The sequence below is a fragment of the Microcoleus sp. A006_D1 genome, assembly GCF_036702805.1.
GTDB lineage: Bacteria > Cyanobacteriota > Cyanobacteriia > Cyanobacteriales > Microcoleaceae > Microcoleus.
This window is the reverse complement of record NZ_JAUBVZ010000013.1, coordinates 1-56,080: the sequence shown is the minus strand read 5'-3', so window position 1 is coordinate 56,080 and position 56,080 is coordinate 1. Positions and strand designations below refer to the sequence as shown.

The following is a 56,080-nucleotide window of genomic DNA, read 5'->3' as shown; positions in this document are numbered from 1 at the left end:
TGCCTCTGGATCGATCGACGCACAATACTTGTTGACCGTTGAAAGTCCCCGCTCTCATGAAGTTGAGCTGTCCGTTGTCGTTAAACCGCTGGAATCTAGCCGATACGTCTTCGCAGCGCCGCTTGGGAGTCCACCCGGAAGCTGAGAAAGCTTCGTTGTTCCAAACTATCAGGGGTACGGGGCCTTTAGCGGCCGTGCGGACTATGGTTGCGGGTTTGCCTTCGCTAATCCCGCAGAAGAATTGATTTCTGGTTTGAGCTTGGCCCGGCTGCAAGAAAACAGCCGATGTACCTATGACGATCGCGGCCGCGGCCGTGCCAAATAATGCTTGTCTCATGGGGTAGCCTATATAGTTTTAATCAATGACAGTTTTTTTACGTTCTCCCCTGTTAAACCCGATCGAGCTAACAGGAGACCCCTTGTCGCATTTAGTTATTAAATTTTGCGACCTTTAACAGTTAACTCTACAGTATTAAATAATATTAGTCAATCGCTGCCCAGCTATTTTTCAATAACTACCTGCCTGTTATAGCCTGTGCCTTGGTTAGTTCCACAACCATATTTAATCTTTTTGTTTGTGGAACAGGCTTCGACGCTGTGCCTTCCTTCGTTCCACAACCATATTTAATCTTTTTTTGTGGAACAGACTAGAAGCCTGTTCCTTCGTCCGTTCCAACTTCCGTCAACCGTTTACGTAATAATCCCTAGTTCCCTTCGCATTCATCGCTTCTCCGAGTCGGTGCAAACCGTACACGTATGCCGCAGTTCTCATACAAACCGACAATTCCTGAGATTTTTTCCAAATTGCCTCAGTTTCTTCGACCATTTTGTGGTGCAACCGCCCGTTAACTTCCTCCAGCGTCCAATAAAGTCCGCTGCGATTTTGCACCCACTCAAAATAACTAACCGTTACGCCACCGGCATTGACTAAAATATCAGGGATTACCTGAATTCCCCGCGCTTCCAAAATCAAATCAGCAGCCGAACTAATCGGCCCGTTAGCCACTTCAAATATCAACTTTGCTTTGATATCACTGACATTTTCTTCAGTAATTTGATTCTCCAACGCTGCTGGAATTAGCACGTCTACATCTAATGCTAAAAGTTGCTCGTTTGTCAAGATTTCGTGTTCGATAATATTGCAGACAGAACCTTCGCAGTAAATAGCTTTGATACCTTTGTTAGCTTCTTTGAAGCGGCGGATGCTGGGAATGTCCAGCCCTTGTTTCGCATAAATTCCCCCTTGGGAATCGCTGACTGCCACAACTTGGTAACCTGCTTTCCAGAGCAATTGTGCTAATTCGGCCCCGGCATTTCCGAAACCTTGGACGGCTACAGTTGTGTCTTCGGGAATTCGGTTATATTTGGGTAGGAGAGTTTGAATCACAAAAAAAGCACCCGTTGCGGTGGCGGTATCTCGACCCAAACTGCCGCCGATTGTGACTGGTTTACCTGTCACCACCGCCGGACTGAGCTGTCGCTTAATAATACTGTACTGATCCATCATCCAACCCATAATCATGGGATTGGTGTAGACATCCGGTGCGGGAATATCGACATCTGGGCCGATGAAATCTGCGATCGCATCCACGTAACCCCGGCTCAACCTTTCTAATTCGAGTTTGGACAATTCTTTGGGATTGACAGTGATTCCGCCCTTTCCTCCTCCGAATGGTAAGTTGAGAACTGCACATTTAAAAGTCATCCAAAATGCCAAGGATTGCACTTCATCGAGGGATACTTTCGGGTGGTAGCGCACTCCTCCTTTTGACGGGCCTCTGGTATCGTCATAGCGCACCCGATAACCTTGGAAAATTCGCAGCGAACCGTCGTCCATCCGCACGGGAATTGATACAATTAAACTGGATTTGGGATATTTGAGTCGCTCGATCGCATCCTCGGAAAGGGACACATATTTTAAGGCTCGTTCTAATGGGCGGCTGGCATCGGTAAATAATGAGTCAGACATAATAACAGTTGACAGTTGACAGTGGGCTGTTGACAGTTGACAGTGGGCAGTTGACAGTTGACAGTTGACAGCTTGCCATGAGCGCAGTAGAAGGGTTGGCAGTTGTCATTAGTCATTAGTCATCAGGAAGAGGAAAGACGGGAAAAGGAAGAAGGAAGAGGGAAAATAGGGGAGTGATTTGCCGGAAAATTTTGGGTTAGGTGGTATTTGAAATTTAATTATTTCGGCTTAACTGTTGGTTTTTCGATACTTTCTAATTTAATCACGATCGCGGTTTAGTTCTGCACAAGCGCCTTCTACTTTGTGTCGATCGACAATCCTACAGTCCCAAGCAGCAATTCAGCAAATACACTTACAATAGACAGAGATATTTAAGCTCAAGTAGTAATTTGAGTTCGATCGCTCAAATCATAGCCAGCCACCAGGGGAATTAAATTCTGAAATCGATCGACGCTGTAGCTGACGTTATGAACTGAATTATGATGATGGTTGGACTCCTAGCCGCGCTCTCTGCGTCTGCGGCGGGGGGTATGAGAATTGCCCTGCCCCTGCTGTTAATTGGTTTGTTGCGGATTGACAAACTTTGGTCGGAAATACCTTTATTGTCTCGGGTTCACCCCCAAGTGGCGATATCGATTTTGGTGAGTTGGTCGCTGTTAGAGTTATTTGCTTCTAAAACCTTTGTGGGACAGCGGGTGCTGCAAGTTGTGCAAATTATTTTCAGTCCTATTGTAGGAGCAATTATGGGCATTGCGATCGCTCAGGTAAGTTCTATCGACGAAATTACTGCTCACCCTTGGATGCTGTGGATTATTGGTGTTGTCGGAGGTTTGTTGGCTTTAGTGCTGCAACTGGTACAAGCAGGATGGCTTTACCGACTACATATTTTACCGATTTGGGTGATTTTTCTGCAAGATGTTCTGTGTATTTCCTTGGTTTTGTTTGCTTTTGATGCCCCGAGAGAGGGTGCGTTAATTGCTATGCTGCTGCTGTGGCTGGCTATTCGCAGTTCTAAGGAGTGGTATCAATGGTACAGAATTCAGGGAATACCGGGCGATAAGGGAAATCCCCGCCGCCGCAAGCTCGATCCAGATTAGTTTAGTCTCGAAGGAAAAACCGCCCTCTTGCGGTTTTTAGACGCGCGGGGCGGGTTTTGGATCGAGATTGTTTGTCTGGTGTTGATGTCAAGAATCGCCTGTAACCCTTTGTATTTCTCATTTGTTGCCGAGGCCAGATCCCCCTAAATCCCCCTTAAGAAGGGGGACTTTGAGCCGTTTCCTGTCCCCCCCTTCTTAAGGGGAGTAGGGGTCGACGCAAGAGCCGTTTCCTGTCCCCCCCTTCTTAAGGGGGGCTAGGGGGGATCTAGACTTGGATACAAACCAGAGATCTAAAGGATTTTAGACTTAAGTTGACACCACTGATTGCGGACTGAAACCGGCCCTAAAGATCGATCGCACAACTGATTTTTCAAAGCAAGCCGATCGAGTGTAGCGGGCCTTGACCCGTAATTAACTCGATCACTAATGCTATAAAACCAACCATTGCTACACGACCGTTCCAGACTTCCGCCCCCGTCGTCAAACCCCACTGCCATTGCTCTTGAGGGTACATCTTCACTTTCTTGGAAGGGCGTATCACATCAGAGAATTTAACGCTGGGAGATTCGATAGACTCGATGACTAAATCGGCCAAGGCCTCAATAAACACCGGATGAGTATTCAAAGCCGGGACTCGGTAGAAATTTTCAATCCCCGACTCTTCGGCCAATTCTCGATACTCCATGTCAATTTCTTGGAGAGTTTCGATGTGCTCGGAAACAAAACTAATCGGAACTACCAACAAATCTTGGACTCCACTTTCTGCCAATTCAGTAATCGCGTCTTCGGTGTAAGGCTTGAGCCATTCCACCGGGCCGACCCGACTTTGATAGGCTAGAGTGTGTTCGTTCGATCGATTCAAATGTTCCATAATCAGACGAGTGCAATCTTGGATCTCGCGCTGATACGGGTCTCCAGCCTCTTCTACGTAGCTGAGGGGAACGCCGTGGGCGCTGAAAAAGATGTGAACTCGATCGGGATTTGGGTTGTGGTCTAGTTCTTGGGCGATCAGTTCCGACATTGCCTGAATGTAGCCAGGCCGCTGATACCAAGAAGGAATGGCGGTATATTCAATCTCCTTGAGGGCTGGATCTTTGCCCCACATTTCTTCTAGCTGCCGGAAACTAGAACCGCTGGTGCTGATCGAAAATTGAGGATACAGCGGCAAGATTGTCAAGTGTTCGATGCGATCGCGCTTAATTTTGGCGATCGCCTCTTCGGTAAAAGGATGCCAGTAGCGCATCCCCACGTATACTCGGGCATCCTGTCCCTTCGACTGCAAGAGTTCTTGCAGCGAAGCGGCTTGTTCTTCGGTAATTCTGCGCAAAGGAGACCCGCCCCCGATTAGGCGGTAGTTTTCCTGGGATTTCTGAAACCGCAGGGTCGAAATCAACCACGCGAGGGGTTTTTGCAGCCACGGCAACGGAATGCGAATGATTTCCGGGTCAGCAAACAAGTTGAACAGGAAAGGACGGACATCCTCGATTTTATCTGGCCCGCCCAAGTTTAATAGCAATACTCCCACACGACCCATAGCGGTTACAGTTCTCCCATTGTTTTAGTTTTGTTAATTATCTTTATCATAATCATATAACTTAATAATATCTTAAGTCGATAGCAAGGTATACATAATTTTGACTATGGCAACAATTTTGAGAGATTTAAGTTATCGGTATCAGTGGCTGTACGATGCGATCGCGCGTCTGGCTGCTTTGAGCGTAGGTGGCGAGGCTCGTTTTCGCCAACTAGCCTTAGCAAATTTGACCCTGGGCGCGGAAACTAAAATTTTAGACCTTTGTTGCGGTAGCGGTCAAACTACGCAATTTCTGGTGCAATATTCCCAGGATGTCACAGGACTCGACGCTTCGCCATTGTCGCTGGAACGGGCAAGAAAAAATGTGCCATCAGCCAATTATGTAGAAGCTTTTGCCGAGTCCATGCCTTTTTCCGACAGTCACTTTGACTTGGTGCACAGCAGTGTTGCGATGCACGAAATGCAGCCCGCACAGTTGAGGAAAATCTTTCACGAAGTTTACCGCGTACTCAAGCCGGGAGGTCTCTTCATTTTGGTAGATTTTCATCAACCGACAAATCCGGTATTTTGGCCGGGGTTGGCTGTGTTTTTGTGGTTGTTTGAGACTGAAACTGCTTGGCAGTTAATCCAAACTGACTTGGGAAGTTTGTTGGCCGATGTGGGATTTCAACCCTACAATTCCGACGCAACTCAACAACCTAAACTTTATGCTGGCGGCAGCATTCAGGTAATTCAAGTTCAAAAGTCAATTGACTAAATAAACTTTTTCGCTTCAGCCAAAGCCGCCTCAAACTTGAGCAATACATCCTTTTCTGTGTGAATAACTTTCTCTTGTTCCAGTAGCGGGCGACCAAACCGAAAAATGCCGTCTTGCTCTACGTGGTCTACATAAGGCAGCGTTTCTGGATGAGGCAAAAATTTTCTGCCGATGGTGTAAGGTGTGTGGAAAGAAAAGCTAAAATCGGGAAACTTGTCGCTCTTGATTTCGAGATAGTAAAGCGAGTAATAATCTTTGGTTTCAGAGTACACACATTCACGACACCTATTTACCAGTTTGCGGTTCTGATTAAGAAACTCCCACTTGTCCCAATAGTAGCCATCTTTCATCATTTCCTGGTGGTCATCGCACAGTTCTAGATATAATTTATCAGCACCGGGAGGACGATAGAAGTAAAGCATGGCGTAGGGCATCTCAATCAGTAACTTAACTGCTTGATTTTTGCGCTCGTACCATTCCTGTTGGTGAATTTCGTAGATTTCGTTAGATGTAATTGCTTTACTATTGAGCTGATTTTCTTTTGCCCACCGCGATGCCCAAACTGTCCAGTAGGCTAGCTGGAATGTTGCTGATATTTCCGCTGAACCTTGTTCTTTCCAGTCGGCAATGATTTTTTTCCAAGCTGAACTAAAAGCTAGTCGCGATTGTTCATTTTGTTCGCAGTTTTCTGTATTGATTGAGGCGGGTTTTTGGCGATTATTTTGAATCAGCCCTTTGGGTTCTTGGCGCCAGTTATTAATATCTGTTTGGGTGAGACTTAAGATGAATCTTCTGTCGTGAACGGGATATTCTAAGTGGATTCCTGATTTGCGAAAAGAGCGGTATTCTAAAATAGGGAGCTTGCCTTGTTCAATCCACTGCTGGCGTTCTGCTGCCGAACACTTGAGCAGTTCTTCTAATTCTACCGGATCGACGGCTAATTCACTTTTGAATGTCTCCCAAAATCTTTGTTGTTCGGCTGCGTTTACTTCTAGCACGGATACAACTGTGCTGACGAGGTGATCTGTTTTGTCTTGGCAATTGTCGGGAAGTCCTAAAAATTCGAGGAGTTGGGTCTTGAGTATGCGTCTGGCAGAGATTAGCTCGGCTAACATGAGAAGCTCCAGTAGAGTCTGAACTTGCAACCTTGAATTCGCAAGATTTGTGCAAGTCTTATATATCTTAATAGATTCTATTGAGTTGTCAGCAATTGAAATCAAATCCGTCAAGCGTAGCTATCCCTCTTCAGGAATTGACCTTTACCGATATCCCCACGGCCGCCGCACTGCTGTGTCATAGGCGCAACACGTTGATTTGACGGGATTTGAGCTTTCAGGTCGCGATCCCTCATCCACTCTCACCAAGCGCAAAAATACCCAAAACTCTCTCAAAAGGTCGATTCACGCTCGGGATAGCTACGCTTCACGACCAGGTGGCTCAACAGGCTAAAATCGATAATTGCGATCGCGCACCCACAAACTTACAGACACAGCCAGAAGACGCTGGCGGTTGAAACCAGGTTTATACAAACTCTCACCCGCTTCTATAGCGGGCTGAAGAATGGGCGGTGAAAATTACCTGATTTTCTTTATCCGAAAGAATTAGTTTAAAGCCCCAAGCCTTGTAGGGAGAAATTAAAATCAGACTATTCATTACTCCAATCCTCGGACTTCCAGGTAGAGGTCGCTCTCAACTGTCAACTGTCAACTGTCAACTGAATGAAACCCTCGCTCGGACTACCCTTGTCGAAGGCTGACGCCTAGGTTTTTGCAGACGCGGTTTCCATCTCCGTCCGATATTGATTTAAATTCCAATCGTAGGGCAAAAAAACGATCGCCCATTCATCGCTCACAGCCACCTCCGGCCCCAAATAACCGCCCGCATAGGCAGCTACCGAGCCCGCCGCCTTCACAAAATCTTCGCCGTACCACTTAAAAATTTTGCTCAAATAAAGCGTCTTTTTCCCAGCATCGTACCGCACCTTATCGGGATTGTGAATAAAACTACTCGCATCTGTCTCCAGTTGAGTCCGCACAGACTCCGGGAAATAAGCGCCCCGGCGCAGCAGCGGGCACCCGACGGAAGCGCAAACTAAGGCAAAATGGATGCGCGGTTCGGCAAATTCCGGCCGCAAAATTGCGTGTTCGATTTGATTGAGACTGTACTTTCTGCCGCCAATCATCGAGTTTGAACGGGTGAAAAACTCCAGAAAACCCAGCCAGTTTGGAATTCCTAAAATTTTGGGACGGATGGACGCGATGGGATATACTTCAAGGACTTGAGAAATTGCGATCGCATTGTACGCATTCAGCCACAGCGCCAGCCGCGCATCTGCATCTGTAACAGCAGCTAAATCTACATCTGCCAAAGTTCCCAGCCACTTGCTCAAAACATCCGCCGACTCAGCTTTCCAGCGCCGATAATTGACGCGGCCGAAATCGTCAACGTAGCGTTGCAGCAAATCGTCCCAAGTCGAAAAGTCGATCGAATTTATCATTCATTGCTATCCACATTCTAAGGCCGGCATTGCTTTAGCTTCTGATCTATTTAATACTACCGTCAATCCAAGTAGCCCCTTTCAGTTGAGCATTTTCCAAATTTGCCCCTGTCAAATCTGCCCCAATCAAATTAGCGTCAGTCAAATTAGCGCCTGCTAAATTAGCTTGTCGCAAAGAAGCCCCGCCCAGGAAAGCCCCGCTCAAATTTGCCCCGGATAAATTAGCTTCCCTAAGATTTGCGCCTCTCAAATCCGCCCCTTGCAAATCGGCATTTGCTAAACTCGCTTGCAGCAGGGGAATGCTTCTTAAATCGCATCCCGGACATTGGTTAGTTTGCCGCAACTGGTTAACTTGCTGAGGATTAGCTGCAATCACCGCTGTAGCAAACCCGAATATCAGTCCGAATGAAACTGCTCCCAAAGTTACAGATTTCATGGTCTTTACCTTCTACAATTATAAAAGATTCTTAATTTAAACTTCAACGGGGGTCGGTTTATTCCGGCACAACACCAATCCCAGTTTCCGATGCAAATTTGTAATTTTTCCTTACCTCCCCAACCAACTATGACCGATAAAACCAACTTTTTTGATAAACTGTTAGCGGCTGTTGAAAGCAATCAAAGTTTGCTGTATTTAGCCCTCGACCCCGACCCGGAAACCTTGCCCGCGCTGGTTTCGATGACAGTCGAGGAAACTCAAAGTTTTGTAACTGATTTGTTGGAAAGGTTGAAAAGTGCGATCGACCAAACCGCAGATTTAATTTGTGCCTGCAAAATCACCCTCGGTTTTTATCAATCTCTCGGCATTCCCGGCTGGCAACTGCTGCAACAAATTTTAACGATTATTCCCCCTGACATTCCAGTAATTTTAGATGCGAAACACAGCGATTTAAACACCAGCGCAGTTTTTGCGAAAACCGTATTTCAAGACTGGCAATTTGATGCTATTACCTTAAGTCCCTATGCGGGATTCGACGCAGCAGCGCCATTTTTATTATATCCTGGAAAAACACTTTTTGTGCTCTGTGCCACGGCCAACCCGTCAGCCGCCGCATTGCAAGAATACCCGACAGCAGAAAACCCTTTGTACTTGCAATTAGTCCGAGACTCTCAAACTTGGGGAACTCCCGAACAACTCGGTTTAGAAGTAGGAGTAATGCCGGATATGTTGGCGCGCATCCGCAAAGCAGCTCCTGAACGGCTGATTTTAGTGGAAGGAGATATCGCCGAAGAAAATGACTTGACAGAAGAAAACGAACTCGCACAACTGCTGGCGGCTGGTTTAAGCAAGAATGGTGAGGGTTTATTGCTGCCAGTCCCCCCGAGTTTATTGGCGGGGAAAGAGCCACGCCGAGAAATTGAGAAATTACGGGATAATATTAACAAAGAGAGGCTACGGGCGATCGCAGGAAGTCCCACTTGCGAATTGTGGCTACCGGATGTTTGCTTTTTGCAACCAGAGCCCAACCGCGATTTAATCTTGCAACTTTATGACATTGGCTGCGTAGTTTTTGGCGACCACGTACAAGCATCCGGCGCTACATTTCCATATTACATTGATTTGCGTAAAATCATCTCAATTCCGCAAATTTTCCATCAAATTGTCAGCGCCTATGCAGACATTCTCAAGGATTTAAAATTCGATCGCATTGCGGGCATTCCCTACGGTTCTTTACCCACAGCAACAGGTTTAGCATTGCGGATGGAACGCCCGATGATTTTCCCGCGCAAGGAGGTGAAAACCTACGGCGCGGGTAAGTTAATTGAGGGGCATTTTCAGGCAGGAGAAACTATTGTTGTAGTCGATGATATTTTGATTAGCGGTAAGAGTGTGATGGAAGGTGCGGGAAAGTTAAAATCTGCGGGATTGAAGGTGGAAGATATTGTGGTTTTGATTGACCACGAACAGGGAGTCAAAGATAAATTGCAAGCTAATGGTTATCGGGCTCATTCTGTGCTAGGGCTTTCGGAAATCGCTAAGATTTTGTATCAAGCAAATCGCATTGATACTGAGCAATTTAATATGTTGACAGCGGAAGGTTAAGTCCCAATTCCTGTAGGGGCGGGTTCGCCGATATCTATGAAACCCATAAACAATCTCATAAACCCGCCCTCTTCGCTGATTTACATCAACATCTTACCCAATGAATTAATGGTACATTTTGATTTTTGGTTGGGTGGGGGCGGGTTTACGAGATTATTTATCTTAGGCATAGATGGTTGGTGAACCCGCCCCTACGAGCCAATTCAATCAACCTTGCAAAACTTCAATTAAAGCATTGCCCATCGCGCGACAACCGACCAGTTTCATGCCTTCCGACATGATATCGCCAGTGCGATAACCTCGATCCAAAACTTCCACAACCGCTTGCTCAATTTTATCAGCAGCTTCCGGCTGATTTAAGCCATAGCGCAGCATCATGGCGGCGCTTAAAACTTGGGCGATGGGATTAGCTTTATCTTGTCCGGCGATGTCCGGCGCAGAACCGTGCACGGGCTCGAAAACTCCTGGCCCATTTGCTCCCAAACTAGCAGAAGGCAGCATTCCAATACTACCAGTTAGCATCGCCGCCGCATCGGAAAGAATGTCGCCGAATAAATTGCCTGTGACAATTGTATCGAACTGTTTCGGCCAGCGAATTAACTGCATCGCTGCGTTGTCAACATAAAGGTGAGAAAGTTCCACATCAGGGTATTCTGAAGAAAGGGCAATTATGCGATCGCGCCACAGTTGCGAAACGTCCAAAACATTCGCCTTATCAACGGAACACAGCCTTTTCCCGCGCTTCCTGGCAGTCTCAAAAGCGACGCGCCCGATTCTGTCAATTTCCGACTCGGTGTAAGCCATCGTATTCACACCGCGTTTTTCGCCAGTTTCCGTTGCAAAAATGCCTTTCGGTTTGCCGAAATAAATCCCGCCGGTGAGTTCGCGGATGACCATAATATCTACGCCTTCGACAACTTCCCGTTTCAAACTAGAAGCATCAACTAATTGCGGTAAAATAGTCGCAGGACGCAAATTTGCAAACAATCCCAATCCGGCGCGCAGTCCTAACAATCCAGTTTCCGGGCGCTGTTCGCGGGGCAAATTATCCCACTTGTAACCGCCGATGGCTGCTAATAATATAGCATCGCTGTTGCGGCACTTTTCTAAAGTTTCTTCTGGTAGCGGATTGCCTGTGGCATCAATAGCAGCGCCGCCCATTAAAGCTGTTTGAAATTCAAAGCCAATGTCCAATTGTGTGCCGACAAGTTTCAGGACATCTACCGCTACAGCGATAATTTCAGGGCCGATGCCGTCTCCGGGTAAAAGAGTGATGCGGTAGTTTTGAGTCATATCATTTTCGAGTTTTGATTTGAGATCTGAGATTGAGTTGACGGGAATTATTTAAGTAGGTAAGTACCAAAAAACATAGTATATTGTAGGGGCGGGTTTAGCTAACAATCTCTGATACAATCGAGTGAAAAAGTGCAAAACCCGCCCTCCCCATCTAATGTTTATTTGTAACCACGTACTGAGCAATCCAAGACATTCTCACAAGGCTATAATCATATCAGGATAAGCAACCTCAGAATTCATTATGACATTCCCGACTTACCCGCCTGCTCAAGCTGAACCGCCTCTAGACCCCCGGCAGAGTTTGCCAACAATGTACGATTTACCTAGCGAAGACCCAAAGGAGCCCGGTTTGCCTGATACATTTCATTTAGATCAGCCGCAACTCTTGGAATTCACGTTTTTGCCGCCGGGATGGGATGCGGAGCAAGTATTTACAGCCTGTTACCTAAATTTATATTACGATGCAACACAGCCGCGCTGGCATAAACGCCCGGATTGGTTTGCTGCGGTGGGTGTACCAAGGCTTTATCAAGGGCGCGATATGCGTTTGAGTTATGTAGTTTGGCAAGAACGGGTAAATCCGTTTGTGGTGGTGGAATTGCTGTCGCCGGGAACTGAGGATGAAGATTTGGGGCGGACTGTTCAGCAAGCTGGGGAACCGCCGACTAAGTGGCAAGTTTATGAACAAATTTTGCGGATTCCTTACTATTTTGTGTTCAGTCGCTACACGGATGAATTGCAAGCTTTTCATCTCGTAGGAGGTCATTATGAACCTGCACAATTAATTGATGGGCGGTTATTTATTCCTGAGTTGCAGTTGAGTTTAGGTTGGTGGCAAGGCACTTATAAGAGTATGAATCGTTTGTGGCTGCGGTGGTTTACTGCCGAAGGAGGGTTGATTTTGAGTCCGGGTGAAAGGGCAACTGCTGCGGAACGGCAACTGATAGAATATCAACAGCAACTCATAGAATCTCAACAGCGAGAGGAAAGACTGGCGGCGCGGTTGCGGGAATTAGGCATCGATCCTGAACAGTTGGTTTAATAATCTCGATCGCACTTTGACCTCAGAAACCCGGTTTCTTCCCATATTTCTCGTTAATAAACCCAAAACTCGTAGAAACCGGGTTTCTCGCCCCCATACGTAATTCTTGCTTGAGTATTTCAAAAGCCCGATCGCTAATCCGCGTCACAAGATTGAAATAAGATAACAAAAGTTCGATCGCACGCACATACAAAAAAATCGGCAAGGAGTCGCACCAGTGGCAGAGGGCGAAGGCACACCAACATCAGAAAAGATTGACAATCGGGACTACTCATGGCCCTTTTGGCCCGTAGTCCCCATCTATCCCTACAGCAGGCGGCGCACCATCCGCAAGGAAATAGTCAAAGACAAAATCTGGACTTTTGACCAGCTACAAGGCATTTTCTACGTTGTCGTGCCGATTCGGATGACAGTAATTAAACTAGAACCCGCAGGCCTTCTCGTCTACGCCCCCGTCGCCCCGACTCCTGAGTGCATCCGCTTGGTAAACGAGTTAGTCGCAGAGCACGGCGAAGTTAAGTATATCCTGCTGACAACGGTTTCGGGCATCGAACACAAGGTGTTTGTCGGCCCATTTGCGAGGTGTTTTCCCCAAGCGCAGGTGTTAGTCGCCCCGCAGCAGTGGAGTTTCCCCGTCAATTTGCCGCTGAGTTGGCTGGGTTTGCCGGCCAAACGCACGTCTGTACTGCCCTCTGACAGCAGCAACACGCCTCTTGCAGATGAATTTGACTGGGCAATCCTGGGCCCGATCAACCTTGGCTTAGGTTTCTTTGCCGAAGTTGCTTTATTTCACAGGGAATCGCGCACGCTAATGTTAACAGATTCCGTGGTTTCCATTCCCGAAAACCCGCCCGCGATCGTCCAATTCGACTCGTACCCGCTGCTGTTTCACGCCAAAGACAGCGCCTTGGACGTGGTGGCAGACACCCACGAAAATCGGTGCAAGGGGTGGCAGAGAATCGCCTTATTTGCCATGTATTTTAGCCCCAGCGTGCTGGAAGTGCCGCCGTGGTCGGGGGTGTTAGCTAACGCCATGAAAGCGCCGGAACGCTCTAGGAAAGCTTATTTTGGGTTGTATCCGTTCCAGTGGAAAACTGATTGGGTGCGATCGTTCGAGGCTTTGCGCGGAGGAGGGCGGTTGTTGGTAGCGCCGATTTTGCAGGCTTTGATTCTCAACCGCGCGCCGAGGGAGACTCTCGATTGGGTGGATAGAGTCGCGAGTTGGGACTTTGACAGGATTGTACCTTGTCACTTCGATCGCGCGATCGACTGCAAACCGCATGAATTTCGGCAAGCTTTCTCGTTTCTGGAAAAACACTCGCCTGTTAATTCTTTACCCGAAGATGATTTTAAATTGCTCAGGGATATTGATGCTGGTTTGAGTAAAACTGGTTTGGTTCCGCCTGCGAAAGAGAAGGTTTAATCAATTAGAACGATAGGGTAAGGTGCGCATTGCGCACCCTACAAAACCGCACAAAATCACGAATTTCTCAACTTAAACTCATCAAACTTCACCACTGGCGACTCCGGTTTCCGCGTATCAAAATAATAGCTGCTAACTGTACCCTTCCCCGTATCAAAAACACTAAAAGCCGTAATATCATTACTCTCAATATACGGCAGCGGCCGCCCATCTTTCCCCAACAAAGGCGCCACAGTCGGCACCACAGGTTCCAATCCGTTCGGGTCTCCAATAGCGCTGTAATCTTCCCGATATCCCGGCGGCACAAATCGGCGCTTTTCCCCCGCAAACGCACCGTAACTGTTGCCCACATTAGAAGTCTCTAAAAAGTGCATTTCGCTGGAACTTACAAACCGATTCCACAAATGCGAATGTCCGTACAATACTAACTGCACTCCCGCTTTTTCTAGCAGCGGCACCACATCTCGAATCAGATAATCCTGTTGTTTCGGATACTCGTAACGCACCATCTTAATTTTGCCATCCGAAGTGCGATCGACTATTTGCACAGGGTCAGTATAAGCAGGTACAATATTGTCGCCCAGAGAATGCGGCGGGTGGTGAAACATCACAATTTTATATTTTGCCTGCTGGAATTCCGCACTATTTAACTCTTGTTGCAGCCAATTATATTGAGCGCTGCCCTTGACAATAGGCTCAAAAATATGCTGTCCGTATCCCCATTTTTCGGGACGATTAAAATCTTCGTCCCGTTCCCGATACCTGCCTCTCGCACCCGGATCTAAATTCGGAGTCCGCCAGATATTCGTAACATACAAAGTCACTAACCGCACGTCCCCAAAAGTCACGGCATAATAATTTTTGTCACTGGGTAAACTGAAAATTTCGTTGTAAGTATCGCTATTAAAACTATTGTTTTTCAAGCAAATATTTTTATCTTTCACCACAGATTTTTGAGTTGGGTATGGATATATTTTCTCCGCAGCAGCGCGGGGGAAAGGGTCATTAAACTGGTCGTTGAGGGTGCTGGTAGTTGAAAACCTACCCATAATTTCATGGTTCCCAATCGCCGGAAATAAAGGCGCGTGTTGGATCAGTTCGCCGCCGCTGTAAACTGTTTTGATGCCGTCTTTGTCCAGTTCCGAAAAGGCGCGGCCTTGCAAACCGGGGAAAAAGGCGCGGCCTCGGTAGTCGTCGAACCATTCCGAAGCGCGATCGGCTATATTAATTAAATCCCCAGCCATGAAAACTGCATCAACTTTATCAATTGTTTCTGCGACTTTCTGGAGATTTGCTGCTGTCATCGGCATCAATTGATGGTCGGAAGTCAGGAGGATTTTGAGCCCAATTCCTGCTGCTGGCGTCGGAGAAAGACTGAAAATTTTGCTGCTGACAGATGCGCCGTCATTCATGAAGCTAGTGACTAGATAAGGAATCCGAACACCAGGCATTAAATTGGTAACTTCTGCTTCGTGGCGCCAGATGTCGCGGACAATTGGATTATTGTCAATTATGCTTTGTTTGATTTCATCGGGAATTCGCGAGTCTTTATCTTCCCGAGTGCGACTTAGCTTGGTAGTATTTGCAGCGGCAATTTGACTCAAATTTTCGCCGTAAGCGACAGTGTTGCGAGTACCGGGAAATTCGGTAAACCAAACAACTCGCACCGAGTTGGCTGTTGGGAGTTGCAGAAACGGATCGGTTAAAAGTTGGGGTTTGTTGAGGTAAGATTGCATAGTGAAACCTAGCAAGAGGACAATCAAAATCAAAACAGCAAAAAACCAGGGGTTGCGAGAATAACCTTGAGGAATTTCTGATTTATCGGGCAAGGGTGTTAACATAAGTCATTAGTCATTAGTTTGTAGGGGCGGGTTTCACCAGCCAAATATAACTCCCAACCCAAATATATACAAACCCGCCCCCGCTTAGAATTTTAGACTACCAAAGTTATCAAAAAGTTAAGAAATTGTGAGAATATCTCAGATATCACAAACCTCAACTATTAATCTCAAATAGATATGACCCCGCCCAAAAAACTGGTGCAAACCCCCGACTTAAGTCATGGAGAGTCTAAAATTTTAGACCAAAGTTCAAGTTTTTAGATTAATCTATGGAGTAAATCTAAAATCTAAAATCTAAAATCTAAAATCGAATGACTCGCCACCTTCTCAAAGCTAACTGCAAAACCGTACACTTGGGCGGTTTCTCACCGAAACTCGAACCTGCTTTAACTGTCGATTCGGGCGATCGCATCGATATCGAAACCTATTCAGGATATTATATTGCTGACAAGGCCCCGCCGGAATTTCTTACCCCCGAATTTTTAGATATTTGTCAGAATTTGCCTCCCAACCGCAAAGTCGGCCCAGGCCCGCACTTGCTAACAGGCCCGATTTATGTTAAGAATGCCGAACCCGGAAACGTTTTAGAAATTCACATCGAGGATGTTTACCCGAGTTTACCAGTAGGATTCAATGCAATTCGCGCCGGATGGGGAGTTTTGCCTGAGTATTTCCCCGAACCTAAATTGCGGTTTATTCCCCTAGATTTAGACCAAAAAATCGCAGAATTTCCCGCAGGTAGCGGCGTGAGGATTCCCCTGCATCCATTCTTCGGAATTATCGGCGTTGCCAATTCAGAAATCAACCGTTCTTCTATTCCTCCAGAGCGCTACGGCGGCAATATGGATAATCAGGAACTGCAACCGGGAACGCGGTTATTTTTACCTGTTTCGGTGCGCGGCGGTTTACTGTCCCTCGGCGACGGACATTCGGCACAAGGAGACGGCGAAGTTAACGGTACTGCGATTGAAACTTCGATGAATGGGACTATTCAAATCATCTTGCGCCAGGATTTATTTCTGATATTTCCGTTTGCTGAAACGCCTACTCATATTGTGATTATGGGATTCGGTAGAACATTAGATGATGCCTTTGACATGGCGGTAAAACAGACGGTTTCTTGGCTGCAAAAGTTTGCTGGTTTCAAAGAGGAAGATGCTTATGTTTTCAGTTCCATCGCGGTAAATTTTCGGATTACGCAGGCTGTCAACAATCCCCAAAAAGGAGTTCACGGAATGGTGCCTAAGTGTGTTTTGCCGGAGATAAAAATTTTGGATCGCCGACTGTGACATGGTATGATAACACGCGATCGCCAAAACAAGCTCGATCGCGATCGCACAAACTACACAATTTTGTCACTGCGGTTGGTCGATCGCGATCGCACCAGCGGTCAAAATTAAGCTTAAGATTGGGATAAGTTGCAAATTCTATCTAAATGGGCTCCATGAAAAACCAGACTGATGATTCTGCAAAACAAGATTTAGTCGATCGGGCTTTTGGGAGTGCAGCCATCCCAGATCCGACAGCGTGGGTGGACGAACATTATTTTCTGGCTAATTTCGCCAATACTCTCGCCCACCTCCAACAACATCTATCTGATGACAGTTGCGACATCGGCGAGAGTGGCGACTCGGACGAGGCGAGATTATCGATCGATGCTAAAATTAGAGATATATTGAGAGATCATTTTAGCGATGACGGCTGGCAGTATGTCGAAAGTTTGTTGTGAGTTTGGTAAAATTTATCACTATTTGTAGGTTGATAAATTTTGAGCATCAATTAAGCTGTTGCAGATTTAAATTGTCTATTTCAACCGATGATTGAAAATCATTAAATTGTCTCCCGTCTTCGTCTGGGACATTCCTTGACGGATTGTAACTTTTTACACTTTAGGTTGGTCGGAAATTAGGGTTGATCGGAATTTCGGTCGATCGCAAAAACTCAGCACTTTCTTCTGGCAAAGCAGTATTGATAAACATCCCGCTACCCAACTCAAACCCAGCCTGCTTCGTCACTCTGGGAATAATTGCTAGATACCAGTGAAAATATTTTGTCCCCTGTTCGGCCGTGGGTATCGATCGAATATTATAGTTATAATCAGGATCGTTCAATCCGTAATAAAGCTTAGCGAGTACAGTTTTTAAAGTATCAGCAAGATCCGTAATTTCCGCATCAGTAATATCATCAAATGAAGACGAATGTCGGCGCGGAAAAATCCAGATATGAAACGGTGAAAGTGCAGCATAAGGAATAAAAGCCACAAAATATTCGCTCTCAAAAATTACTCTTTCACCCGACGCTAACTCATCTTCCAAAGTGCGGCAAAACAGACATTCTCCCGTGTCATCAAAATAGCGAACTGCTGCATCGATGCGGCTGCGAAATAGGCTGGGTACAACGGGGGTAGCTGCTATCTGCGAGTGAGGGTGTTCGAGAGAAGTCCCGGCACTTTCCCCGTGATTTTTGAAGATAATAATTGTTTCAATGTGGGGATATTTTCTAATTTCTACATAACGCTGGCGGTATACTAAAAGTATGTCCGTTACTTCTGCAATGGTGAACAAAGCAGTAGTCAAATCGTGTCGCGGGTGTTCGACAATTACCTCATGAACGCCGATTCCTGCCATCGTGCGGTGAATTCCCGATGATATTCTCATCCATTCTGCTGTCGGGGAAAGGGCGGGATATTTGTTACCAATTGCCCTGACTTTCCAGCCCGTGCGATCATCTCCCAAACGGAAAGTTTCTAAGGTTCCATCTTCCTCATTTCCCACGCAAAACGGGCAATCGGCACGGTGTTGTGGCACTGCTACCATCAACTTTTTCTTGTTGGCGAATTGATCCGGTCTTTTTGCCCGTTCCGTGGCGATGATTACCCAATCTCTGGTAATTAGATTTTGTCTAAGTTCAGACATTTTCTTACCTTTGGTTTCAGGGTTTAACTGTTTTTGATTTTAGATAAATATTTGCGTTATGTCAGTGCGCGATTGCGGATATTTAATAAATCTTGATATTTGCTTCGGAAGGTATTACATAGATTGCGGTCAAGAAAGTTAACAATAGCAATTGTTAATTACCGAGAATTATGATAAAATAGAGCCATCGCAACAGCTAGGAACTAATCTATGGTTCTCCAAATTAATCCCACAAAACAAGAACCAGTTGTTACCTGGGAAAAACTGCCATCAGACTTTATATTACCGGACGATCCCGTGGAAAACATTCAACAGCCACCGCTGGCGGCCGCACTGACGGATGCTCTCGGTACGTGCGATCGCATTCAACCGGAAATGTTGATTGCCTCGAATTTTGCGATCGCTACTACGGTCAATCAAAAAACGGTAGTGAAAGCGCCAGACTGGATGTACGTGCCGCGAGTATTACCCCTAGCCGAAGGGGTGATTCGCCGCAGTTATACGCCGTCTTTGGAGGGCGATCGAGTTGCCATAGCGATGGAATTCCTCTCCGACACTGACGCTGAGGAATATTCGGTGCGCGCCAAGTATCCTTACGGAAAACTGTATTGCTACGAGCAAATTTGGCGGATTCCTACCTACGTTATTTTTGACCCTTACGAACCCGATTTGGAAGTGCGCTGTCTGCAAGAAAATCAATATGTTTTGCAGTCGCCGACAGCAGAAGGACGTTACTGGATACCTGAAATTAATTTGTTTTTGGGCATTTGGTACGGGACGCGCTTGGGTGCAACTATGCACTGGTTGCGGTGGTGGGATTCAGCGGGAAATTTGCTGCTTTGGAGTTCGGAACAATCGGAATTGGAACGACAAAGGGCCGAACAAGAAAGGCAAAGGGCTGAAAGTGCGATCGCCCAATTAGAATCCGAACGCCAGCGCAGCGCAGCACTCGCGGCTCAACTTAGGGAATTGGGAATCGATCCCAATGCTTGAAATGCTATTTCTGCGGGGATAGTTGCGCTTGATGCCCTTTTCTCGATTCATCAAAATTGCGGGAAGGGCGATCGTAATGTCTTTGATAGTCTGGGGAGGTAATGTAAAAATAGATGGATGATGAATATTCCGATATCCGATCGCCAAATTCAAAAGAAATTCAAACACGCTGCCGATTTTGGTGTCTCAGGGAATTACAATTTGCAGACAGCAGCAGCATTTGCAGCGGCTATTCAAGCTCACTTGCAGAAACAGGGAGTGCAGGAGATTGCGGGTAGTTATCGCAGGAAGTAAAGCACTATTTTGACCCATTAACCAATTTGAATGTTATGGTAGATGCAGGTGACAATTTTATTAGTGGCTGGAAACTGAATTCTGCACAAGTTGTGGAATTAACCACCACTGGAGATATTGGAGGTGGATAAGTATGGATAAGTACATCAATTTATTAGAAGAGTTTGTTGACAATAAGATTACTGCTGATGAGTTTGAACGGCGGTTTATACAACTTTTTAAAGGTGATAATAATCTCCAACCAGGGACAGAATTTAAGATTTTAGACAAGTTATTTGCGGATGTTGATGCTTATTGCAGCGACCCGAATTTGATTGAAGATCCTCGATTTGATATTGATGGGGGTCAATTGCAAGTATCGGCACAGGAGACGCTGAATAAGTTGGTGAAGCTAATAGCGGTTTGATGTGAAAGTGGGATCGACCAATTAGAATCTGATGTACTTAGATAGAGTTAAAAATCAACTGATAGAACTAAAACTCGTGAAGCCAGATGAACTCGTAGGCTGTACCCGCGATGACGTAATTGCGATCGAGCAAAAGTTAGGAATTTCTCTGCCCCGCGCCTATCAAGAATTTCTGTTATCTATGGGGCGTAGTGCTGGTGAATTCTTACGCGGATCGGACTGTTTCTTTAATCATCTACCTCAACTGCAAGACTGGGCTGTCGAGTTATTACAGGAAAATAACTTTGCTGAATCATTACCAGAGGATGCCTTTATTTTCTTCATGCACCAGGGCTATCAATTCAGCTTTTTTCGAGTATCAGAAGGCGCCGATCCTCCGACTTACTCATACTGCGAAGGGACTAACCAAACTTCGTTTATTAAAAGCCATGATAGCTTTAGTGAGTTTTTGGAGACTGAGGTAGAAATTCACGCGAAATATTTGATTGCTGTTGCTAGCAAGTGAGGAAATCGCACTTTCCTAAACCCATTAAAATTGCGGGAAGGGCGATCGGGCTATCTCGATATATCAATAACTTAAAGCATTAGACATAAATCTATTTCTTACGCCCTAGAACCCGGAGTACCGATGAAAGCAATTAAAGTGATGGCATCAAGTTGATTCTGCTTGGTCTGACTATGGGCGTGCTGGCTTCATTTAATCCTAAATCACACTCATAGTGTGTAGATTTTGGAGTGCAGTCACCGATATCTTGCTTATGTGGCAGAAAATCCAGAGCTAAAAAAATTTGGAGAGCAAGTTCGCAGGCTAAGAACATCAAAAGGCTTTTCCCAAGAAAAGTTAGCAGAACTAGCCGGACTGCACCGCAACTACATTGGTGGTATTGAGCGGGGTGAGAGGAACATAGCCCTGTTAAACATTTTGCGGTTAGCAAAAGCTCTAGGAGTATCGCCCAGCGAACTATTGCAGGAAATAGAGTAAATGCAATCACCCTATACGGGGCTTCCTGTCCAAGATTGGCAAGAGAAGACACTAGAACTCATAGATCAACACCCACTAGATCCACAAGAAATTTATGACGTGGTTATTCAAGTTTGGAGTGAAATTTTTCAATCAAGCATAACCAGCAGAGGCTACAGAATAGGAATAAATTTATTCCCGACTCCCCAAATCATGGGCTTCTTTTTACATGAACTAATCCCATTAGAACTCGCCAGTAAATACCCCGGAATTTGGCGGCGCGATCGCAGTGCCATTGAAAAAGATATTGTTTACATCCCGAACAATGACTTCTCAATTGAAATTAAAACTTCTTCAAGTAGTCGTAACACTTATGGTAATCGTAGTTATGCCCAACAAAGTGCCACAGGAGCAAAACCGAAGAAAGACAAGTCCGGCTATTATCTTGTAGTTAATTTCCAGAAATTCGATCCAAAAATTCAAAGCGCACAAACTCTAAATATTAATTTAGTTAGATTTGGATGGATAGATCGAGAAGATTGGCAAGGGCAAACAGCAGCCACTGGTCAGCAAGCTAAATTAAGCCCTGATGTAGAGCGATATAAGTTGCTGCAATTGCCTATTTAGAAATATTTACCCTCTTTAAAATAAAGATAATTGAGCTTCACTAATCTGCTTTTCTCTTAGAAAATCATCAATTCGGTTTGCTGCTAAATCGCAGTATTCCTGACAAATCTCAAATCCGATAATAGTGCGCTGCAAATCTAAAGCAACAACCGCCGTAGTTCCTGAACCCAGAAAAGGGTCTAAAATGATTTCATTTGGGTTGGACGAAGCTTTGATTATTCGCTGTATGACAGCACTAGGAAATTGAGCGGGGTGAGATGTTCGCTCTTTTGAGGCTCTATTTTTACCAGAAGTTACCTTGGGGAATTCCCAAACATCAGTCGGATTTTTGCCTTGGGAGTTGACTTTAATTTTGCCATTCTTTTTTTGATTAGGATATTTTACATTTGGATCGCGCACATCATCTAGATTGAAGGTATAATCTTTATGGTTTTTAACATACCAAAGGAACTTTTCATTGCGCGGTGAAAAGAACTTACTACCAGCAACCCCAGCGCCATAGTGCCAGATAACTTCTTGGATCAGGTAAAAAGGAATTTTGTCCCAAAGTAGATAGGGAATGGGGATAGCTTTAGCTTGATTGGGAATTGATAGATACCCCAAGTTGAGCCAGAAAGCGCCGTTAGGAAGAATTAGGCGATAATTTTCACTGATCCAGCTTTCACACCAGTTCAAATATTTATCAAGTGGTAGTGTTTTTTCGTATTCTTTGCCAATGTTATAGGGGGGACTGGTGACAGTGAGATTGACGCATTCATCAGGGAGCTTTGACATTGCTTCTAAGCAGTCCATTTGATAAATGAGGCAGTTGGAGGCTTGGAAGTAGGGTTTACCTAAAAGATTTACTATGTCAGTTAAAAGCATGATTAAGTTGATGATGGTATAAATCTATATTGGCACGATTGTGCAATTTTTATTGATAAACTTAGGAGGTAATTAAAATATGTATATTTCCTCTACTCGTCTTCCTAACTTCCCAATTGTTACGCCAATTGCAACTGCACATTCTGCAACTTGCAAATAGCTTTCAACACTTGCGCCAACTCGATCGATCGCCCTTTGTCAATCAAATTCAACTCCGGTAAAATCTGATAAGTGCAAGGATTCCCCCGCGTCACCCGCACAAACCGATAACTTTCGCCATTCGTCGTCAATCCCCAAACAGACGATTGCTGCTGCAAACTCTTAAACGCATACGTCAGCAATTGCGGTAAACCGGTCAAAGGGGCGATCGCACTATTTTTCGCCTCAACCACCAAAATCCAGAACTGTGTCGCCCCAATCTCCGCATCCGGCCCATTCACAGCGAGAATATCCAACCGCCCTTTAATTAAAGTATCTTCATCTTCAACCTCGATCGGAATGCTATCCTCCATAGTCAGCACCACAGGAACATCGAAAAATCCAGTTAATCGCATTAGCGGCGAAAGTGCTAAAAACTTCACCAATTCTTCAGATACTTTACCTGCTGCTAAGTACCTACGAAAGTTCTGTCTAATTTTCAATAATTCCTGCTGTTCAGATTCGCTCAGCGGTTCCAGGGAAAAAAACTCTGTCACTGAATCTGCGTCTCCCTCTTCCAGTTTGAGAAGGTGGCGAACGTCATTTAGCGAGAGTTGGCTGGCTTCTAAATTTTGGGTCATAGCTTTTGTGCGATCGGCTTTTCCTGTAAAAGATATTGCAGATTTGGTATAATATCATATTATCACTTTTGATTAGCCTTTTACATCAGTCTATTTCTTACACTCTAGATTACCAGGAGTAACTATGAAAGCAATTAAAGTGATGGCAACGATCGACGACCGAGGACAATTGTGCATTGATGAACCACTACCGTTAGATCGCAATAGCCGAGTAGAAGTAATTGTGCTAATTCCAGAAGGAACAGAAATTAATGAGAATGAGCAATCTAATGAATCAATTTTAGCAGATTTCCGTCAAGCTTGGCATGAAGCTATGACCGGAAAAACGATTCCTGCTGCCCAAATATGGGAGGGAATTGATGATGTCTGAGCAACCATTGATTCAAGTTGAAGCTGCGCCAACATTTACAAGAAACTTACGAAACCTCGCCAAAAAATATCGCACTATTCGCAATGATATACAACCAGTCGTCGAACAACTTGAACGGGGAGAGTTACCAGGCGATCGAATATCTGGGATTGGTTACGATGTTTTTAAAGTGAGAGTCAGAAATAGCGATATTCAAAAAGGTAAAAGCGGCGGCTATCGTCTGATTTATTATGTCAAAACTGAAAATGGTATTATTTTGCTGACTGTTTATACAAAATCAGTACAAATTGATATTCCAGCAGATGAAATTATCGGCATCATTTTAGAATACCAACGACGTGCAGGTGAAGATGAAGAAGATGCCTAAAGTTTGGCTGAGAGCTTTTGTGCGATCGGCTTTTCCTGTAGAGTATATTATACAGGCATTCCCAGCAGATTTGGCATAAAGATAATATTAATTGTCCCTCAACTCCACCGTCAACTCTACCTTAAGTCTGCTATATTTTAGGTGTACCAATTGCCCAGTCTTTCATGGAGGTTAATTAGTATGGATATCACTGTCACATTGAATCAAATTACATCTCTCAGTGTTGAAGACCGAATTAGGATTGTACAAGCAATTTGGGATAGCATCGCAGCAGAGCAAGCTTACCCCAATCTTACAGAAGTACAAAAACAGGAACTCGATCGTCGGATTAGTGATAGCGAAGCTAATCCAGATGATGTAATGACCTGGGAAGAAATTAAAGCTTCGGTAAAAAGACGCTCATGAATTATGTGCTAGTGTTTCGGCCAGAAGTTCGTGAAGAACTCGATGAGGCTTATAGTTGGTACGAATGTTTGCATTCTGATATGATATTAGCATCTCTCACCCCAACCAGCTATGCAACTAGAAGACTACTTCAACTTCCTAAGACCTGACGATATTCGGCTCCAAGGTTCCCGCATTGGCATCGAAACCATCCTTTATGAATACCTGTTTCGCGCTCGAACTCCCGAAGAAATCGCCAACATTTATACATCCCTCACCCTCGAACAAGTTTATGCGACAATTTTGTATTACCTGCATAACAAAGAAGCAGTCGGTAAGTACATAACTGAATGGGTAGAATGGGGCGATAAAATGCGAGAAGAACAACGTCGCAATCCTTCTCCAGCCGCTGAAAAAATCCGCAAACTGAGAGCAGCAAGAGATGCAATGAGAAAAGCTGATGGCAATCCAGTATCTATTTGATGAAAATGTCGATCCTGCCTATGCTAACCAAATTCGCAGGCGCAATCCCGATTTGGTTGTTCTAGCAGTCGGAGAACTAACAGCACCTTCCAAAGGAACTCTCGATCCAGAAATTCTTATTTGGTGTTAAATCCACAACTTCATTCTTGTTACCAATAACCGTCGCTCAATGCCAGTTCATTTAACAGAACACATAGAGGAAAATCGCCATATTCCAGGAATATTTATGCTTAATTCCAAGATGAGTATTGGTCAAAATATTGATGAACTGATTTTGATTTATCAAGGCTCGTTTGATCATGAGTACCAAGATAAAATTGAGCATTTACCACTGTAATAGTTTCTAACACATCCCCAACACTTACAAAATATTCCCAAGTCTTAAGGAAAATAAACATACTTTTGATCCAACTTATGCACACAATAGTTAAAAAGAGTAACTGAACTAAAAACTAACAGCGATGTCACAAGATACCATCGAATCAATACTCCAAGAAAAACGCCTATTCCCGCCCACCGCTGAATTCTCCGAAAAAGCTCACGTCAAAAGCTTAGAAGAATACCGCGCCCTCTACGAAAAAGCGAAAGCAGACCCCCAAGCATTCTGGGCCGAACTCGCTACCCAAGAATTAGACTGGTTCCAAAACTGGGATACCGTACTCGACTGGCAGCCACCCTTTGCTAAATGGTTTGTCAATGGCAAAATTAACATTTCTTACAACTGTCTCGATCGCCATTTAACCACCTGGCGCAAAAACAAAGCCGCCCTCATCTGGGAAGGCGAACCCGGAGATTCCCGCACCCTCACCTACGCGCAACTCCACCGCGAAGTCTGCCAAATGGCGAATGTCATCAAAGAATTGGGAGTCCAAAAGGGCGATCGCGTCGGCATTTATATGCCCATGATTCCCGAAGCTGCGATCGCCATGTTAGCCTGTGCGAGAATCGGTGCAGTACACAGCGTAGTTTTTGGCGGATTTAGCGCCGAAGCATTGCGCGATCGACTCAACGACGGCCAAGCAAAACTCGTGATCACCGCCGATGGTGGCTTCCGCAAAGATACCGCCGTCGGCCTCAAAGCACAAGTAGACAAAGCATTAGCAAATAACGTCGTACCCAGCGTTACCAACGTACTCGTAGTTCAGCGCACCAAACAGCAAATTCACATGGAATCCGGGCGCGATCATTGGTGGCACGATTTGCAAAAAGGTGCATCGGCAAATTGTCCAGCCGAACCGATGGATAGCGAAGATTTGCTATTCATTCTTTACACTTCTGGAAGTACCGGAAAACCGAAAGGTGTCGTCCATACAACGGGCGGCTACAACCTTTATACCCACATGACAACCAAGTGGATCTTCGACCTCCAAGATACCGATGTTTACTGGTGTACTGCTGATGTCGGCTGGATTACGGGACACAGTTATATTGTCTACGGGCCGCTATCCAACGGTGCAACAACTTTGATGTATGAAGGCGCTCCCCGCGCTTCTAATCCCGGCTGTTTTTGGGATGTAATCGAAAAATACGGTGTCACCGTTTTCTACACTGCACCCACTGCGATCAGAACCTTCATGAAAATGGGCGAAGAATTGCCCAACGCGCGCAATTTGTCATCTTTGCGATTGTTAGGAACCGTCGGCGAACCGATCAATCCCGAAGCTTGGATGTGGTATCAGCGCGTAATTGGCAACTCGAATTGTCCGATTGTTGATACTTGGTGGCAAACAGAAACTGGGGGAATTATGATTACCGCTTTGCCAGGTGCAATTCCCACAAAACCCGGTTCTGCCACCCTTCCATTCCCCGGAATTGTTGCCGATATCGTTGACCAAGAAGGGGAACCAGTAACTAATGAAAGCGGTGGTTATTTAGTGATAAAACATCCTTGGCCGGGAATGATGCGTACACTTTACAATGATCCAGAGCGTTTCCGCCGCACTTATTGGGAGTATTTGCATCCGAAAGATGGGGAATTTGTGTACTTTGCTGGAGACGGCGCGCACAAGGATAAAGATGGTTATTTCTGGGTAATGGGCCGCGTTGATGATGTGATTAATGTCGCCGGACACCGACTCGGTACGATGGAAGTTGAATCGGCTTTGGTATCGCATCCAGCGGTGGCGGAAGCTGCGGTTGTTGGCAAACCGGACGAGATTAAAGGTGAGGAAATTGTCGCTTTTGTGACGCTGGACAACTCCCAGCAGCCTAGCGACGCATTGGCTAAGGAGTTGAAGCAGCACGTTGTTAAGGAGATTGGGGCGATCGCCCGTCCCGGCGAAATTCGATTTACCGATGCTTTGCCGAAAACTCGCAGCGGTAAAATTATGCGCCGGTTGCTGCGTTCTTTAGCCGCCGGAGAAGAGGTTTCTGGGGATACTTCGACCTTGGAAGATCGGACGGTTTTGGATAAGTTGCGTGGCGGTTCGTAGAGAGATTTTTTAACCGCAGATGAACGCAAATTAACGCGGATATTTTTTTCAATAATCTGCGTTCATCTGGGTTCATCTGTGATTGTATATAATTGTTGCTCCCCTTATTTGCCGCGCCACAGATGAACCGCATCCGGGTTAATTTGCGACCTCACCTGTAACCACTCCTCTAGTAAGTAGTCATCATCGACTGCTTGAGAATGCTGTTCGTCTTTGAGAATTGCCAACACATGAACTCCAGAGGGATAGTTGACATGACGAATTTCTGGGTTATATCCCAAGTCCTGAATTTTAGCCAAAACATTATCAACTGAACCGGCAACAGTCAGATCGACGGCCAGAATAATTTGACCGAGTTTAGCACCCGGTTTTACACATTCGAGAACAGCCATTACTCTTTCTCCTTGTAGTTGCAACGGTACATTTGAGGGCGATTTTCGACTTTTCGGGGTAGAGTCACAGATTCTAATTCAACCTGGTAGCGATCGGCTCGCTTTTGGCACTCCTGTTTCGCTTCTCTGGGGTTATCAGCAAGGATCGGCTCGTCCCAGCCTTCAGCCTCTTTTTCGGGATCTTGAATCATAATTAAATTACTCCTTTGTTGGACGTTCAACATTGGGAAGTCGTCTAGGCATGACGCTGGTATCGTCATGCTTAGGCGCATCTCTATGCTATGATTGTACTGCATTTTTAAGTATAATTGCAGTATGAGTCAAAATGTTAAAGTTCTAACCATTCGACTGCCTGAAATCGAAATGCTTCGGCTGGAAGCTTATTGCGCGAACAGCGGTAGAACAAAAACCGATGTGATTCGCGAACAGATTAGGAGTTTAAAAGTTGAAGATAAGTCCCTTCACCCAGATTGATCGCCTTGGTTGATTCACGGGAGAAATTCGATTTACCGATGCTTTGCCGAAAACTCGCAGCGGTAAATTTATGCGGCGTTTGCTGCGTTCTTTAACTGCGGGACAAGAGGTTTCTGGGGATACTTCGAGCTTGGAAGATCGGACGGTTTTGGATAAATTGCGCGGCTGTCCCTAGGGGGATTTTTTAACCGCAGATGGACGCAAATTAACGCAGATTATTAAGATGATCTGCGTTCATCTGCGGTTGTATATAATTTTCGATCGATGACCAGCATAATTCGACCGACTTTTACACCAGGTTTCACATACTCTAGAACAGCCATTACTCTTTCTCCTGATAGTTGTAACGGTACATTTATTGCATTCAGCAGCAAACTCATGTACAATATAGCCCATATGTGAACCAAATTCTAAGTCCAACAGGGTGCAAAATATGGCAACCAGAATTCCGAACCTGCAAGTAACTCATGTAGTTGATGGCGACACCATAAAAGTTTCTCTCAACGGCAAAACCGAGTCCTTGCGGCTGATTTGCGTCGATACAGAAGAAAGTTACTCCAGCACTTCAAAACCTGTAACTGCGGCGGGGAAAGCAGCTTCGGAAATGGCTAAACAATACTTCGCGACAGCAGATGGTCAACTTGCTAAAATTGACTTAGAATTTGATACCGACGATTCGGTTGAAGTTGCACTAGAAAAACATCGCGACAACTACGGGCGTCTCCTCTGTTATGTACATAAAGATGGAGAAAATTACAATCTTAAATTGATTGAAGAAGGCTGGAGTCCCTACTTTGTGAAATACGGGCGATCGAGATTGTATCACCGACCAATGACTGAGGCAGAAGCGGCGGCAAAAGCTTACAATCTGATGATTTGGAATCCGATTACTAATGCCAAAATTCCCTCTCGCAATTATGCTAATTTGCTGCCTTGGTGGTCGATGCGAGGCTCGATTGTTGAAGATTTTCGATTTTCGGAAGCAACAGCCGGAGCGCTTTCTGTGAGGTTGCACTACCCGAAAGTTTTAGCAGCTTCGGATACTGCTAAATCTATTACTATTTTCTGCGATTTGCAGGCTGGGATTAATAAATGGATCGGCGGCAACGCCCTGATTTATGCGGGTTCAGTTTATCATAAATTAGATTTGTGGATACCGGATGCTGAAACTGATGCAATGGCTCCTTTGAAGCGGTTGATTGAAAAACGTTATGCAGGTCAAGGACGCGGTTACGTGTATATCAGCGGTCAGGTTGAACAGTACAAAAACAAGCCTCAAATAGTTTTGAAGAATATCAAACAGTTTTCTGACTTCCCCCCAGAAAGTTGAATTACAAATGAATTTAATTAAACAAATAGAGAACACTTCTCGAAAAGCATCGCTCTCTATTGAACCCTGATATTATTTTTTGCCGAGATGTTCCCATACTTATTGTCGCATTGAAGGAGTATCAAAGAATCGACATCCTAAGGGATTGCTGCGTACAGCTCGATTTTCTGGAGCCGCCACCGCGGAACTAGGTTTAGCAGGTACCAGATTAGTCTCGGAAACCGCAAAAGATTTAGAAGTGTTAAGAGCTTTTGGACTGCCAGCAGAAGTGTCAGCACGATTCTGTGGCTGGGTGGTGGTTACATTGTTCTCTCCCGCTACATTTGTATTTGATTCAACCGCCGTTTGTGCTTGACAAGGACAGGCTGTCACAGCCGAAATTGCTGCCAAGCCCAGAGCGAAAAAATAGCCAGTTGAGTTAATCATGTTTTTCTAAACCCTAACTTCAGGAACTGTCGAAGATATGTTAAAATGCTAATTGAATAAAAAAGTGATTCCCAGAGTATTTTTGCGGATCTTTTTTGAGCAGTAACTCCGTAGTTTCATGTAGAAAAGAAAGATACCGTAAGAAAATTAGCCCCAGGAATGTAAAATTTAAGTAAAGATGATGGGCTGGTATTTAAAGAAAAGATTAAGACACCTCCTTCGGGTTTTCATCCGCATCAAACCAAATCAAAAAGAGAAGGAAGTTCTCAAGACACCCACCGTAATCGGATCGCTATTGCGAGTGTGATCTGGTTCAAAAATCACCATCAATCCCGGAGTGACGCTGATATTATCGCTCACCTGCCAGCGGTAGAACACTTCTACATGAGTAGTCGTTCCCGGTTGACCGCCTTTGCGCCCTAAACCCGTATCTAAAAAATCTGGAATGTTGTTTCCTGTCGGCAAATTGCTGCTGACAATTTTAGGAGGTTGCCCGATATAAATTCCCCCCAAATTTCCGGTACCAAACAAATCTGGAAAATTCACAAACACCATATAATTTGTAGTTGCCACGCTGCCCGATTTACCGGGAATCCGAGAATTAGTATAACCTGCCCAACCTCCCAGGGAAACGCGCGACGAAACCCGCCAATTTACACTCGCTCCCACAGCATTAGTTTGCAGGGATGCTGACTTGCTGGTGCTGGGATTGACAGCGGTTAATTGGCTGTCTCCAGCCAAACTAATCAAGTTGCCGTCAGGCGAATAGTCGTTGACATAATAAACAGTAAAATCCACTGGATCTGCGGGAGTAAGAGTTAGTTGTAATCCCAATGTATTGTGTCCGGTAGGCCCGTTAGAACTGACAAAGAATCCGGGGACAGTAGTAGAATAAACAGCTTGCAAACTCGCTCTTTTTGCAAATTGCCAGTCAATGCCCGCGCCGCCTTGACCGAGACCGATGTTCAAAATTGGGTTTCTTTGAGCGAAGGTTGAAATCGGGCCGGAAGCTGCACTTTCTGATCGATTCGGCCCTCGGAAAGCGGTAATCATGTTAACTCCCGCCGTCCCTGCAAACACTGCCAATTTATCGCCGACCAGAAAGCGGTAGTTGAGGTCGCTGAGGATGAAGCCAGAAGTTTCGCCGAAACTGTAAGCAAGGTTTACGTCTTCGGTTAATTGGGGTGAAGTGCCGCCGTTCTGGTTTAAAAGACCGATGAATAAGTTGCTGCGGGGGCTGAATTGAGCGGTGAAGTACAACTGATTTAAATTAATTGTGTTGACATTTGTACCGGGGTCTTTGGTGTCTCTTTTGCCATCTCTGGGAGCGCGATCTGCACGGTTGGGACTGCGGCCTTGTATCCCCACAATTGTCAATCCTGACAGCTTGACTGTGGGCGAAAATTGATTGGCTTGTAGTTCTGTTGTTCGCGCTTCTAACAAGTCGGTGCGCCCCCGCAGTACGGCGATATCGGCAGCAAATTCTTCTTGCAATCTTTGGATTGTTACCAAATCTGCTTGCTTGACTCGGTTTTCATTTCCTGTGCCGATTAATTCGCGAATTTTATCTAAACAAGCATTGAGTCCTGCGGCAAATTCATACCTTGTTAAAGCGCGGTTTCCGCGAAAAGTCCCGTCGGGATATCCAGCTATGCAGCCGTATCTTTCTACTAAGGATTGCAGTGCTTGAAATGCCCATTCTGTGGGTTTTACGTCACTGAGTTGAGAGACAGATGTGACTTGTTCTGCGGTTTCTTCAGTAACAGTTTCATTCGGGTTTTCCAGAGGGGCGGGAGATTCCGATAAACTCGCATCGGCTGGGAGATTCTGATTAATTGATGGAGGATTTTCGACTGCTATCTTCTCGGGTGAATTAACCAAATTTTCCGTAGGGGCGGGTTCACCAATATTTGCGGTAGTAGCGGGAGATTGGGGTAAACTGGGTTGGGATGGTTGGATGTTGCGATCGACAAATTCCTGATTTTGCGGTAAGATTGTCTCTGGTGAATCAACCGCAATTTCCGTAAGGGCAGGTTCACCCTGGTTTTCAATCGCAGCGGGAGATGCAGATACACTTGTTTCTGCTAGTGCTGGAAGGCAAAATAATCCCTGCAATCCCCATCCTAGGATTAAGCCTGTCAGAATTTGTCGATTTGGGCGATCGCATTCTTGGTTGGGATTTTTCATTTTCAGTTTTTATCTTTGATTCTTGTTGATTGAAAAAATGTAAAAATGGGACGACCTGATTAAAATTTAGGCTATGAAATTAAGATATTAGTAGTGAACCGCCCCGAAGCAACCTGAAAATTACTGCGGAATTGTAGTTAATGTAGCCAACATTAAACACTTGCTGCTAATTGTTGCCAAAAATCCCGCGCCATCTCGGTCATTTTTGGGCTGTTTAGCAGTCCTAATTCGATCGCGCCGCCATGAATCTGATTGATTTGATGGGGAGTTGCGAGATCGGCATGGAGATCCTGGTAAATGCAACAACTGATACCAGTTTAAAAAAGAATAGAACTATAGTCAAGCTCCAAACCAAATAAAATTACTTATTTCCAATTCTTGAAGCTAAAATCTGAAATCTCAAATAGAATGACTTTTTGCTGCAAGTGAATTGCCAGTTTGTCGATCGCTTTTTGATAGTTTCGTAGCGATAGATACTCGTCAGCCCTACAGCAGCGAGGATTTGCACCACAAACAGAATAATCAAGACAGTTATCCGGGAAACGCGACTGAATTTTCGGGCGCACTTTTTTTAAAGTTCAGTAGCATTACGGTTGACAATCCAAAAATATTCTGTTTTTTTATTAAGCTAGATAAATTCATACTATAATACTATCATCGCAAATCTGTAGCTGCCAATAGCTGCGGCATCCATCCAAACTCCAGAGATTTAAAAGCTATGTGCCAATTACTGGGAATGAACTGCAATGTTCCAACAGATATTTGCTTTTCTTTTGAAGGTTTTTCTGCAAGGGGCGGCAAAACAGACGTTCATCAAGACGGTTGGGGAATTGCTTTTTTTGAAGGTTTGGGATGCCGCCTGTTTATAGACTCGAAACCTGCGGTTGCTTCTCCGGTTGCGGAAGTTGTGCGTCGCTATCCCATTCACTCAACTAACGTGATTGCTCACATCCGCAAAGCTACCCAAGGCGAAATTGCTCTGGAAAACTGCCACCCTTTTATTCGGGAACTTTGGGGGCGCTATTGGGTGTTTGCTCACAATGGAAATCTGGATAATTTTAATCCTGAAAGTGCCGGATTTTACAAGCCTGTAGGCAAAACTGACAGCGAAAAAGCTTTTTGTTTGATATTAGAACAACTTCGAGAAAGTTTCCCTCAAAATAAACCTGCTTTGACGGAAATTTACGCGGTACTGAACGAAATTACTAAAACTTTGGCAGAACACGGTATTTTTAACTATTTACTTTCTGATGGGGAACACTTATTTGTACACTGTTCTACTAATCTGCATTATATTGTGCGACAAGCACCTTTTGCCAGGGCGCACTCGATCGATGAAGATGTGACTGTCGATTTCCGGGAACTGACAAAGGAGGGCGATCGTGTGGCTGTAATTGCTACTTTGCCGCTGACGGATGATGAAGTTTGGACGCAAATAAAACCGGGAGAATTGCTGGTATTTCAGGATGGTTTGCCTGTGATTTAAAGGCAGGATTTAGAATAAAAATTAAGTGCTGACGATCGCACTTACCGACACAGCCACATCGGGAAATGCAAGCGGGTTAACGGTTCCGGCGGTTAGCGTCAGCTTGGAAGTGTAATCTCCATCAAGAGGATCTCGAAATACTATGAGGTGTCTTCTTTTGAGGTTAACCACCCAGTATTCGGGGATTCCGACTTCTGCGTAGATTTTCGTTTTCGTCTCTAAGTCTTTAACGAGAGTGGAATCTGAGTATTCAATCAGCCAAAAAATGTTTTCGGGATAGGGGTGATGTTCGAGATATGTGCGACCCAATCGCTGTACGATCGCAATATCGGGTTCTGGTTCCGAGTCGTTAGGAAGCGTAATCGGTTTGGCTGAACGGATGGTAGCGCGATCGCCCAACAGCCGGATCAGATATTCTCCGGCTTCGCTGCTAAAATAGGCGTGGGGTTCCCCTTCTGGCGATATTTCAACAAGAGCTCCCTTCAGCAGTTCGACGCGCCGATTTTCCAAGATGCGCGAGGAGATCATTTGGTGGTATTCGTCGATCGACCATTTAGCTGCAATTACGCTCATAGCGATGGTTTTTGATGGCTTGTCTAATTTTACATTGTAGGCGATCGCACATTTGAAAATAAACCTTTGCTTCCTCTATCATCATTCCTGTGACGATTGTATCGTGTTTTGATGCTATGTTCTGCGCGAGTTCTAAAATCGCGGGATGATCGCGATCGATAATTTCAGTCGCTGCTAAATACGTTTTCATCTTGGGAATCATTTTTCAGCCTGAGAACTGCTACAATCCTCTCATAAACCTCATGATTATCCCAATCGAAGCAGCAGAAAGTTATGTTTTGAGGAGCGCCGTTTTTTTGCATTTGTTCGTAGCAGATTTTGACTGCAATCTCACCTGCTAAATCCTTGGGATATTTGTAAATGCCGGTGCTAATGCAAGGAAATGCGATACTCTCGAACTTTTGCTCGATCGCGATTTCCATGCACTTGCGGTAACATTGGGCCAAGAGTTCGGGTTCTCCGCAGTCGCCTCCCTGCCATACGGGGCCTACGGTGTGGATGATGAAGCGTGCGGGTAAGCGATATCCTTTTGTGAGTTTAGCATCCCCGGTTTTGCATCCTCGGAGCGATCGACATTCGTCAACAAGTTCCGGGCCTGCTGCTTTGTGGATTGCGCCATCTACTCCGCCACCTCCAAGCAAACTGGTATTTGCAGCATTGACGATCGCATCTACTTTGAGTTGTGTGATGTTGCCTAAAATAACTTGCATAAAATTAATTTAGCTTTAAAAGTCTATACCTATAATGATAGTTTCTCGACCGCCTAATTAACTCGATACATTTCACTCAGAGAAGAAACTTTCTAAATCTCGATAGCCGCTAACAACCCGCATAACTTCAATTCCTGTCTCGATCGGATTGTAGAAAATTAGGTAATCATCGATCGGCAAACTCCGTACATTTTCCATTAACTCATCCCGATTGCGTCCCATACTCGGAAACTTTGAGAGCGTTTGACACTTATCATTAATTCTGTCCAGAAAGCTTTCTGCTGCATCAAAACCGCTGCGATCGGCAATATAGTCCATAATGCTTTCTAGATCCCGACTTGCCGGAACTGTAAATCTACAAATCCGATTCATTTCTCTGCCTGCGTGCGACGTTGTTGTAGCTTTAAGCGCAAACTCCGAAACATATCTTCAGCATCAATTACTTCACCTCGTGCGGCAGCATCCATTCCCAGACGAATTTCTTGCTGGAGTTCTTTGAAGCGTCCTTTATAAATATCTTCCAATTTATCGGACTGCAAGAATTTGATGAACGCTAATACTTCTTGTTGCTGGTCTGGCGATAAGACTTTCACATTTTCTAAAATGGCTTGTTCGACGGTCATAATTATCCTTTTTTTGGGATTACTATTTCACAATCTAGTGATAACATTATATCGCACGAACTGCTTCCTGTACTTACGCAGCTAAACTATTCACAAGTCTCACTGTAGGTCTGTCTGCACCCGTGGGCGATCGCAAAAAACTTCCAGGCACGGTGACAACTGCTACAGTGTTTCCCAGCATATCAAAGAACTCCACGCTGTAACCTGTTTCTAGCGCTTCAACGTCATGTTGTTCTACCACTGTACCGATGTCACCGGCATAGAGTCCTTCGTCAGGGCGATCGTCTAGTAAGATAACATCTGAATAAAGTTCGTACTTCATAACGTTCTTTGGTAAATTTGTTAATCAGGAATCAAGGTAATCAAACGGGGAAAATCTGTACCTGTATCTATTTGCCAAACAGTTCTGACAAGAAGTTGTCTGCCCATAGGTGTAGAAAGCTCGGCACTGATTTCAGATCGGATTCCGTAGGCTGTTTCTTTAATGAAATCAACATCTACAGGTAGGTGACAGCTACGAATATCTGTTTCTAATTGTTGCCAGTTTTCTTGAGAATATCCGCACTTAATTAGTAGTTTTGCTAACGAGTGCTATTGATTTACCAGTCCTCGCAATTCTTGAATGTCGATGTGGATTCCTTGACGCTTCAAATATTGGCTCAAGTTGATCTGAATGAATAAATCTTTAAGTTCTTCAGCAATTTCTAGAGGGGGATTGCCAGATAACGCGGTTGCAATTAGACGTTCTGCCATTCGTAATTCGCCACATTCAATCGCTAAAGATGCTGCGCTGCGGTGAAGCACAGAACGAGTGGGTTCAGCATCAAGGGTGCTAGCGATTAAGGCTGCGGCCTGAGTTTCTTGCTCTAAGGCTTGGCGCGTGAATTGTGCAGCCAAGTCCAACGCACCTCTTAAGCGGGCGACTGCCGCTGCTTCGGCTAAATCCATTGCTTGTTGGTGGAGCGATTGAATCTGGCTCATTTAAAGTACGGTTCCTTCAGGATTTTGCTTGGCACCAATAATAGAAATCGGTCGGCTGAACTTTACTACAATGATATACGCTGGCAAGCCTTGTACGTCTGAGATGCGGGTTTGTTCCGTTTTCAGCTTTACTCTAGCATTGATTTGACTTCGATTGCCTTTGCGAATTCCAGAAACCTCTAGGCGCGCCATTCGCTCAAATGGCAACGTGGTAGCTGAATTTTGACTTCCTAACCAATAGTCAAATCCAGTTCCTTTGCGAGAGCGTTCAATGACTGTGAGATTTGTTAATTGTAGAATTAACAGAAATGCGATTCCATAAGCAGCCTGCTCAGTCGTGTATTCTTCGTCATTCCAACATCTTCGGGTTTGCTCGGTGACTGGCTGCCAATCTAATTTGAACGCAGTAGAAAATTCTCCCTCAACTTCAAGTGTTACTCCTGGTTGGTGAGCTTCATCGGTTAGGCAAATCGCACCTGCTTCTGCGATCGCGGCTCCAAAAGCAGGTGTAATCGCAGGGAGTCCCTGGCTAAGGTTTTGTAAGTTTAAGAGTTGAATCTGGCTCAAAGCGGCGTTGCTCTATGGAAACTAGAAACTCAATTCTACTCTCAGTTACTACGATTTGAGTCGATCGCTATTGGGAATTTTCATAAATAGCTAGTTCGATCGATTATCATCGATGCCGTCCCACAGTTGAGACAAAGGGAGAGTTTGTCCGCTAATTGCTTCATGAAAGCCTTGCTGAAGCCCTTCGATGACAGTTTCGATGGGGTCATCATCTAGCTCGATGTCAGTGTCTTCTGGTAATAAGACAATAATCCGAACGTGGCTGTAGTTGGCAAGGTCAAGGGGGCGATCGAGCAAAAGTCGCCCTCGATTGTCAATTTTTCCGGTGGTTTCAATTGCTTTCATAGTCTCTCTGCGTCATACTTGATTTGCAACTGGAATTTTTAACTTGACAAGGGATTTTTGTAGAACGCTGGGTTTAACGCTCAACCAGACTTGTTGGCGATCGTCTTCAGTGTAGCCAATGACAACTGCACCGACAGGCGAACCCACATCAGGATACATTTCTGGTGTCATCGAGCCTGTATCGAGAAAGTCTGAAATTTGAATAAGCCCTTTTACCTCTGCATCGCCAAGATTGACAAACACTCCAAAAGGTGCATGAAATTCAACTTTGCCGTAGATTAGTTTTCCAAGTTGATACTTGGATTTGATCTGGTTCCAAAATTCTTGATTCATAGTGAACTACTGCTGTTTTAGGATTCTAGGAAACTGATTTAAGATGGGGAAAAGATTGTGGGGAACTACTAATTCAAGACTGGGCCGCCGTGATATAATTTTTCAAGTGGCTTAAATGACGATCGCCCTTTGAGTTGTTATGCTGCCGCCCTAGTCTCCGCTAATCTCTACCAACTTCTCCCCTGTCCGTAGGAGTTCCAGTGCGTTTGGCAAAGTCGAAATCAAGATTTCACGTAGCCGAACATTTGACGTATTTCCGCACGTTAACCAAATAATCTGTGGTGGTGCTTCAAGACGATCGACTAAATCCACAAAATCGCTATCCTTAGTCATAAATATCACTGCTTGAGATTTCGCTGCCTCAAAGATTTCGGGATCTTCAGCATCTCTCAAACTCAGATCGCGTAAAGCTACTGCTGTAATTCCAAATGTGCTGGTAATCCAAGTTGCGATCGCAGGCGATAAATGTGCGTCAATCCAGATAGTAGTCATGCAACCAACACAGGATGATTCAGTTTACGTGCAGCATATACAAGTGCAGCCCTCAAATCGTCCATTTCTAAGTCTGGTAGTTCCTCCACAATTTGTTCAGCACTCAGCCCTGCTGCAAATAGATCCAAGACATCAGACACTCGAATTCTCATGCCGCGAATACATGGGCGGCCGCCGCACTGTTTGGGATTTAATGTGATTCGTTCAAGTAATTGTGACATTGGTAATTTGTAGTTAATAGTTGACAATTAGTAAGTTTCGGCGTGCATCGCCATAGAGATAACATCTGAATAAAGTTCGTACTTCATAATATCTTCTGTTAATTTTCCCATAAATGTGCTACGAAGCAACTGCAAAATCTGTGTATTGCCGCATTTCAGGCTCGTGAAATGCCAGCACAATATCTTCTTTGGGAACCCCTGCTTCTACTAAATCCGTTGCGATCCCATATTCTGTCCAGTCTTCCTCGATCCAAAATTTGCGATCGCGCAGGCGAACGTAGACTGTCATCCCCGTCAGGCGATCGCCCTTTGGCCAGCCCAGGTTCATCCAGATATAATGACCGTTTTGCTCGTCTTCTTGGATGTGGACGAGGGTTTTGTGTGCGGGGGCTCAGAAACCGGGTTTCTTCCTAAATCTTCGTTAGGATGCTTAAATTATCGCAGAAACCCGGTTTCTTGGATGTGGACGAGGGTTTTGTGTGCGGGGGCTCAGAAACCGGGTTTCTTCCTAAATCTCGGTGGGGATGCTTAAATGATCGTAGAAACCCGGTTTCTTGGATTGTGCACGAGGGTTTTGTGCGGGCCTCCAGAAACCGGGTTTCTTCCTAAATCTTGGTGGGGATGCTTAAATGATCGTAGAAACCCGGTTTCTTGGATGTGCACAAGGGTTTTGTGTGCGGGGTTCCAGAAACCGGGTTTCTTCCTAAATCTTGGTGGGGATTCGGAGATTGTCGCAGAAACCCGGTTTCTTGGATGTGCGCGGGGGTTTTGTGTGCGGGGGTTCAGAAACCGGGTTTCTTCCTAAATTTTGGCATCCTCACCGAAATTATCGTAGAAACCCGGTTTCTTGGATGTGCGCGGGGGTTTTGTGTGCGGGGGTTCAGAAACCGGGTTTCTTCCTAAATCTTGGTGGGGATGCTTAAATTATGGCAGGAACCCGGTTTCTTGGATGCACGGGGGCTCCAGAAACCGGGTTTCTTCCTAAATCTCGGTGACGATGCTTAAATTATCGTAGAAACCCGGTTTCTTGGATGTGCACGAGGGTTTATTTAAGCAAGTTAAACAAACTTAAAGTCGCTACGGGAAGGTGTGATGTTGAAGCTCAGATCCGTCACGTTCTTGACTACTGCTAGGGTGTCGCCACCGGAGGTTTGCACCAGAGTGTCATTGCCATTAGGAGTCAGGCGATACTGATTACGATTGCCGCTCAACTGGATGTAGTCATCGCGGAAGTTGTAATCCACAATAGTCGCCTGACCGGTTCCTAGGTAGAACATTCCCTGGCGTGAGTTGCCCAACACAAAGGTATCGGCCCCCGCTCCACCTTCTAATGTGTCTAAATCGGGGCTATTGGGTCTGCTGGAATAGCCATCGAGGTAGTCGTTACCCGCACCACCATTTAGGTAATCGTTACCGCCTTCGCCATAGAGGGTGTCGTTGCCGGCGTTACCAATCAAGGTATCGTTGGTGTTCTGCCCGGTGAGGGTGTCATTCCCTGACCCGCCCGTGAAAACTCGGCCTCCTGACGACGGAGGAGTGCTACCACCTCCATTATTCAACTGCGAAAAAGCTTGGAGAGGACTCATTGTTTGCTGCTTCAAGAGAGCGATACTAGCAGGATTCCCGCTGTTTTGGAAGAAGCCGGTTCTTGGGGCATTGAAATCGGTGTGAACTTCCAGGTGAAGGTGTGAGCTGATGCCTTGATTGAAAACTTTGCCAACCTCTTGATCTGCCTGAATGGTTTGCCCATTAGCTAATCCGCGTGAGTTACTTATATGACCATAAATCCAACGCTTCCCGTCGTTACCACGAACAGCAATGAAGAAACCACCAGCTCCTTGGTTGGAGACGTTTTCAATCGTACCTGAAACAACGGCTTTAATGGAAGTTCCCGAACCTGCTGAGAAATCTATTCCTGCATGGGGGCCTTTGTATGCAGAAGACTGTTCATAGATATAGCCTCCTGAAAGTCCTAAGAAACTATTTATAGGAACCCCCAGCTTTTGGCTGAGGTTACGGGCAACATCCTTCAATGCAGGTGACGCATCCTGATTTCGCGACCAGTTAGGTGTTGCAGGGTTGTTGTCAAAATAATCTCTACTGCCGCTTTTCTTGTCCCAGTCATCATCATTTGTTGGTAAGGACATTGTAGTTACTCCAGTTGTAATGTTTGGTTGTGAATTTGGGTTGGGTAATCGAATTAAAAGTTATGTGTTTCACCAACCTCTATTTAACTTTTGATAAAAAAGCGCGATTACTTGTTATAAACGCACTTATTAGCATCTAGATGTGCCCAGACATGATTAGCAAAGCGAGCATTCCAAGGCAAGTCACCTGTCTTAACCAAGTCGTTGAAACGACCGCGACAGAATTGATTCGCGGCATCTTGACCAAGTTTGCGAAGCTCTGTACCTGGCTCGAAAGGATGCTCGTGGGGCTTCCAAGCGAAAGCAGGCCTTGTACTTCCTACTACACCCAATAAAATCAATGTGCCAACGGAAATAAACTTTTTCACGAGTCAATTCTCCTAAATTGATTAGTATCGACGGATTTGTTCTGCATTTGTATTGAGAAATTGAATTCAAGGTTATGCGTTTCAGAAACCCTTTTGTTACTTAATTAGTATTGGGTTGATAGGTTGGCGCAATCTGTAACTGAACTCATTTAGTCTGGGGAAGTTTTTGTTTAAAGTTGCTTCCCACATTTCTAATATCGCAGATGCAAATTTGCTTGGCGGCTCAGTTGGGCTCATTTTTTTAACTCACTAAATAGCTCACTAAATGGCTCACTGCTGCCTTTACTGAACCAAACTGAGCTAAAATTAGCTGGGAACACCGTAGGGGTAATGGTGAAAAATGGCTGATAGGCTGAAGGCATCAGAAGAGGGGCTAAAAATTGTTGATGAAGCTAGACGCAAGAAACGCTGGCAGAAAAACTCTTTAACATGGATAGACGCTGCTAAAACCTCACCAGCGACTCTGAAGCGGTTTTGGGCAAGAAAGTCTGCCATTGATCGGTCTGCCTTTATTGGAATTTGTGAGGCTGTAGGGGTTAACTGGCAAAAAATTGCTGAACCTAGTGAAATTCAGGAAGCAGCGCCACCTGTGGCTGCTGCTAAGATCGCACTTCCCCCAGCGCCAAACCTGAATTTTGTGGGACGCGAAGCAGAAATCGCCCAGCTTAACACCCTGATCGAGCAAGGAGCAAAAGTCATCGTCATCAAAGCTCCCGGCGGTGTGGGTAAAACGATTTTAGCGAAGGAATATCTCAAGTCTCAGGGTTTTGACTTAGTGGTGGAACTCCTGATGGCAAAGGAGAAAGAGAATATTACCCCAGTCGAAAGTGCGATCGAGGAATTGCTGAAGAAGGACTTTCAGGAAGAACCTGGGCGGGAGTTTGGAATTACCCTTGCGAGACTGAAGCGCCAACTCCAGACACGCAGAGTTGGGATATTGATTGATAATTTGGAACCCGCGCTCGATGGACAAGGCAGATTTATTGAACCCCATCGCCGCTACGTTGAATTGTTACGAGTTTTGGCTGATTCGTCGCTACAATCGGTGACGCTGATTACCAGTCGCGAGCCTTTGGCTGAATGTGGGGGTGTTACTAACTATTCGTTACCTAGCCTCAATCAACAAGCATGGGAAGATTTTTTGACGCGCCGTGATATTGATATAGATGCAACAACTTTAAAGGAAATACACAAGGCTTATGGCGGCAATGCCCTAGCTATGAATATCCTATGCGCTCCCATACAGAGAGATGGAGGAATGGTAGCCTATTGGCAAGAATATAAAGTCGAATTGATAGAGTTACCTGTCGAAAACCTTGTCAAAGAACAGTTTAAGCGTCTAAAAGAAATTTATCCTGAAGCCTATAAACTACTCTGCCGTTTGGGATGTTATCGCTATCAGGATGTGCCGACTGTCCCGACTGAGGGATTATTGTGTTTGTTGTGGGATGTCCCAGAAAAGCAGAAGCGGCGGGTAATTGAATATTTGCGAAATCTGTCGTTAGTTGAGTGTCTGAATCGAGAATATTGGCTGCATCCGGTGATTCGGGAAGAGGCGATCGCGCGGTTGAGGGCAAGTGAATGTTGGGAAGAGGCTAATCGTAAAGCAGCAGAGTTTTGGACAGAGAGTGTGAAGACTGTTGAAACTGTAGAAAATATACTAATGGCCTTTGAATCTTACTATCACTGCGTACAAATTAATGACTTTGAGCAAGCTGGCTATGTAATTATGAGAAGGAGAAATACCAGTTGGAGAAACGGAGAATCTCTGGGAGTTGCGTTTTATAGATTAGGTTTGTTACAACCCATGATTTACTCAATAAATTCAATTATCAACAAAGTCAAAAACGATTGTATAGTAACTAGGCTGTATAATTATTTAGGGGACTTGTACTGGATAACTGGATGTATAAAGGCGGCAATAGAAAATCATGATTTATCATTCAAGGCAGCAGAAAAAACCCTTTTATCTATGAATTTAAGCCATTCAATATATTTTGAGGCAAAAAGATGGAAAACTTGGTCTTTAATTAATACAGGTCTTTGTAAAATTGATTTATGGGAACTTGAAGAAGCTGTCAAAATTTTTGAAAATATAGAATATTTTTGCAATCATAAAGATGCAGAATATGGTTTGTATAATTATGAGAAAGATTATTTACATTGTTTAGCATTGTTGAACTCATATTTAGGCATTAAAGATATCGCTCTGAGTTATGCAAAACAAACCGAATTAGTAATTTATCAAAGAGATAACAGTTCTTGGAGTCAAGGATATAGCTTATTGTTTATGGGTCTAACTTATAAAAATTTAGGAGAACCTGAAAAATCGTTTAAAATATTCCACCAAGCCATCTCATTTGCAGAAAAAACTCACTATACTCAAGTTAAAGCCAAGGCTCTAACTGGTTTGGCAGAACTCTATCGGATACAGGAAGACTTTACAACAGCCCTTTCCCATCATTTAGAATCGATCGCACTTCTCGATCAAATCGGGGCTAAATGCGACCTAGCTGAAGCTTACTATCAACTCGCGTTAACTTATCAAAAGATGGGTGTGATTGACCAAAGTCAGGAAAATTTCGATAAAGCGATTCAACTATTCGACGAAATGGAAGCACCGAAGCAAGTTGAGAAAGTGCGGCGGGCCATTGGATTTGAGGGCGATGTCGTGGGGAGTTAGAAACCGGGTTTCTTGGATTGTGCGCGGGGGTTTTGTGTGCGGGGGTTTTGTGTGCGGGGGCTCAGAAACCGGGTTTCTTCCTAAATCTGGGTGGGGATTCGGAGATTGTCGCAGAAACCCGGTTTCTTGGATTGTGTGCGGGGGTTTTGTGTGCGGGGGCCTCAGAAACCGGGTTTCTTTCTAAATCTCGGCATCCTCACCGAAACTATGGGAGAAACCCGGTTTCTTGGATGTGTACGAGGGTTTTGTGCGCGGGGCCTCAGAAACCGGGTTTCTTTCTAAATCTTGGTGGGGATGCTGAGATTGTCGCAGAAACCCGGTTTCTTGGATTTTGTTTCTTGGATTCGCGTCTATTCTTCAAAGGTTAAATGCTGGATTGATCGATCGCTAGTTAAGTCTTCTAAAAAGTTACGATAAGTATCTGCTGAGTTAAATTGCGATCGCACTTCATCTATTTTAGGTAAATTTCCGTGGCGCATATCGATATATTCTTGATAGCTGGAAAATTCCCACTCCTCAGCTTTTTTAACTATATTAGCACATACTGGGTTTAAGTGAATATAGCGAGTGAGATGTAATAAATATTCTTCTCTATCTACATGAATCGCTTGAAACCTTCCCTGAAATAGTGAACCCACCTTGTGATAGCGTTTATTGATAGCCTTGACATAGGATAGAGTAAATGTCTGCATCAGCTTAGAAAAACGCTCGGTTTTCAGGTAAACTAATAAATGATAATGGTTCGGCATCAAACAATAAGCAATGATATCGACACCATTAGTAATCAGATGGTGTCTTAATAGGCGTAAGAAATAAATATAGTTTTCTCGTTCAAAAAAAATAAGCTGACGGTCATTACCTCGGTTATAAACATGGTAGTAATTACCCGTTTGTAATATAACTTGGCGACGTGGCATATTGTTCTCTCTCCGTTGGGGCCTCAGAAACCGGGTTTCTTCCTAAATCTGGGTGGGGATGCTTAAATTATCGCAGAAACCCGGTTTCTTGGATATGGGCAGGCCTCAGAAACCGGGTTTCTTCCTAAATCTTAGCTACGATGCAATAATTATCGCAGAAACCCGGTTTCTTGGATTACGCGCGGGGCCTCAGAAAACGGGTTTCTTCCTAAATCTCGGCATCCTCACCGAAATTATCGCAGAAACCCGGTTTCTTGGATTACGCGCGGGGACTCTGTGCGCGGGGCCTCAGAAACCGGGTTTCTCACCCAAATCTCGGCATCCTCACCAAAATTATCGCAGAAACCCGGTTTCTTGGATGTGCGCGAGGACTCTGTGCGCGGGGCCTCAGAAACCGGGTTTCTCACCCAAATCTCGGCATCCTCACCAAAATTATCGCAGAAACCCGGTTTCTTGGATGTGCGCGGGGCCTCAGAAACCGGGTTTCTTCCTAAATATTAGCTACGATGCCAAAATTATCGCAGAAACCCGGTTTCTTAGACTACTAACTGCCGCCAATCCGGGCCACATCGCGAGCATTTTCTTCAAACGCAGCCGTCAGCGCATCATCACCGCTTAAACCCGATGCGATCGCCCTTTCAATGGCCTGCAACACCCGCTTATAATCCCGCGGCATCACCTTCACAAACACCGGCACCATCTCATCCCACGCAGCCAAAACCTTTGATGCGATCGCACTTCCAGTCAAATCAACATGAGTTTGAAGCATCAGCCGCAAATCGCTAATTTCCTCAACATCCTCCAGTTTTTCCAAATCCACCATCGACATATTGCAGCGAGTAGCAAAATCCCCCGCCTCATCCAAAATGTAAGCAACACCGCCACTCATTCCCGCTGCAAAATTGCGCCCGGTTTCACCCAAAACCACAACTTTGCCGCCAGTCATGTACTCGCAACCGTGATCGCCCACACCCTCAACTACGGCGTTTACCCCGGAATTGCGGACTCCGAAACGTTCCCCCGCCATCCCCCGGATGAAAACGTCACCAGCGGTGGCTCCGTAAAGCACCACGTTGCCGACAATCACATTTTCTTCTGCGACAAAGGTAGAAGCCGGCGACGGATACAAGATGATTTTGCCGCCGCTCAGGCCCTTGCCGAGGTAGTCGTTGGCCTCGCCTTCGAGCTCCAGCGTGACTCCCTTGGGCACGAATGCGCCAAAGCTTTGTCCCGCGCTACCTTGGAAGTGTAGGTGTACCGTGTCATCGGGTAAACCTTCCCAGTGCTGTTTGGTGATTTCGTTACCGAGAATTGTGCCGACAACGCGGTTGATGTTGGTAATTGGGAGTTTTGCGTGCACTTTTTCGCCGTTTGCGATCGCACCTTTGCACAAATCCAGCAACACAGTCATATCCATCGACTTTTCCAACCCGTGATCCTGCGGCATCTGACAATAGCGCCCGACTTCTGGCCCAACCTCCGGCTGGTACAGGATGTTCGAGAAATCCAAACCCTTAGCCTTCCAGTGTTCCACCGCTTGCTGCGCTTCCAAAACATCGGTGCGGCCAACCATTTCATTCAGCGTGCGGAAACCCAACTGCGCCATGATTTCGCGGACTTCTTGCGCGATGAATGTCATAAAGTTTACCGTGTGTTGCGGATCGCCGGTAAAGTTTTTCCGCAACAATGGATCTTGGGTTGCAACGCCGACGGGGCAAGTGTTTTGATGGCAGACGCGCATCATTATACAGCCCAAAGTTACCAGCGGCGCGGTAGCAAAACCGAATTCCTCAGCACCAAGCAGTGCAGCAATTGCTACATCGCGCCCGGTTTTCATTTGCCCGTCGGTTTCCACAGCAATGCGCGATCGCAAATTATTCAAAACCAAAGTTTGGTGAGTTTCCGCCAATCCCAACTCCCAAGGTAAACCGGCGTGTTTGATCGAAGTTTGCGGCGACGCGCCTGTACCGCCGTCGTAGCCGGAAATCAACACGACATCGGCGTGGGCTTTAGCAACACCGGCTGCGATCGTCCCGACTCCAACTTCCGACACGAGTTTGACGCTAATCCGCGCTTCCCGGTTGGAATTTTTCAAGTCGTGAATCAATTCGGCCAAATCCTCGATCGAATAAATGTCATGGTGAGGAGGAGGCGAAATCAAACCCACGCCGGGAGTTGAGTTCCGTACCTTGGCAATCCAAGGGTATACTTTTTTACCTGGTAACTGTCCGCCTTCTCCGGGTTTCGCCCCTTGCGCCATCTTGATTTGCAATTCCCGCGCTTGGGAAAGGTACAAGCTGGTAACGCCGAAACGCCCGGAAGCTACTTGTTTGATCGCACTGTTTTTTGAGTCACCGCGATCGTTCGTCCAAGTGTAGCGATCGGAATCTTCGCCGCCCTCACCGGTGTTCGATTTGCCACCAATGCGGTTCATCGCGATCGCCAAAGACTCATGCGCTTCTTGGGAAATCGAACCGTAACTCATCGCCCCAGTTTTAAAGCGTTTGAGAATAGATTCGATCGATTCAACTTCTTCAATCGGTATCGATTCCCGCTGTTTGAATTGCAACAAACCGCGCAAGGTAAAATGCTGCTGGTTTTGTTCGTTTACCAGCGTTGAATACTGTTTGAAAAGCGGGTAACTTCCCTCGCGAACCGCTTGTTGCAGCGCGTGAATTGTCTGCGGGCTGAACAAATGCGCCTCGCCTTCTTTCCGCCACTGATATTCGCCGCCGACATCGAGAGTATGTCCGCTGGATGGGCGTTCTGGGAATGCGTGAGTATGGCGTAAAATTGCTTCTTGGGCGATGATTTCCAAGTCTACACCTTCAATCCGCGAAGCTGTCCAAGTGAAGTATTTCTTGACTACGGATTTGTTCAAGCCGATCGCCTCAAAAATCTGCGCGCCGCGATAACTTTGAATTGTGGAAATCCCAATTTTCGAGGCAACTTTCGTCACGCCTTTCGTGGCGGCTTTGACGTAGTTTTTGCAAGCAGTTTTGTACTCAACATTTAGCAGCAAACCTTCGCGGATCGAATCTGCGATCGTCTCAAAGGCCAAATACGGATTGATCGCACCGCAACCATAGCCAATCAAAGTCGCAAAGTGGTGCACTTCCCGCGGTTCACCGGATTCGAGCACCAGTCCCGCCCGCGTGCGCGTACCTTGGCGGATCAAGTGGTGGTGCAAGCCCGCAACCGCTAGCAGCGCCGGAATTGGAGCGTTTTCGGCGTTGATACCCCGATCGCTCAAAATGATGATATTCACCCCAGAGGCGATCCTCTTCGAGGGCTTCGCTAACGCGCGATCGGCTGCTGCAAACACATCTTCTAACGCCTGTTCCAGACCTTTTACACCAGTTTTGGGGTCGAACAAAATCGGTATCGTAATCGACTTGAAATTGCCCTCATTTACGTGCTTGAGCTTAGCTAATTCTTCATTGCTAAGAATTGGCGTTTTCAGCTCAATTAAATGACAGCTTTCCGGTTCCGGTTTGAGCAAATTGCGTTCTGAACCAATTGTAGTTTCAGCAGAAGTGACAATTTCTTCACGGATCGAATCAATCGGCGGATTGGTAACTTGAGCAAAAAGTTGCTGGAAGTATTCGTAAAGCAGTTTTGGGCGATTGGAAAGCACAGCCAGCGGCGTATCTGCACCCATCGCGCCGACAGCTTCCACGCCATCTTTTGCCATCGGTGCTAACAGCAACCGCAGTTCTTCAAAGGTGTAGCCAAAGGCCATTTGGCGCTGGATCAATGTTTCGGGGTCGGATTCTGGCAATGCCGGCGCATCTTTGAGTTTGGCGATTTCGACCATGTGCTGGTCAATCCACTCGCGGTACGGATGTTCTGTGGCGATTTTGGTCTTAATTTCCTCATCAGAAACGATGCGGCCTTCCTCGGTATTTACGAGGAACATCCGCCCCGGTTGCAAGCGACCTTTTGAGACAATTCTTTCAGGCGCGATCGGCAAAACTCCTGCTTCCGATGCCATAATTACTAAGTCGTCTTTGGTGACGCAGTAGCGGGAGGGGCGCAAACCGTTGCGATCGAGAACAGCGCCGATCGAAGTACCATCAGTAAAAGCAATGGAAGCAGGCCCATCCCAAGGTTCCATCAAGCAAGAATGGTATTCATAGAAAGCCTTTTTCTCGTCACTCATCGACTCGTGGGCTGTCCAAGGTTCGGGAATCATCATCATTACAGCGTGGGGCAAAGAACGCCCAGCCAAAGTCAGCAATTCCAAAGCATTGTCAAAAATAGTTGAGTCGCTACCTTCGACATTGATTAAATTGGGGATTTTCTTTAAATCATCGCCGAATAAGTCCGACTCGAACATCGATTGTCGCGCGTTCATCCAATTGATGTTGCCACGCATGGTGTTAATTTCGCCGTTGTGGGCGATGTAGCGGTAAGGGTGCGATCGTTCCCAACTTGGGAAAGTATTGGTGCTGAAGCGCGAGTGAACTAGGGCTAAAGCGCTTTCCATGTCGGGGTCATGCAGTTCGGGATAATAATCTCCGACTTGCACGGGCATCAGCATTCCCTTGTAGACGATCGTCCGGCATGACAATGTGGAATTATACCAGTATGGGTCTTTGTTTGTCCTGCGGATGGCATTGTGGGCGCGTTTGCGGATCACGTAAAGTTTACGCTCAAAAGCCGCTTCATCCATACCAGAGGCGCGGCTGACAAACACTTGCTGCATAAATGGTTCGCTAGCTTTAGCGGTGTCGCCCAGGGACGAGTTATCTGTGGGGACATCGCGCCAACCGAGCACAGGACATCCTTCTTCGGCGGCGATTTCGGCAAAGATGCGTTGTCCGTTTTCCCGTTCAATCTGATTTCGCGACGAGTAAACCGCACCAACCCCGTACTCGCCGGCTTCTGGAAGTTCGATATTTAAAGCTGCGGCTACTTTCTTGAGAAACTTGTGGGGTACTTGCATCAAAATGCCCGCGCCGTCTCCGGTATTGGCTTCGCAGCCGCACGCGCCCCGGTGGTCGAGGTTCAGCAGGATTGTCAGTGCCTGCTCGACAATTTCGTGGGATTTGTTACCCTTTACGTGTACAATAAATCCGACTCCGCAAGCATCGTGCTCGAACTGCGGATCGTACAGCCCTTGTTTTTGTGGCAGTCCGTTGTTGTTCATTTTGATGTGTCTCTCAAAGTGATGAAAAGATTTTGATCTAGAGTCGAGCGTGGGATGGCGATCGATCTAGTATCATTTATTATATGTGGATCTACTGTATTGGGCAGATGCACGAAAAAATCAAAGTTTATGCGATCGATGGAGCGTGCAAAAATAGTTGAAGCTGATGAGTTAACTATGGAACCCGAAGGTCTAAATATTTATGCTGAAAAAATCTCTAATTATTAGTGTATCTCCTGAAATTATGGGTGGCACTCCAGTCTTTGCTTGTACTAGAGTTCCGGTACAAACACTTCTGGATTATCTGAAAGCAGGAGAGTCCATTGATGATTTTTTGGATGGATTTCCAACCGTAACTAAAGAGCAAGTTATTGGGTTGCTGGAAGAAGCAGAAAAACAGCTTGTTGGTAATTAGACGATAAATTGATATTTGGATTTTTTAACCGCAGAGGCCGCAGAGAGCGCAGAGGAAGAGAAGAGAGATGGGCAATTCGGATACATTGTTGATCGGTCTTTCATTAGTCTCTGTGGAACAGGCATCTTGCCTGTTTTTGAGAGATGAGTTTATTGCATTATTAGTCCGACTTTATCCTCAGCGTCTGGGTGACATTCTGCACCAGTATTTTGCCTTCTCCTCAGCGATGAATCTTTCTGAAAAATTGCAAAAAGTCGATCGCCTCAAAGTCTGGTTAGATAGCTTTCGCCCGCTTTCTCCGACTCTGGTTGCAGAATTGAAAAAACTCTATGATGTGCGGTTCACTTATCATTCTAACGCGATCGAGGGCAATACCTTGACGCAGCGCGAAACTGAGTTAGTCCTAGAAACTGGCATCACTGTCGGCGGCAAAACTCTGCGCGAACATCTAGAAGTTATTGGACATCGAGATGCGATCGACTATATTGAAACTCTAACGCGATCGGACAGTGCGATCAGTGAATGGGAAATTAAACAGATTCACAACTTAATTATAAGGGCGATTGCGCCGGATGAAGCTGGACGTTATCGACAGTTAGATGTCAAAGCCGCTGGTACCGAATACCTCTATCCGCCCCATTATTTGCTTTCGGATTTAATGCCGCAATTTATCGAATGGCTCAACGATGCTAAAATCCGATCGTTGCATCCGCTAGAGTTTGCAGCCGAAGCACATCTTCGCTTTGTATCGATTCATCCGTTTCGGGATGGTAACGGGCGAACCGGGCGGTTATTGATGAATCTCCTGCTGTTGCGGGCTGGATATCCCATTGTGATTATATCTAACCAGGTGCGTGCTGCGTATATTGAGGCGATCGCAGAAGCACAGCAGCATGGTTCTGGGATTCATCCACTCCTCGATCTTATTGTAGATGCGGCCCGATACTCGCTGATCGAAACCTTGCAAATTGTAGCCACCGCCAGCGATAGTCAGAGTCAAGGTCTGCCTTTCTATCAAGAGATGCTAGCAGTTTTGCAACAGCAGTCTCAAGAGCTGGATTAGGATTCAACTTTAATCAATATTCAACAACCAGCGCGCTTTCTATGAAGATTTGATGTAGATTGGGGCGATCGCGAATAACGAGTGACAACTACTGTGATGATTTTGCTATGGTGGTCAAGGTGTGTCGATCGAGCTTTCGCAGGTAAAAGTGCAAAACTCTACAGTCCGCTAACCGATTCGCGCGATCGGACTTCGGTTTTCAGGATAAATTAGCTAAGATCAAACTCAACCTCGTTTACCAACAGATTCAGCAAGCAATCCTCAAGGAGTGAAAATCATGGTTCAAATTCAAGAAATTGCTCAACTATCAACCCTGCACGCACCTGCTGTACCCAACGAAATAACCGCCACAGAATCGCGGCCTTGGGGCTCATTTACGACCCTAGAAGAAGGCCCAGGATATAAAATTAAGCGGATCGAAGTTAAGCCCGGACACCGCCTCAGCCTGCAAATGCACCACCACCGCAGCGAACACTGGATCGTAGTTTGTGGTACAGCAAAAGTTACTTGTGGGGAAACTGAACAAATTCTGTTTACAAATCAGTCTACCTACGTTCCGCAGTGCACTTCTCACCGCCTGGAAAATCCGGGAGTTATCCCCCTGATTTTAATTGAAGTGCAGAATGGCGAATATCTCGGAGAAGATGATATTATCCGGTTTCAAGACGATTATGCCCGCACAGAAAAGGCTAAGTAATTGATAATTGGTTATTTGTTATTTGTTATTTGTTATTCGCACCAATCAGTAACCAATAACCAGTAACCAGTAACCAATAACCAGTAACCAGTAACCAGTAACCAATAACCAATAACCAATAACCAATAAAATTAATGATTCATCTGAGCAAAACAGCAGCGACAGAAGTAAAACGCCTCAAGTCAAAGTATCGGAACCCCAATGCTTTGTTTCGTCTGGGCGTGGAATTGAGCGGCTGTTCCGGTTTGTCTTATACAATGGCATTTGACGATGGGCAAGCCCCAGGCGATGCTGTATGCGAGTCCGAGGGAGTTCAAGTTGCGATCGACCCCCAGCACTTAAAATATCTCAATGAGCTAACCTTGGATTATTCAGAAGACTTGATGGGCGGAGGTTTCCGATATCACAATCCCAATGCCGCCCAAAGCTGTAGCTGCGGCAACTCATTTTCTGCCAGGGAATAACCACAGTCTTGGACGCACGGGGGCAAAAACCCGGTTTATACGTGAAGATTTGTCTAAAAATCAACGATTTTTGGAAGAAACCGGGTTTTTTGCGTAAGTCCTACCAAATTGAGATGCACCCCCGATAAATAGGTTGACTGCTGACGCACTACAAATTAAATTGCCAGCGATCGACCTTTAAAATCTCTCAGTGTTCTATAATTGTGAAGAGTTGACTGCTAAGGCACTTTACAAATTGCCAGCGATCAACGTGTCGGGTGCATCAGTGGTTTTGGCAAATCAACAATCGCTAAACTTTAAACTACATGATCAATAGTAAACTACCCTGGCTCGGATTGTTATTCCTAGCTGGCTGGTTTAGTGTTCCGACTTCCCCCGCCATCGCTCAACCCATCAGCCCAGCACCCGACGGGACGAATACACTGGTTACTCCCAGCGGCAATCGCTACGATATTTCTGGGGGTTCTTTAAGTGGAGACAAGGCTAATCTATTTCACAGTTTTACTCAGTTCAATCTGAATGAAGGTCAAATTGCTAATTTTTAAACTAATCCTAATATTCAAAATATTCTGGGACGGATTAATGGTGGGAATCCTTCGTTAATCAATGGATTGATTCAAGTTACTGGTGGTAATTCTAACTTATTTTTAATGAATCCGTCCGGCATAATTTTTGGTCAAAATGCGACCCTGAATGTGCCTGGTTCTTTTAATGCTAATACGGCGACGGGGATTGGTTTTGGGGGAAATCAGTGGTTTAGTGCGATCGGGAATAATAATTGGGCAACTTTAATTGGCAACCCAAATAGTTTTGCTTTTACTGATTTGCGATCGGGAAGTATTGTAAATGCCGGGAATTTGACAGTGCCGCTAGGTCAAAGTTTGAGTTTGATTGGCGGTACTGTTCTTAATACTGGCCAGTTAAATGCGCCCAGTGGTCAGATTACGATAACAGCAGTACCTGGTCAAAATTTGGTGCGAATTTCTCAAACAGCAAATTTGCTGAGTCTGGAGGTGCAGCCGACGGCAAATCAGGGTTCGTTGCCGAATAATTTGACGCAACCAGTGTTATCTTTGCCTCAGTTGCTGACTGGAAAAGGTGTGGAACAGGCTACGGGTTTGGTGGTAAATCCGAATGGAGATGTAGTGTTGACGGGGAATGTTGCTGTGCCGGTGGTTCCGGGAACTGCGATCGCATCCGGCACTCTCAACGTCTCTGGTAACACTGGCGGTAGTGTAAGTATTTTAGGCGATAAAGTAGGGGTTATTAGTGGAAATATCAATGCTTCTGGCATCAACGGCGCAGGTAGTGTACTGATTGGCGGAGACTATCGCGGCTTGGGGACAGTACCAAATGCTTCGCAGACTTTTGTGAATAGCAACTCGACAATTAATGCTGATGCTATTAGTAATGGAAATGGCGGACGAGTAATAGTTTGGGCTGATGACACAACTCGTTTTAATGGCAATATTACTGCCAGAGGTGGCTTGTTTTCAGGGAATGGCGGCTTTGTGGAAGTATCGGGAAAGCAAGCGCTAGATTTTCAAGGATCAGTTGATTTGCGATCGACCTTTGGCATTGCTGGCAGCTTACTGTTAGATCCTACTGATATCACTATTACAGATGTGGATACAGGCGGCACTTTATCAGGGGGAACCTTCACCCCATCGGCGGGGATTTCTACCATTAATAATGTCACCCTACAAAATCAGCTAAGTTTGGGAAATGTAACTATTTCTACTGCATCTGGCTTTGAGAGTGCAGGTAATATTACAGTTAGCTCACCGATTTCATGGAATACCAGTAATTCCCTGAATCTGCAAGCCAATAACAACATATTTGTTGACAGCAACATCACCGCCAACGGTGGCAATATAACCCTAAATTCAGATGCGGGTGGCATCGGTGCAGGGGCGATCGTCATTAACAATGCTATCATCAACTCCAACGGTGGCAACATCATTTTAGGAGGTGGCAACAACCCGTCAACTTCCCCAGCAGTAGGGATATTAGCCACTCCCATCGGAGTTTCTATCAACACTTCCACACTCAATGCCGGCACTGGAAATATTTTGATCACCGGTCAAGGATTTCTTGGATTTGGTGGCGGCAATACAGGGATTAACATCTCAAATAGCAGCACAGTTATGACCTCTGGGAGTGGCAATATTACTCTCAACGGTAATGCTGGAAATGGGCTATTACCCGGTAATGAAGGTGTTGTGATTACAGGTACATCTAGTGTTACTTCAGCAAATGGTGCTATTAGCGTGACTGGCCAGGGTAACGGCAATGCAACCGACAACAACGGGATTAATATTAATGCTACCAGTTCCGTGCAATCCACCGGAACAGGGAATATTGCTATCACGGGTAGTGTAGGGGGCGGGACATCAAATAATAGAGGGATATCTATTAGCAGCAGCAAAGTGCGATCGGCTGGGGGAAACATCAGCTTGACTGGTACGGCTGGTGGAGGTTTAAGCAACAACAGTGGCGTTAGCATAGACTCCTCTAGCGTGCAGTCTACTACGGGTAACGGAACTGTAGCAATTACCGGGACGGGGGGAAAAGGACCAGACACTAATGAAGGGATAACTATTAGCGGCCCTAGCGCAGTGCGATCGCAAAATGGAGATATTACTTTAATTGGTACCGGACTAGGGACATCAACTACCAACAACGGTATTAACTTCGGCACAGGCACACCAACGGTGGAAGCTACAGGAACTGGCAATATTAACCTCACCGGAAGTGCTAACAATAATGCCAATGCAATTAACTTGACTAGCGGTGCGATTAACGCCGCTTTAGGTGGTAATCTTACCTTGACGGGCGATGAAATTAACCTATCAGGAACAACTCAATTTCAAGGTACTGGAATTATTCAGTTCCAGCCACTTACTCCTAGTTTAAATATTACCCTTGGTGGCAGTAGCGCCGACGCTAGTTCGAATCTCAGTACAGCGGAACTCACACCTCCAGTATTGAATGGGTTTTCCCAAATGATTATCGGGCTCACCAACGGGACAGGGGCGATCGCAATTGACCCCGCTGGCGTTACTTTTAATTTCCCCGTCACCCTGCAAGCTGCCACAATTCCAGTTAATGGCAACATTACGGCTGCAAACAACGCTTCAATTCTTTTTAATGGCCCAACAACTTTAAATGCAAATATTGTCACCAACGAACAGAATATTATCTTTAATGGCAACGTCTCCGTCGCTTCTAATGTCTTAGTAGGAACAGGCACTTCAGCGGCTGGCAATATTCTGTTTAACAATAACATTAACGGTAGTGGCAATCTCACCTTAGAAACAGGTACTGGAAACATTACCGTTGTAGGTGCTGTAGGCAACACCGCAGCATTAGGAGAACTCACCGCCAACAGTAGCGGTACAACTGCATTTAATGCTGTCACAGCCAACAGTTTAACCACCAACACAGGCGGCACAACTCAACTAAATGGCAATGTCACTACAACAGCAAGTCAAACTTACGGAGATGCAGTCACAATTGCCAACAATCCAATTTTGACAGGGAACGGTATTAGTTTTAACAATACAGTTAACAGTAATAGCGATTTAACGGTAAACTCTGGCACTGGTAATATTGGATTCACCGGTGCTATAGGCAACACAACAGCATTAGGAAATATC

Annotated in this window: 64 protein-coding genes (1 of these 64 cut by a window edge); 30 read left to right on the top strand and 34 right to left on the bottom strand. The window is 45.5% G+C overall.

Annotated elements, in window-relative coordinates; genetic code table 11:
- Positions 1 to 337 carry the 5' portion of a COP23 domain-containing protein gene (locus tag QUB68_RS21525; protein WP_332996237.1) on the bottom strand. It extends 224 nt beyond the left edge of the window, so 337 of the gene's 561 nt are visible here — the first part of the coding sequence; the start codon lies at positions 335 to 337; its stop codon lies off the left edge, out of view.
- A gap of 345 nt (positions 338 to 682) precedes the next feature.
- A complete protein-coding gene (locus QUB68_RS21520; protein ID WP_332996236.1) occupies positions 683 to 1,969 on the bottom strand; it encodes a Glu/Leu/Phe/Val family dehydrogenase in 1,287 nt (428 codons plus the stop codon).
- A 485-nt stretch (positions 1,970 to 2,454) separates the two neighbouring features.
- On the opposite strand from QUB68_RS21520, the gene QUB68_RS21515 reads away from it, so the two are divergent.
- On the top strand, positions 2,455 to 3,066 hold the full coding sequence (locus tag QUB68_RS21515) for a DUF4126 domain-containing protein (RefSeq protein ID WP_332996419.1): 612 nt from the start codon (positions 2,455 to 2,457) through the stop codon (positions 3,064 to 3,066).
- Between the two features lie 370 nt (positions 3,067 to 3,436).
- Here QUB68_RS21515 and hemH read toward each other — a convergent pair whose 3' ends face one another.
- Entirely contained in the window at positions 3,437 to 4,600 is a 1,164-nt protein-coding gene (hemH, locus tag QUB68_RS21510; protein WP_332996233.1) for a ferrochelatase, read from the bottom strand.
- A gap of 106 nt (positions 4,601 to 4,706) precedes the next feature.
- Between hemH and QUB68_RS21505 the strand changes: the two genes are divergently transcribed.
- Positions 4,707 to 5,357, top strand: a complete 651-nt coding sequence (locus tag QUB68_RS21505) for a class I SAM-dependent methyltransferase (protein WP_332996231.1) — start codon at positions 4,707 to 4,709, stop codon at positions 5,355 to 5,357.
- On the opposite strand, the gene QUB68_RS21500 is transcribed toward QUB68_RS21505, so the two are convergent.
- The 3 genes from QUB68_RS21500 to QUB68_RS21490 all read right to left on the bottom strand — a co-directional run bounded on the left by QUB68_RS21500 (position 5,354) and on the right by QUB68_RS21490 (position 8,290).
- The gene (locus QUB68_RS21500; protein WP_332996229.1) at positions 5,354 to 6,472 is read right to left on the bottom strand and encodes a hypothetical protein; all 1,119 of its coding nucleotides are present in this window, start codon (positions 6,470 to 6,472) and stop codon (positions 5,354 to 5,356) included. The genes QUB68_RS21505 and QUB68_RS21500 overlap by 4 nt on opposite strands.
- A 644-nt stretch (positions 6,473 to 7,116) precedes the next feature.
- Positions 7,117 to 7,854 carry a DUF547 domain-containing protein gene (locus tag QUB68_RS21495; RefSeq protein WP_332996228.1) on the bottom strand — a complete coding sequence of 246 codons (738 nt, stop codon included), beginning with the start codon at positions 7,852 to 7,854 and terminating at the stop codon, positions 7,117 to 7,119.
- 46 nt (positions 7,855 to 7,900) lie between these two features.
- A complete protein-coding gene (locus QUB68_RS21490) occupies positions 7,901 to 8,290 on the bottom strand; it encodes a pentapeptide repeat-containing protein (protein ID WP_332996227.1) in 390 nt (129 codons plus the stop codon).
- A gap of 129 nt (positions 8,291 to 8,419) precedes the next feature.
- On the opposite strand from QUB68_RS21490, the gene QUB68_RS21485 reads away from it, so the two are divergent.
- Positions 8,420 to 9,898, top strand: a complete 1,479-nt coding sequence (locus QUB68_RS21485; protein WP_332996225.1) for a bifunctional orotidine-5'-phosphate decarboxylase/orotate phosphoribosyltransferase — start codon at positions 8,420 to 8,422, stop codon at positions 9,896 to 9,898.
- Positions 9,899 to 10,105: 207 nt separating this feature from the next.
- Here the strand turns inward: QUB68_RS21485 and leuB are convergent, their stop codons facing one another.
- The gene (gene leuB / locus QUB68_RS21480) at positions 10,106 to 11,191 is read right to left on the bottom strand and encodes a 3-isopropylmalate dehydrogenase (RefSeq protein WP_332996223.1); all 1,086 of its coding nucleotides are present in this window, start codon (positions 11,189 to 11,191) and stop codon (positions 10,106 to 10,108) included.
- 244 nt (positions 11,192 to 11,435) lie between these two features.
- On the opposite strand from leuB, the gene QUB68_RS21475 reads away from it, so the two are divergent.
- Positions 11,436 to 12,236, top strand: a complete 801-nt coding sequence (locus QUB68_RS21475) for a Uma2 family endonuclease (RefSeq protein ID WP_332996221.1) — start codon at positions 11,436 to 11,438, stop codon at positions 12,234 to 12,236.
- A gap of 217 nt (positions 12,237 to 12,453) precedes the next feature.
- Positions 12,454 to 13,659 carry a DUF4336 domain-containing protein gene (locus QUB68_RS21470; RefSeq protein WP_332996219.1) on the top strand — a complete coding sequence of 402 codons (1,206 nt, stop codon included), beginning with the start codon at positions 12,454 to 12,456 and terminating at the stop codon, positions 13,657 to 13,659.
- A gap of 56 nt (positions 13,660 to 13,715) precedes the next feature.
- On the opposite strand, the gene QUB68_RS21465 is transcribed toward QUB68_RS21470, so the two are convergent.
- The gene (locus QUB68_RS21465) at positions 13,716 to 15,500 is read right to left on the bottom strand and encodes a metallophosphoesterase family protein (protein ID WP_332996216.1); all 1,785 of its coding nucleotides are present in this window, start codon (positions 15,498 to 15,500) and stop codon (positions 13,716 to 13,718) included.
- A gap of 311 nt (positions 15,501 to 15,811) precedes the next feature.
- Here QUB68_RS21465 and QUB68_RS21460 point away from each other — a divergent pair, with 311 nt between their 5' ends.
- Entirely contained in the window at positions 15,812 to 16,789 is a 978-nt protein-coding gene (locus QUB68_RS21460) for an acetamidase/formamidase family protein (RefSeq protein WP_332996214.1), read from the top strand.
- A gap of 155 nt (positions 16,790 to 16,944) precedes the next feature.
- Entirely contained in the window at positions 16,945 to 17,229 is a 285-nt protein-coding gene (locus QUB68_RS21455) for a hypothetical protein (RefSeq protein ID WP_332996213.1), read from the top strand.
- Positions 17,230 to 17,389: 160 nt separating this feature from the next.
- On the opposite strand, the gene galT is transcribed toward QUB68_RS21455, so the two are convergent.
- A complete protein-coding gene (gene galT / locus QUB68_RS21450; RefSeq protein ID WP_332996211.1) occupies positions 17,390 to 18,415 on the bottom strand; it encodes a galactose-1-phosphate uridylyltransferase in 1,026 nt (341 codons plus the stop codon).
- Positions 18,416 to 18,625: 210 nt separating this feature from the next.
- Here galT and QUB68_RS21445 point away from each other — a divergent pair, with 210 nt between their 5' ends.
- The 6 genes from QUB68_RS21445 (at position 18,626) to QUB68_RS21420 (ending at position 21,696) form a co-directional block, all read left to right on the top strand.
- The gene (locus tag QUB68_RS21445) at positions 18,626 to 19,408 is read left to right on the top strand and encodes a Uma2 family endonuclease (protein WP_332996209.1); all 783 of its coding nucleotides are present in this window, start codon (positions 18,626 to 18,628) and stop codon (positions 19,406 to 19,408) included.
- Positions 19,409 to 19,525: 117 nt separating this feature from the next.
- Entirely contained in the window at positions 19,526 to 19,702 is a 177-nt protein-coding gene (locus QUB68_RS21440; protein WP_332996207.1) for a colicin D domain-containing protein, read from the top strand.
- 133 nt (positions 19,703 to 19,835) lie between these two features.
- Positions 19,836 to 20,108 (top strand): colicin immunity domain-containing protein, encoded by a 273-nt coding sequence (locus QUB68_RS21435; protein WP_332996205.1) that lies wholly within the window; start codon positions 19,836 to 19,838, stop codon positions 20,106 to 20,108.
- Positions 20,109 to 20,139: 31 nt separating this feature from the next.
- Positions 20,140 to 20,613 (top strand): SMI1/KNR4 family protein, encoded by a 474-nt coding sequence (locus QUB68_RS21430; RefSeq protein ID WP_332996203.1) that lies wholly within the window; start codon positions 20,140 to 20,142, stop codon positions 20,611 to 20,613.
- A 255-nt stretch (positions 20,614 to 20,868) separates the two neighbouring features.
- Positions 20,869 to 21,090 carry a helix-turn-helix domain-containing protein gene (locus QUB68_RS21425; protein ID WP_265234942.1) on the top strand — a complete coding sequence of 74 codons (222 nt, stop codon included), beginning with the start codon at positions 20,869 to 20,871 and terminating at the stop codon, positions 21,088 to 21,090.
- Complete coding sequence (locus tag QUB68_RS21420) at positions 21,091 to 21,696, top strand: ScaI family restriction endonuclease (RefSeq protein ID WP_332996201.1); 606 nt, start codon at positions 21,091 to 21,093, stop codon at positions 21,694 to 21,696. It abuts the gene before it with no gap.
- Positions 21,697 to 21,711: 15 nt separating this feature from the next.
- Here the strand turns inward: QUB68_RS21420 and QUB68_RS21415 are convergent, their stop codons facing one another.
- Positions 21,712 to 22,470 carry a DNA-methyltransferase gene (locus QUB68_RS21415; protein ID WP_332996199.1) on the bottom strand — a complete coding sequence of 253 codons (759 nt, stop codon included), beginning with the start codon at positions 22,468 to 22,470 and terminating at the stop codon, positions 21,712 to 21,714.
- A gap of 209 nt (positions 22,471 to 22,679) precedes the next feature.
- Entirely contained in the window at positions 22,680 to 23,339 is a 660-nt protein-coding gene (locus tag QUB68_RS21410) for a restriction endonuclease subunit R (protein WP_332996197.1), read from the bottom strand.
- Between the two features lie 124 nt (positions 23,340 to 23,463).
- On the opposite strand from QUB68_RS21410, the gene QUB68_RS21405 reads away from it, so the two are divergent.
- The 7 genes from QUB68_RS21405 to acs all read left to right on the top strand — a co-directional run bounded on the left by QUB68_RS21405 (position 23,464) and on the right by acs (position 27,375).
- Positions 23,464 to 23,709, top strand: coding sequence for a type II toxin-antitoxin system RelN family antitoxin (locus QUB68_RS21405; protein ID WP_332996195.1), 246 nt, complete (start codon positions 23,464 to 23,466; stop codon positions 23,707 to 23,709).
- Entirely contained in the window at positions 23,702 to 24,076 is a 375-nt protein-coding gene (locus QUB68_RS21400) for a type II toxin-antitoxin system RelE/ParE family toxin (RefSeq protein ID WP_332996193.1), read from the top strand. Before QUB68_RS21405 ends, QUB68_RS21400 begins: the two co-directional genes overlap by 8 nt.
- A gap of 180 nt (positions 24,077 to 24,256) precedes the next feature.
- The gene (locus QUB68_RS21395; RefSeq protein ID WP_332996191.1) at positions 24,257 to 24,481 is read left to right on the top strand and encodes an addiction module protein; all 225 of its coding nucleotides are present in this window, start codon (positions 24,257 to 24,259) and stop codon (positions 24,479 to 24,481) included.
- A gap of 111 nt (positions 24,482 to 24,592) precedes the next feature.
- Positions 24,593 to 24,943: a DUF433 domain-containing protein gene (locus QUB68_RS21390; RefSeq protein ID WP_332996189.1), complete on the top strand. Its 351-nt coding sequence runs from the start codon at positions 24,593 to 24,595 to the stop codon at positions 24,941 to 24,943.
- Positions 24,921 to 25,073 (top strand): hypothetical protein, encoded by a 153-nt coding sequence (locus tag QUB68_RS21385; RefSeq protein WP_332996187.1) that lies wholly within the window; start codon positions 24,921 to 24,923, stop codon positions 25,071 to 25,073. The genes QUB68_RS21390 and QUB68_RS21385 overlap by 23 nt, the downstream gene beginning before the upstream one ends.
- A gap of 39 nt (positions 25,074 to 25,112) precedes the next feature.
- Complete coding sequence (locus QUB68_RS21380) at positions 25,113 to 25,280, top strand: hypothetical protein (RefSeq protein ID WP_332996185.1); 168 nt, start codon at positions 25,113 to 25,115, stop codon at positions 25,278 to 25,280.
- A 124-nt stretch (positions 25,281 to 25,404) separates the two neighbouring features.
- Complete coding sequence (acs, locus tag QUB68_RS21375; protein ID WP_332996183.1) at positions 25,405 to 27,375, top strand: acetate--CoA ligase; 1,971 nt, start codon at positions 25,405 to 25,407, stop codon at positions 27,373 to 27,375.
- A 104-nt stretch (positions 27,376 to 27,479) separates the two neighbouring features.
- Here the strand turns inward: acs and QUB68_RS21370 are convergent, their stop codons facing one another.
- Positions 27,480 to 27,767, bottom strand: coding sequence for a hypothetical protein (locus tag QUB68_RS21370; protein WP_332996181.1), 288 nt, complete (start codon positions 27,765 to 27,767; stop codon positions 27,480 to 27,482).
- Positions 27,767 to 27,958, bottom strand: a complete 192-nt coding sequence (locus QUB68_RS21365; RefSeq protein ID WP_332996179.1) for a hypothetical protein — start codon at positions 27,956 to 27,958, stop codon at positions 27,767 to 27,769. Before QUB68_RS21365 ends, QUB68_RS21370 begins: the two co-directional genes overlap by 1 nt.
- A gap of 326 nt (positions 27,959 to 28,284) precedes the next feature.
- Here QUB68_RS21365 and QUB68_RS21360 point away from each other — a divergent pair, with 326 nt between their 5' ends.
- Together QUB68_RS21360 and QUB68_RS21355 are read left to right on the top strand one after the other, a co-directional pair.
- Positions 28,285 to 28,416 (top strand): hypothetical protein, encoded by a 132-nt coding sequence (locus tag QUB68_RS21360; protein ID WP_332996176.1) that lies wholly within the window; start codon positions 28,285 to 28,287, stop codon positions 28,414 to 28,416.
- A gap of 258 nt (positions 28,417 to 28,674) precedes the next feature.
- Positions 28,675 to 29,571 (top strand): thermonuclease family protein, encoded by an 897-nt coding sequence (locus QUB68_RS21355; RefSeq protein WP_332996174.1) that lies wholly within the window; start codon positions 28,675 to 28,677, stop codon positions 29,569 to 29,571.
- Positions 29,572 to 29,670: 99 nt separating this feature from the next.
- On the opposite strand, the gene QUB68_RS21350 is transcribed toward QUB68_RS21355, so the two are convergent.
- The 3 genes from QUB68_RS21350 to QUB68_RS21340 form a co-directional block, all read right to left on the bottom strand.
- A complete protein-coding gene (locus tag QUB68_RS21350; protein ID WP_332996173.1) occupies positions 29,671 to 29,997 on the bottom strand; it encodes a hypothetical protein in 327 nt (108 codons plus the stop codon).
- A gap of 246 nt (positions 29,998 to 30,243) precedes the next feature.
- Positions 30,244 to 32,184 (bottom strand): iron uptake porin, encoded by a 1,941-nt coding sequence (locus QUB68_RS21345; RefSeq protein WP_332996171.1) that lies wholly within the window; start codon positions 32,182 to 32,184, stop codon positions 30,244 to 30,246.
- A 365-nt stretch (positions 32,185 to 32,549) separates the two neighbouring features.
- Positions 32,550 to 32,750, bottom strand: a complete 201-nt coding sequence (locus QUB68_RS21340; RefSeq protein WP_332996169.1) for a hypothetical protein — start codon at positions 32,748 to 32,750, stop codon at positions 32,550 to 32,552.
- A gap of 152 nt (positions 32,751 to 32,902) precedes the next feature.
- On the opposite strand from QUB68_RS21340, the gene QUB68_RS21335 reads away from it, so the two are divergent.
- On the top strand, positions 32,903 to 33,670 hold the full coding sequence (locus tag QUB68_RS21335) for a class II glutamine amidotransferase (protein WP_332996167.1): 768 nt from the start codon (positions 32,903 to 32,905) through the stop codon (positions 33,668 to 33,670).
- Between the two features lie 21 nt (positions 33,671 to 33,691).
- Here QUB68_RS21335 and QUB68_RS21330 read toward each other — a convergent pair whose 3' ends face one another.
- From QUB68_RS21330 to QUB68_RS21255, 16 genes are all read right to left on the bottom strand, one after another.
- Positions 33,692 to 34,243 (bottom strand): Uma2 family endonuclease, encoded by a 552-nt coding sequence (locus tag QUB68_RS21330; RefSeq protein WP_332996166.1) that lies wholly within the window; start codon positions 34,241 to 34,243, stop codon positions 33,692 to 33,694.
- The gene (locus QUB68_RS21325) at positions 34,224 to 34,433 is read right to left on the bottom strand and encodes a hypothetical protein (protein WP_332996164.1); all 210 of its coding nucleotides are present in this window, start codon (positions 34,431 to 34,433) and stop codon (positions 34,224 to 34,226) included. The genes QUB68_RS21330 and QUB68_RS21325 overlap by 20 nt, the downstream gene beginning before the upstream one ends.
- The gene (locus QUB68_RS21320; protein ID WP_332996162.1) at positions 34,408 to 34,953 is read right to left on the bottom strand and encodes an O-acetyl-ADP-ribose deacetylase; all 546 of its coding nucleotides are present in this window, start codon (positions 34,951 to 34,953) and stop codon (positions 34,408 to 34,410) included. The genes QUB68_RS21325 and QUB68_RS21320 overlap by 26 nt, the downstream gene beginning before the upstream one ends.
- Before the next feature lie 72 nt (positions 34,954 to 35,025).
- Complete coding sequence (locus QUB68_RS21315; RefSeq protein ID WP_332996160.1) at positions 35,026 to 35,325, bottom strand: type II toxin-antitoxin system RelE/ParE family toxin; 300 nt, start codon at positions 35,323 to 35,325, stop codon at positions 35,026 to 35,028.
- Positions 35,322 to 35,576, bottom strand: a complete 255-nt coding sequence (locus tag QUB68_RS21310) for a hypothetical protein (protein WP_332996158.1) — start codon at positions 35,574 to 35,576, stop codon at positions 35,322 to 35,324. The genes QUB68_RS21315 and QUB68_RS21310 overlap by 4 nt, the downstream gene beginning before the upstream one ends.
- Before the next feature lie 73 nt (positions 35,577 to 35,649).
- Entirely contained in the window at positions 35,650 to 35,898 is a 249-nt protein-coding gene (locus QUB68_RS21305; protein WP_332996156.1) for a DUF4926 domain-containing protein, read from the bottom strand.
- Positions 35,899 to 35,918: 20 nt separating this feature from the next.
- Complete coding sequence (locus QUB68_RS21300; RefSeq protein ID WP_332996417.1) at positions 35,919 to 36,146, bottom strand: DUF6883 domain-containing protein; 228 nt, start codon at positions 36,144 to 36,146, stop codon at positions 35,919 to 35,921.
- Between the two features lie 21 nt (positions 36,147 to 36,167).
- A complete protein-coding gene (locus tag QUB68_RS21295; RefSeq protein ID WP_332996154.1) occupies positions 36,168 to 36,557 on the bottom strand; it encodes a hypothetical protein in 390 nt (129 codons plus the stop codon).
- The gene (locus QUB68_RS21290; RefSeq protein WP_332996152.1) at positions 36,558 to 37,124 is read right to left on the bottom strand and encodes a hypothetical protein; all 567 of its coding nucleotides are present in this window, start codon (positions 37,122 to 37,124) and stop codon (positions 36,558 to 36,560) included.
- A gap of 90 nt (positions 37,125 to 37,214) precedes the next feature.
- Positions 37,215 to 37,469: a type II toxin-antitoxin system RelN family antitoxin gene (locus QUB68_RS21285; protein WP_332996150.1), complete on the bottom strand. Its 255-nt coding sequence runs from the start codon at positions 37,467 to 37,469 to the stop codon at positions 37,215 to 37,217.
- A 12-nt stretch (positions 37,470 to 37,481) separates the two neighbouring features.
- On the bottom strand, positions 37,482 to 37,802 hold the full coding sequence (locus QUB68_RS21280) for a S1 RNA-binding domain-containing protein (protein WP_332996148.1): 321 nt from the start codon (positions 37,800 to 37,802) through the stop codon (positions 37,482 to 37,484).
- A 150-nt stretch (positions 37,803 to 37,952) separates the two neighbouring features.
- A complete protein-coding gene (locus QUB68_RS21275; protein ID WP_332996147.1) occupies positions 37,953 to 38,294 on the bottom strand; it encodes a DUF5615 family PIN-like protein in 342 nt (113 codons plus the stop codon).
- A complete protein-coding gene (locus QUB68_RS21270) occupies positions 38,291 to 38,515 on the bottom strand; it encodes a DUF433 domain-containing protein (RefSeq protein ID WP_332996145.1) in 225 nt (74 codons plus the stop codon). Before QUB68_RS21270 ends, QUB68_RS21275 begins: the two co-directional genes overlap by 4 nt.
- A gap of 118 nt (positions 38,516 to 38,633) precedes the next feature.
- Positions 38,634 to 38,879 (bottom strand): XisI protein, encoded by a 246-nt coding sequence (locus tag QUB68_RS21265; protein WP_332996415.1) that lies wholly within the window; start codon positions 38,877 to 38,879, stop codon positions 38,634 to 38,636.
- A 694-nt stretch (positions 38,880 to 39,573) separates the two neighbouring features.
- A complete protein-coding gene (locus tag QUB68_RS21260) occupies positions 39,574 to 40,662 on the bottom strand; it encodes a peptidoglycan DD-metalloendopeptidase family protein (protein ID WP_332996143.1) in 1,089 nt (362 codons plus the stop codon).
- 107 nt (positions 40,663 to 40,769) lie between these two features.
- Positions 40,770 to 41,030: a hypothetical protein gene (locus QUB68_RS21255; protein WP_332996141.1), complete on the bottom strand. Its 261-nt coding sequence runs from the start codon at positions 41,028 to 41,030 to the stop codon at positions 40,770 to 40,772.
- Positions 41,031 to 41,370: 340 nt separating this feature from the next.
- On the opposite strand from QUB68_RS21255, the gene QUB68_RS21250 reads away from it, so the two are divergent.
- Entirely contained in the window at positions 41,371 to 43,713 is a 2,343-nt protein-coding gene (locus QUB68_RS21250) for a tetratricopeptide repeat protein (protein ID WP_332996139.1), read from the top strand.
- 350 nt (positions 43,714 to 44,063) lie between these two features.
- Here QUB68_RS21250 and QUB68_RS21245 read toward each other — a convergent pair whose 3' ends face one another.
- Positions 44,064 to 44,630 carry a transposase gene (locus tag QUB68_RS21245; RefSeq protein ID WP_332996137.1) on the bottom strand — a complete coding sequence of 189 codons (567 nt, stop codon included), beginning with the start codon at positions 44,628 to 44,630 and terminating at the stop codon, positions 44,064 to 44,066.
- Between the two features lie 544 nt (positions 44,631 to 45,174).
- The gene (gene gltB, locus QUB68_RS21240) at positions 45,175 to 49,782 is read right to left on the bottom strand and encodes a glutamate synthase large subunit (protein ID WP_332996135.1); all 4,608 of its coding nucleotides are present in this window, start codon (positions 49,780 to 49,782) and stop codon (positions 45,175 to 45,177) included.
- 202 nt (positions 49,783 to 49,984) lie between these two features.
- Between gltB and QUB68_RS21235 the strand changes: the two genes are divergently transcribed.
- The 6 genes from QUB68_RS21235 to QUB68_RS21210 all read left to right on the top strand — a co-directional run.
- Positions 49,985 to 50,197 carry a DUF433 domain-containing protein gene (locus QUB68_RS21235; protein WP_332996132.1) on the top strand — a complete coding sequence of 71 codons (213 nt, stop codon included), beginning with the start codon at positions 49,985 to 49,987 and terminating at the stop codon, positions 50,195 to 50,197.
- A gap of 67 nt (positions 50,198 to 50,264) precedes the next feature.
- The gene (locus QUB68_RS21230) at positions 50,265 to 51,260 is read left to right on the top strand and encodes a Fic family protein (protein ID WP_332996130.1); all 996 of its coding nucleotides are present in this window, start codon (positions 50,265 to 50,267) and stop codon (positions 51,258 to 51,260) included.
- A 277-nt stretch (positions 51,261 to 51,537) separates the two neighbouring features.
- A complete protein-coding gene (locus QUB68_RS21225) occupies positions 51,538 to 51,957 on the top strand; it encodes a phosphomannose isomerase type II C-terminal cupin domain (RefSeq protein ID WP_332996127.1) in 420 nt (139 codons plus the stop codon).
- A gap of 134 nt (positions 51,958 to 52,091) precedes the next feature.
- Positions 52,092 to 52,421: a HesB/IscA family protein gene (locus tag QUB68_RS21220; RefSeq protein WP_332996125.1), complete on the top strand. Its 330-nt coding sequence runs from the start codon at positions 52,092 to 52,094 to the stop codon at positions 52,419 to 52,421.
- 305 nt (positions 52,422 to 52,726) lie between these two features.
- A complete protein-coding gene (locus tag QUB68_RS21215; protein ID WP_332996124.1) occupies positions 52,727 to 52,966 on the top strand; it encodes a hypothetical protein in 240 nt (79 codons plus the stop codon).
- Between the two features lie 12 nt (positions 52,967 to 52,978).
- Positions 52,979 to 56,080, top strand: a 3,102-nt coding sequence (locus QUB68_RS21210; protein ID WP_332996413.1) for a beta strand repeat-containing protein, incomplete at its 3' end; no start/stop codon positions are given.

Coding starts and splice junctions, on each gene's coding strand:
- QUB68_RS21285 (WP_332996150.1), bottom strand. CDS start 37,469: ATGAAAGCAATTGAAACCACCGGAAAAATTGACAATCGAGGGCGACTT.
- QUB68_RS21320 (WP_332996162.1), bottom strand. CDS start 34,953: ATGCAAGTTATTTTAGGCAACATCACACAACTCAAAGTAGATGCGATC.
- QUB68_RS21475 (WP_332996221.1), top strand. CDS start 11,436: ATGACATTCCCGACTTACCCGCCTGCTCAAGCTGAACCGCCTCTAGAC.
- QUB68_RS21295 (WP_332996154.1), bottom strand. CDS start 36,557: ATGAGCCAGATTCAATCGCTCCACCAACAAGCAATGGATTTAGCCGAA.
- QUB68_RS21500 (WP_332996229.1), bottom strand. CDS start 6,472: ATGTTAGCCGAGCTAATCTCTGCCAGACGCATACTCAAGACCCAACTC.
- QUB68_RS21365 (WP_332996179.1), bottom strand. CDS start 27,958: ATGATTCAAGATCCCGAAAAAGAGGCTGAAGGCTGGGACGAGCCGATC.
- QUB68_RS21315 (WP_332996160.1), bottom strand. CDS start 35,325: ATGAATCGGATTTGTAGATTTACAGTTCCGGCAAGTCGGGATCTAGAA.
- QUB68_RS21520 (WP_332996236.1), bottom strand. CDS start 1,969: ATGTCTGACTCATTATTTACCGATGCCAGCCGCCCATTAGAACGAGCC.
- QUB68_RS21455 (WP_332996213.1), top strand. CDS start 16,945: ATGAAAAACCAGACTGATGATTCTGCAAAACAAGATTTAGTCGATCGG.
- QUB68_RS21370 (WP_332996181.1), bottom strand. CDS start 27,767: ATGGCTGTTCTCGAATGTGTAAAACCGGGTGCTAAACTCGGTCAAATT.
- QUB68_RS21515 (WP_332996419.1), top strand. CDS start 2,455: ATGGTTGGACTCCTAGCCGCGCTCTCTGCGTCTGCGGCGGGGGGTATG.
- QUB68_RS21435 (WP_332996205.1), top strand. CDS start 19,836: ATGGATAAGTACATCAATTTATTAGAAGAGTTTGTTGACAATAAGATT.
- QUB68_RS21325 (WP_332996164.1), bottom strand. CDS start 34,433: ATGAAAACGTATTTAGCAGCGACTGAAATTATCGATCGCGATCATCCC.
- QUB68_RS21380 (WP_332996185.1), top strand. CDS start 25,113: ATGCCAGTTCATTTAACAGAACACATAGAGGAAAATCGCCATATTCCA.
- QUB68_RS21490 (WP_332996227.1), bottom strand. CDS start 8,290: ATGAAATCTGTAACTTTGGGAGCAGTTTCATTCGGACTGATATTCGGG.
- QUB68_RS21415 (WP_332996199.1), bottom strand. CDS start 22,470: ATGTCAAAGCTCCCTGATGAATGCGTCAATCTCACTGTCACCAGTCCC.
- QUB68_RS21495 (WP_332996228.1), bottom strand. CDS start 7,854: ATGATAAATTCGATCGACTTTTCGACTTGGGACGATTTGCTGCAACGC.
- QUB68_RS21385 (WP_332996187.1), top strand. CDS start 24,921: ATGGCAATCCAGTATCTATTTGATGAAAATGTCGATCCTGCCTATGCT.
- acs (WP_332996183.1), top strand. CDS start 25,405: ATGTCACAAGATACCATCGAATCAATACTCCAAGAAAAACGCCTATTC.
- QUB68_RS21250 (WP_332996139.1), top strand. CDS start 41,371: ATGGCTGATAGGCTGAAGGCATCAGAAGAGGGGCTAAAAATTGTTGAT.
- QUB68_RS21400 (WP_332996193.1), top strand. CDS start 23,702: ATGTCTGAGCAACCATTGATTCAAGTTGAAGCTGCGCCAACATTTACA.
- QUB68_RS21230 (WP_332996130.1), top strand. CDS start 50,265: ATGGGCAATTCGGATACATTGTTGATCGGTCTTTCATTAGTCTCTGTG.
- QUB68_RS21225 (WP_332996127.1), top strand. CDS start 51,538: ATGGTTCAAATTCAAGAAATTGCTCAACTATCAACCCTGCACGCACCT.
- QUB68_RS21410 (WP_332996197.1), bottom strand. CDS start 23,339: ATGACCCAAAATTTAGAAGCCAGCCAACTCTCGCTAAATGACGTTCGC.
- QUB68_RS21405 (WP_332996195.1), top strand. CDS start 23,464: ATGAAAGCAATTAAAGTGATGGCAACGATCGACGACCGAGGACAATTG.
- QUB68_RS21395 (WP_332996191.1), top strand. CDS start 24,257: ATGGATATCACTGTCACATTGAATCAAATTACATCTCTCAGTGTTGAA.
- QUB68_RS21330 (WP_332996166.1), bottom strand. CDS start 34,243: ATGAGCGTAATTGCAGCTAAATGGTCGATCGACGAATACCACCAAATG.
- QUB68_RS21305 (WP_332996156.1), bottom strand. CDS start 35,898: ATGAAGTACGAACTTTATTCAGATGTTATCTTACTAGACGATCGCCCT.
- QUB68_RS21335 (WP_332996167.1), top strand. CDS start 32,903: ATGTGCCAATTACTGGGAATGAACTGCAATGTTCCAACAGATATTTGC.
- QUB68_RS21215 (WP_332996124.1), top strand. CDS start 52,727: ATGATCAATAGTAAACTACCCTGGCTCGGATTGTTATTCCTAGCTGGC.
- QUB68_RS21280 (WP_332996148.1), bottom strand. CDS start 37,802: ATGAATCAAGAATTTTGGAACCAGATCAAATCCAAGTATCAACTTGGA.
- QUB68_RS21310 (WP_332996158.1), bottom strand. CDS start 35,576: ATGACCGTCGAACAAGCCATTTTAGAAAATGTGAAAGTCTTATCGCCA.
- QUB68_RS21275 (WP_332996147.1), bottom strand. CDS start 38,294: ATGACTACTATCTGGATTGACGCACATTTATCGCCTGCGATCGCAACT.
- QUB68_RS21270 (WP_332996145.1), bottom strand. CDS start 38,515: ATGTCACAATTACTTGAACGAATCACATTAAATCCCAAACAGTGCGGC.
- QUB68_RS21505 (WP_332996231.1), top strand. CDS start 4,707: ATGGCAACAATTTTGAGAGATTTAAGTTATCGGTATCAGTGGCTGTAC.
- QUB68_RS21440 (WP_332996207.1), top strand. CDS start 19,526: ATGATGAATATTCCGATATCCGATCGCCAAATTCAAAAGAAATTCAAA.
- QUB68_RS21350 (WP_332996173.1), bottom strand. CDS start 29,997: ATGATTAACTCAACTGGCTATTTTTTCGCTCTGGGCTTGGCAGCAATT.
- QUB68_RS21420 (WP_332996201.1), top strand. CDS start 21,091: ATGCAATCACCCTATACGGGGCTTCCTGTCCAAGATTGGCAAGAGAAG.
- QUB68_RS21220 (WP_332996125.1), top strand. CDS start 52,092: ATGATTCATCTGAGCAAAACAGCAGCGACAGAAGTAAAACGCCTCAAG.
- hemH (WP_332996233.1), bottom strand. CDS start 4,600: ATGGGTCGTGTGGGAGTATTGCTATTAAACTTGGGCGGGCCAGATAAA.
- QUB68_RS21485 (WP_332996225.1), top strand. CDS start 8,420: ATGACCGATAAAACCAACTTTTTTGATAAACTGTTAGCGGCTGTTGAA.
- QUB68_RS21235 (WP_332996132.1), top strand. CDS start 49,985: ATGCTGAAAAAATCTCTAATTATTAGTGTATCTCCTGAAATTATGGGT.
- QUB68_RS21245 (WP_332996137.1), bottom strand. CDS start 44,630: ATGCCACGTCGCCAAGTTATATTACAAACGGGTAATTACTACCATGTT.
- gltB (WP_332996135.1), bottom strand. CDS start 49,782: ATGAACAACAACGGACTGCCACAAAAACAAGGGCTGTACGATCCGCAG.
- QUB68_RS21445 (WP_332996209.1), top strand. CDS start 18,626: ATGGTTCTCCAAATTAATCCCACAAAACAAGAACCAGTTGTTACCTGG.
- leuB (WP_332996223.1), bottom strand. CDS start 11,191: ATGACTCAAAACTACCGCATCACTCTTTTACCCGGAGACGGCATCGGC.
- QUB68_RS21355 (WP_332996174.1), top strand. CDS start 28,675: ATGGCAACCAGAATTCCGAACCTGCAAGTAACTCATGTAGTTGATGGC.
- QUB68_RS21460 (WP_332996214.1), top strand. CDS start 15,812: ATGACTCGCCACCTTCTCAAAGCTAACTGCAAAACCGTACACTTGGGC.
- QUB68_RS21430 (WP_332996203.1), top strand. CDS start 20,140: ATGTACTTAGATAGAGTTAAAAATCAACTGATAGAACTAAAACTCGTG.
- QUB68_RS21260 (WP_332996143.1), bottom strand. CDS start 40,662: ATGTCCTTACCAACAAATGATGATGACTGGGACAAGAAAAGCGGCAGT.
- QUB68_RS21345 (WP_332996171.1), bottom strand. CDS start 32,184: ATGAAAAATCCCAACCAAGAATGCGATCGCCCAAATCGACAAATTCTG.
- QUB68_RS21465 (WP_332996216.1), bottom strand. CDS start 15,500: ATGTTAACACCCTTGCCCGATAAATCAGAAATTCCTCAAGGTTATTCT.
- galT (WP_332996211.1), bottom strand. CDS start 18,415: ATGTCTGAACTTAGACAAAATCTAATTACCAGAGATTGGGTAATCATC.
- QUB68_RS21390 (WP_332996189.1), top strand. CDS start 24,593: ATGCAACTAGAAGACTACTTCAACTTCCTAAGACCTGACGATATTCGG.